Below are 42,551 nucleotides of genomic sequence, written 5' to 3' on the forward strand. Positions count from 1 at the left end.
GGCTGCGCCGCCGGGCCACCTTCCCCTGAGGGGAAGGAGAGCGGCGGCGGCAGCCGAATCGGCGCGCATCACGTCTCGACCCTCACCCGCGCACCGAATCACCCCCAGACGTCGGCGACGATGCCGGCGTACCAGCCCATGTTCTCGGCTTGCGTCTGGCGGCGCAGATCCGCGTCCTCTCCCGTCTGGGAGACGAAGGTCTCGGTGGCCGTGATCTTGCCGTCCTTGGGCTCGTAGCGCCCGCCGACCTTCACGGCGTCGTCCGTCGCGATCAGGCTCCAGCAGGTATTGGCGTAGCGGGCGGGGAAGGCGCGCGAGCCGGTGAGCGCGGCGCGGATCGCGTTTGCGGCGACCTTGGCCTGGCTGTTCGCCGAAAAGCCTGATTTCGGCATGTCGCCGGCGATGGTCGCATCGCCGAGGACCGTGATCGCCGGGTCCATGGTCGAGGCCATGGTGGCGGCGTCGATCGGGCAGAAGCCCGTCTCGTTGGCGAGCCCCGCATCCCGCGCGATCCGCCCGGCGACCTGGGCGGGGATGACGTTGATCATGTCGGCCTGGTATTCGCCGAAGCCGGTCTCCACCGTCATCGTCGCGGCGTCGACCCCGTGGATGCCCGAATGCATGTCCGGGTCCTGCCACTCGACCATGCCCGGATAATGCCGCTCCCAGCCCTCGATGAAGAGCGCCTGCTTCGAGAAGCTCGGCTTGGGGTCGAAGATCAGGATGCGCGAGGCGGTGTGGCCCTTGGCCTTCAGCACGTGCGCCATCATGGACACGCGCTCGTAGGGGCCGGGCGGGCAGCGATAGGGGTTGGGCGGGGCGATCATGACGATCCGCGCGCCGTCCTCGAGCGCGTCGAGCTGCGCCTTGAGGAGCTGCGTCTGCTGGCCCGCCTGCCAGGCATGCGGCAGCCGCTCGGCGGCCTCCTCCGAATAGCCCTCGACCGAGGAGAACACCATGTCGATGCCCGGCGCCACCACGAGGTGATCGTAGGTGACGTCCGTCCCGTCGGAGAGGCGCACGCTCCTGGCGTCGCGGTCGATGCCCTCGGCGCGGGCGCGCACGTGACGGATGCCGTAGGCGCTCTCGAGCGTGTCGTAGCCGTGCGTGATCGAGGCGAAATCCCGCACGTCGCCGAGATAGAGGTTCGAGTGGAAGCAGGTGGTGAAGCGCTCCTTCGGCTCGACGAGCACCACCTCGACCGCGCCTTGCGAATCGCGCGCGACGTATTTGGCGAGCGTGGCGCCGCCTGGCCCGCCGCCGATCACGACGAGGCGGGGTCTGTCGCTCTGCGCGAGCGCGGGGCGGGCGAGCGGAAGCGTGGCTGCGGCGCCGACGAGCGCGCCGGCCTTGAGAAGCGTGCGGCGTGAGATGTCCATGGCGTTCTCCTCCCGGCCGGCTCCCCCCGGCCAATGGTTTCTCTCGGTCTCGCGCGGGCCCGTCACGGCCCGAGCGTGGCGAAATACGCAGCCAGAGCGGCGATCTCCTCGTCGTCGTAGCGGCTCGCGATCGTCTGCATGACGGCGTTGTCGCGCTCCTTCCGGCGGTACTTGTCCATGACCAGCACGAAGCTCTCCTCCGGCCAGCCGACGATCGGCGGAATGCCGTCGAAGGCGCCGCTCGCCTGGTGGCAGGTGACGCATTCGCCGGCGAGATAGGCGCCGAACTCGACGTCGCCGGCGCGCGCGGCGGGCGCGCTCGCGAGAAGGGCGAGCGCGCAGAGCCCCGCCGCGACGCCCCGGAAGGGCGCCGCGCACGGGGCGCGGGGGAATCGAAGGGTCACGGGCGTTCCTCTCGTCTGCGGCGATTGTTCGCCTTATGATTGTGCCTGTCAATCCATGCGGCCACGCATCCCGTCCTCCGGCGTGACGTCGAGCACGCGCGCGCGGTTGGCGATGACGGCCTCGCCGGGCTTGCAATCCTCCATGCACGGCTCCCGCCAGAAATGCGCTTCCGACACGCCGCGGTCGTCGGGGAAGAAATTCGCCTCGTTGGGGAGCCGGATCTCGGTGAAGTTCTCGTTCGACAGCTCGAAATCCTCGTCGAGGATGACGTCGTTGAGGTAGAGGACGTAGGCCGTCACCGCGTAGAGCTCGTCCGGGCTCAGCGATTGCGCATTGCCGTAGGGCATCGCGCGGTTGATGTAGTCGATCAGGGTCGAGGCATGCGGCCAATAGGAGCCGACCGTCTTGACGGGATCGTGCGAGGCGAGGCTGCCCTCGCCGCCCGCGAGCATCGGCCAGCGCCCGGCCGCCTCCCCGAAATCGCCGTGGCAGACCGCGCATTGGGCGATGTAGACGTCCTCGCCGTCGCGCACCGTGCCGCGGCCGACGGGCAGTCCGTGCCCGTCGGGGCGGATGTCGATGTCCCAGCCGGCGATCTCCTCGGGCTTCGCCTCGCGCCCGAGGCCGAGCCCCGTCGGCAGCTCGATCGCGGCGACGGAGACCTCCGGTCCGGCATCGCCCGAGACCGAGCCCGGCCCTGCGGCATAGGCGAGCGAGCCGGCGAGGAGCGCGACGCCGGCGAGCGCGGCGATCTCAGGAAACCTCGACATTCTCCACCTCCCCGCTCGACATCACGTGCCAGGTCTGGATGCCGTTGTTGTGATAGATCGAGTTGACCCCGCGCACCTTGCGCAGCTCGTCCTTGGTCGGCTGCACGTAGCCGGTCTCGTCGATGGCGCGCGATTGCAGGAGGAGGGGCGAGCCGTCCCAGTCGAACTCGAAATAGAAGCGCGTCAACGCCTTGTTCCAGACCGGCCCGTCGAGCCGGGCGCGACGCCAATTGCGGCCGCCGTCGATGGAGACGTCGACCCCGGCGATCTTGCCGCGGCCGGACCAGGCGAGGCCCGAGATCACCGTGAAGCCGCGCGGATGATTGAGCGGCATCTGCGGCGAGGGGCTCGTGATCACGGACTTGGCGTCCATGACGAAGGTGAACTTGCGCGCGGAGCCGTCCTCGAGGAGATCGGTGTATTTCGAGGTCTCCTCGCGGTGATACCAGGGCTGGTCGCCGATCTCGATGCGGCGCAACCACTTGACCCACATGTTGGCTTCCCAGCCGGGGACGACCGCGCGCACCGGATAGCCGTTCTCGGGGCGCAGCATCTCGCCGTTCATGCGATAGGCGATGAGCACGTCGTCGAGCGCCTTCTCGATCGGCACCGAGCGCGTCATGCCGGCGGCGTCCGCGCCCTCGAGGAGGAGCCATTTGCCGTTCGGCTTCACGCCGGCTTCCGCGAGGATGTTGCGCAGCGGGATGCCCGTATACATGACCGAATGGATCATGCCGTGCGTGAACTGGCAGCCGTTGAGCTGCGCGCCGCGCCATTCCATGCCGGAATTGGCCGCGCATTCGCAGAAATAGGCGTGGTTCACGCGCGGGAAGCGCTTGAGGTCCTCGAGCGTGAAGACGAGCGGCTTCTCGACGAGACCGTGGACGATCAGCCGGTAATCGCGCGGGTCGATCTCGGCGATGCCGCCGTGATGGCGCTCGAAGCACAGGCCATTGGGCGTGATCGGCCCGTCGAGCTCGTGGATCGGGGTGAAGCTCACGGAGGATTCGCGCGAGGCGGTCAGCCATTCGACGTCGCGGCGGATGACGTGGCCCTCGTATTGCGAAGGCTTGCCGTAGGCGCGCACCGCCACACCGTCGCCGAGATAGCGCGACCAATCGGGCACGTTCGGCGGCAGGTTGTCCGGGTTGCCGATCTCGCGGGCGAGCGCCGTGCCGCCGCCCGCGAGCGCCGCGCCGCCCGCGGCGAGCCCCGCCTTCAGGAAGCCGCGCCGCGAGGCGATGCCGCCGCCCCCGCGCCCGTCTGTCTCGTTGCCCATCGAAGAAGTCCTCTTCTCGTCTCGTCTCGCGACCTCAGGCGCCGGTGACACGCACCCTGGCGGCGTCCTGCGGCGCGATCGTCTCGTGCTCGCGGATGTGATCCATCACCACGTCCCAGATCGGCGGGCCTTCCGTGCCCTCGTTGACGCTCGCCCAGCCGGCGACGACGTATTCGCGATCGGCCTCGATCGCCTCGCCGGTGCGCGTGAGGGTGAGGTCGGAGATCCGCCGGCCCATCGGCGCGGAGACGTCGATCGCGTAGGCGAGACCGCCGACGCGCACCATGTCGCCGCCCTGCTGGTAATAGGGATCGGGGTTGAACAGGTTGTCGGCGACGTCCTCGAGCACCTCCTTGAGGCGCGCGCCGGTCATGCCCATCCGGTAGGTGTTCGGATAGGTCATGGCGGTGACGTTGTAGACGTCCTCGACGGTGATCGGATCGCCCGGCAGCACCGAGGCGCCCCAGCGGAAGCCGGGCGAGAGCGAGATCTCGGCCTCGCGGCGCTCGAGCATCGCCTCGCAGATCACGTCGTCGAAGGTGCCGTTGAAATTGCCGCGCCGGTAGAGGAGCGTCTGCGCGACGCCGAGCTTCTCGGAGAGCAGCGCCTCGTGCGGCGCGCGGATCTCGGCGATCTTCGCCGCCATTTCCGGTTCGGGGGCGATCGCGTCGGAGAAGACCGGGATCAGCTTGTAGCCGAAATCGCGCACCTCCCCGCCCGAGATATCGAGATCGAGCCGCGAGACGAATTTCCCGTGCGATCCGGACGCGATGACGAGCGTGCGACCGACCATCACCGGCTCCGGCAGCGCGTCGTGGGTGTGGCCGGTGAGCACGACGTCGATGCCCGGCACGCGCGCGGCGAGCTTGCGGTCGACGTCGAAGCCGTTGTGGGAGAGAAGGATCACGAGCCCCGCCCCCTCGGCGCGCGCCGCCGCGACGGAGCGCGCGAGCGCCTCCTCGCGGATGCCGAAGGACCAGGAGGGGATCATCCAGCGCGGATTGGCGATCGGCGTGTAGGGGAAGGCCTGGCCGATCACGGCGATCTTCACGCCGGCGCGCTCGAGGAACGCGGTCGATTCGAAGACCGGCTCCTCCCAATCCGTGTCGCGGATGTTCTGGGCGAGGAAGGGGAAATCGAGCTCGTCGACGAGCTCCGCGACGCGCTCCTCGCCGAGCGTGAATTCCCAATGGCCGACCATCGCGTCCGGGCGCAGGAGCGCCATGGCCGAGACCATGTCGGCGCCGCCGGTGACGAGCGAGGTGTAGGAATTCTGCCAGGTGTCGCCGCCGTCGAGGAGGAGCGTGTTGGCGTCCCCCCGCTCGGCGCGGATCGCCGCGATCACGGTCGCGACCCGATCGAGCCCGCCCATGCGGCCGTAGGCGCGGGCGAGCGCGGCGAAATCCTCGTGGGCGAGCGCGTGGGCGAGCGCCGATCCCGGCTCGATGCCGTAGAGATCGAGGAGCGCGCGGCCGGAGACGTGCGGCACGAGCCCCTTGACCTCGCCGACCCCGAGATTGATCGCGGGCTCGCGGAAATGGATCGGCACGAGCTGGGCGTGGATGTCCGTCACGTGGACGATCGAGAGCCGCCCGACGCCGTTCATGGCGAGGAGGTCGTCCTGGCCGAGGCTCTGGCGGGCGAAGGCGCGCGACCAGCCCATCGGCAGGATCGCCGCGGTCGCCGCCGCCATCTGGAGGAAGTCGCGTCGCGTGGTCATGGGCCCGTTCCGGTCTCGTCGGTGCCGCCGAGGCCCGCTTCGGCGCGCGGGCGCGAGCAGCCGTGCGCGCGCTCGTCGCGCGCGCCGATCGGCGGCTGCCTCGGAAAGCGATGGCGTTGCGCGTCGGGAGAGGGCGGCGCGAGACCGCGCCGCGCCCGTCCGCGCGGCGGATCAGTTGACGGTGATCTGTTCCTGCGCGGTGATCACCGTGCCGTCGTCGTCGATCCAGGTGAAGGTGAGCGTGCCGGAGCGGTCGGGCTTCACGTGGAACTGGAAATAGGGATTGGCCGAGACGGCGGGTTCGATGTCGCAGGAGAACACCACCTGCCCTTCGAACTCGCACTTGAAGGTGTTGATGATCCGGCGCGGGATGACGTTGCCGTCGCCGTCGCGGCGCTGGCCGGATTCCATCGTGTGGGAGATGAGCGTCTTCACCTCGATGACGTCGCCCTTCGAGATCTCGGAGCGGTCGAGGCGGATACGGGGACGGGGGGTCGACATGGCGCGTGATCCTCGTGTTCGGATGGGGTCTCGAGCGTGTCCGAATCAGCCGCCGCAGCCGCCGATCGTCACCTTGACCTCCTTGCGGTCCATGAAGACCGAGCCGTCGCTCATCTTCGCCACCGCGATCACGTCCTGCGTGTTGGCGAGGCGGATGCGGGTATTGGCGAGCGCGATGCCCGACATCGGCGTGAAGGCGAACTTGGCGACGCCCGGGCGCGGATTGCCGTCGGCGACGACGAGCACCTCGACGACGTGGTCCTCCTCCGTCATCGGGCTGTCGACGGTAACCGTCATCGGCACCGTGTTGCCGTTCTCGGCGATCTCCGGCACGTCGAGCATGACGCGGCCCATGGTCGGCTCGCGGCCCTCCGTGAAGGCCATGATCTCGGCCATGTAATCGTCGGCGGCGGCCTGCGCCGGCGAGACGGCGACGCGCCCCAGCGCGCCGGCGGCGGCAACGGCGCCCACGCCCGCGAACAGCGCCTGGCGTCGGGTGAGCAACATCCTCATCGATCCTCTCCTTCTCGCGCCGCGCGCCCGGCTCGCGAGCCGGCACGACGCGTCCGTCCCTGCGCGCGGCAGGGCAGCGTCGGTCTTCGCATCAGGAGAACGACAGGCGCCGACGTCGATCGCGCGGCGCGCCCTCGCGCTCCTCCCAAAACACGGCCCGCTCTTGGCGGCGGACACATTCAGTTTTTCAGATGTTGCCTGCGGCGGCGGGTCCCGTCAACCGATTTTCGCCACGTTTCGGACTTCCCATAGAATTTTTTGCATGTATCATGGCTGCGACCGTTCGCCACAAGGACGGCCGACAAATCATCGCACGAGGCTCGGGAGGAAACGGCCTTGCGGAAGACCACAAGCATGGCGCTGGCGGCGACGCTGGCGGCCACGGCGGCGCTCGCCCTCTGGGGCGCGCCGACCTTCGCCCAGACCGACGAGGAGACCCAGCGCGGCCTCGAGCGGTTCCGCCAGATGCTGCGCGAGGACCCGTGGGCGAACCCCGCCCTTCTCGACGCCGATCGCGGCGAGGACCTCTGGCGCGAGGCGCGCGGACCCAACGGCGTCTCGCTCGAGACCTGCGATCTCGGCCTCGGCCCCGGCGTGGTGGACGGCGCCTTCGCGCAGCTGCCGCGCTATTTCGAGGATGCCGGTCGCGTGATGGATGCGGAGACGCGCATCCTGTGGTGCATGGAGACGATCCAGGGCATCGACACCGCCGCCTTCCTCGCGCGCCCCCATCCCGGCGGCGGCGCTCCGGTGAAGGAGGTCGGCGCCATCGCGACCTTCGTCGCCAACCGCTCGGAGGGCATGGATTTCGCGCCCCGCCTCGACGACGAGCCCGGCCGCGAGATGGTCGCGCTCGGCGAGGCCCTGTTCAACCGCCGCTCGGGGCCGTTCGACTTCTCCTGCGCCACCTGCCACGCGGAGAGCGGCCAGCGCATCCGCCTGCAGGAATTGCCGCATCTGTCGGATCCGGAGGAGGCGCAGGCGGTCGTCGGCGAATGGCCGGCCTATCGGATCTCGTCGACCCACGTGATGACGATGCAGCACCGCATGTACGACTGCTATTGGCAGATGCGCATGCCGCAATTGCTGTTCGGCTCGGAGGCGTCCGTCGCGCTCATCGCCTTCCTGGTCGACCGGGCCGAAGGCGGCGCGATCGCCGCGCCCGGCATCAAGCGCTGAGGGAGGTGACACCATGCGCACGCTTCTCGTCCCCCTCTGCGCCGCGGCGCTCCTCGCGACGCCCGTCCTCGCGACCTCCGCCTTCGGCCAGGACCGGCCGGAGATCTCGGTCGAGCGCAAGGACGCGGTGATCCGCGACGCCTTCCCCAATCTCGACGAGCAATGGGCCGCCAGACTCGTGCCCGACGAGACCATGCGAGTGTGCAACGAGCACGCGAACGAGCCGCCCGACGACCTCTTCGAGGAAATCCGCGAGCGCGCCGCCGCCTCGATCGTCTATCCCGAGGACGGCACGCTGATGGGCGATTGGAAGAAGGGCGAGGCCCTCGCCCAATCGGGCTACGGCATGCGCTTCACCGACTATCCCGCGCGGCGGGAGACGGGCGGGAACTGCTATGCCTGCCACCAGCTCACGCCGCAGGAGGTCTCCTACGGCACGCTCGGCCCGAGCCTTCTCGGCTACGGCAAGCTCAGGGACTTCTCGGACGACGCGGTCAAGGCCGCCTACGAGAAGATCTTCAACCCCCACGTCGTCTATCCCTGCTCGATGATGCCGCGCTTCGGCGTCAACGCGGTGCTCACCCCCGAGCAGATCAAGGACATCGTGGCCCTGTTGATGAACCCCGAATCGCCGGTCAATCAGTGATCTGAATGCGCTCCCGTCGACTGAATGATTTGTCGGCGGGAGCTTGCAACGTGATCCTGAAAGAGCTAAAGCCAAGATGGTTCATGCCTTTACGCAGGCAAAGATATGGCTTGTATTTATTGTGGCAGCGACGGACCTTTCTCAGCTGAACACGTCTTCCCCGTGGGCCTTGGGGGCAACGACAAGCAGTGGATCATCCGCGATAAAGTCTGCGCCACATGCAATACCGACGTCTTCTCGCGATTCGAAGCGCGAGTACTTAAATCGTCAATTATTGCGATTCCCCGAATGTTTTCACTCGGACTTAGGCCACGGCGGACTGGCAAGAGGCCCCAAAGGAATTTTGCGTTCACAAAGAACTCGGTCGTCGACACAACGAGCGGACGAAATTTAAAGATCGAGATTGGCCGCGGGGGCACGCCGGAGATCCTGCCTCAGATCTGGACTGATGGGAACAGCTACGAAATCAATGGCAAGGACCGCAACGAGATTTATGCTTTACTCTATAGAGTAAGAGAATTCACGGACGGCCTTTTTTCTATCGCGAGCCGCGCGTTAGACGCAGACGAGCGGAAGCTGTTTCAAGTTTATGGATTCAAACATCAGAGATCGAAGCTAGAGTCTTTTGGCGCAGAAACTGTGTCAAGCCTCCCAAGTGAATACGCTTGGCTTGATAGAATAGAACCTCAGGCGAAAACTGTACCGAGCGTCATCTATATGCGTCGAGATAGGGTACTCGTCGGAGAATTTCCAAGCGCTGAGGCCTATGCAGCTGAACTAATCACACTTAGCTATTCCACAATCTCAGAAGAGATTGCTGCTCAGGACGCTCATAGTCAAGTATTAGAAAATCCTCGTGTTAGCTTAACCGTTTCGACTGACTTTAGGGACTTAGATAGAATGCTTGTAAAGATATCACTAAATACAATATACCATTTGTTTGCCGTCGCTCCTGAGAGACTCCGGGGTGATGTAGCAAACTATGTGCTGACGGGAGACGGACAATACCTGTTTTCTCCAATACCACATAATTCGCTGCCATCATTTGAAATTACCGCTCGGCGACATCAGCATTTAGTGCTCATTCAACCGTTCGCCGAAGAAATCGCGGTAACGATAAGCCTATTCGGCTCTTTTAATTTTGTAGGTAGATTTGTTTTGTACGAAACCAATCCTAGAATCAACGCAGTATCAGTAATTGTAGATCACGAGTCGGAAACCATCGAAGCGCTGCCATTTGACGACTTCCTACTAGGAATTGCTCAGACTATCTGTAACGACGAATAGAACCAAGAGTTGCTGTCTTCGTTGTCAGAAAGCCTTAACCATCCGCGCCTAATGTCGGGACGTCTGGAGGCTCTAGCGACATGTCCGTCGATCCCGCGATCATGGCCGATCTCGAGGGGGCGCTCGCCGCGCGCGACCCGGTCGAGCGCGGTCGCGCGGGCGAACGGCTCGCCGATCTCTTCCTCGCCCGCGCCCCGAGCCTCGCCGAGGAACACGTCGCGGTCTTCGACGAGGTGCTCGAGAAGCTCGTCGGCGACATCACCTTCAAGGCCCGCGTCGCGCTCGCCGAGCGCTTCGCCGATTGCCCCAACGCGCCGCGCAAGGTGGTGCGCGAATTCGCGTCCGACCACGCGATCGCGGTCGCCCGCCCGGTGCTCGAGCGCTGCGAGCGCCTCGATCTCGAGACGCTCCTCTCCGTCGCGCAGGTGCGCGGGCAGGAGCACCTCGTCGCGATGGCGCGCCGCCGCTCGGTACCGGCGGAGCTCTCCGACGTGATCGTCGAGCGCGGCGAGCGGCGGGTCGTGCTCGTGCTCGCCGGCAATCCCGGCGCCGCCTTCTCTCCCGATGCCGCGGCGATCCTCGTCGCGCGCGCGCAGACGGACGACGGCCTCGCCCGCAGCGTCGCCGAGCGCGGCGACGCCTTCTCCGGCCGCTTCGCCACCCTCGTCGCCAAGGCCCGCGCCCATGTCCGCGCGACGCTCGTCGGCGACGGCGAGGACCCGGACGTGGTCGAGGCCCTGATCGACCGCATCGTCGGCGAGATCGCGGTGCGTGGCGACAAGCGCACGCTCATCGGCCAGTTCGCCGAGCCGATGGCGTCGGTGCAGGAGCGCGCCGCCGAGAACGGCCTGACCGAGCTCGACGCGCTCGGCGCGCTGCTCGACGGCAAGACCGCCGAGGCTTTGTGCGTGATCGCGGTGATGCAGGGCCTGCCGATCGAGTTCATCGCCCGCGCCTTCCACGCCGCGACGACCGCGCCGATCCTCGTCCTCTCCCGCGCCTGCGATTTCCGCTGGCGCACCGTCAAGCAGCTGCTCGCCGCCAAGCTCGGCCGCACGATGCCCGACGTGCTGGCCGAGGACGCCCGCGCCACCTACGAGCGGCTCGGCCCCTCGACCGCGCGGCGCGTGCTCCGCCAGGCGATCGCCAAGGAGCGCGGCGCGAAGCATTGAGCGCCGCGCCGCCGAAGCGCGCGTTCAGCCGAAGGCCGGCTTCGAGGGCATGTTCAGCTTGCGCAGGATCATCACGACCGGGCACAGACCCGTGAACGACGCCTGGATCAGGTGCGCGCCCATGATCCCCGTCACCCAGAGCCAAGCGGGGCTCTGATAGACGGCGAGGAGCACGCTCCCCAGGACGACGATGCCGACGACGAGCAGAATGGTGCGTTCGATGGTCATTCTCGCCTCCGATGGATCGGGGGAGCCCGGATCATCGCACCGTGTGTTCCGCCGCGGCATCCGCATCGATCCGGAGGCGGCCGATCTTGCCTGCCCCATCCCCTGTTCGCGCCCGCGCCGCTTGCCGCGGGGGCGCACCGCGCGCGACACTCTCGCGAGACGCCCCGCGAGAGGGCGAATGCCAGGAGGATGCGCCATGTCGAGCGATCGCACGACCGACCCCGCCCGCGACTTCGTCGTCACCCATGCCCGCGACGCCCGCTTCGAGGGCGGCCTGCGCGGCTTCTTCGAATATCGCGATCTCGCGATGCGAGAGGCGACCGACGGGCGCATCCAGGCGCACGTGATCCGCGCCAAGCCCGGCCACGCGCCCGCCGGCGGCTGGCACTACCACGTGCTCGACTTCCAGATGGTCTACGTGCTCGAGGGCTGGGTGCGCTTCGAATACGAGGGCGTCGGCGAGGTCCTGCTCGAGCCCGGCTCCTGCGTGAACCAGCCCCCCGGCATCCTCCACCGCGAGATCGCGCATTCCGAGGATCTCGTGCTTTTGGAGATCACCGCGCCGGCGCAGTTCGAGACGGTGGCGGTGGAGCGGTGAGGATGCCACTCCGTCTGGTGCCGGCTGTCGGGATCGAACCGACGACCTTCCGCTTCCAAGGCGCGACGACATGGCAGAAATCGCCGAATTCTGAAGCACGTCTTGGGATAGCCACCGTCCCGATCAGGTGCGAAATGAGGCTGAAGTCTAAACGGCATAGTCGCCGCCGAAGCTTGAGCGCCTGCCCTCTATCGGCACACCGCTGACGAAACAGGGTTCTGCTACCGTTCGGACAAGACCGCATCCTCCGGCGGACGCCCGGCCACCTTGTGCCAGTTCTACTTGCTTGATGTCGCGCTCCGTGCAACTCTTCACGAAGACGCACAGCGGAGAGCGGAGATGGCGAAGCACCTTGTCATCGCGGTAGATTGGTATGGCCCATATAGTGCTGCCGAGGCGAAGCTAAAGCTCTCAGACTTCCAATCCGAAGGTCTTTACTTTGCTTTAGGCAAAAACGGGAATTCTAGAAGCAAATCTCCGCAGTACGTCGGAATATCTACTGATTTAAAGAAACGAGTCAATCCTCAACATACAACGCTCAGCAAAATCGAAGACATCGAAATCTGGCTGGGAGAGGTGGGGACCGCCCGTCCCTCAGGGCGAAACATCAAAAGCACGCCACAGACTTTAGACTATTCAGAGTGGCTGCTCGCATATTTTATGGACGTCCCTTTGAACAAAAAGAAAACTCAGAGCATTCCGGACGTTGCGGTGTCCTTGCTAAACAGATGGTGGAAGAAGGACTATGCGACACCCCGAGCCAGGCGCCCCCATCCAGATTGGCCAGATTTCATCGATTATTTGGGCCACGATTATCCGGCGCGAATGGTCTGGTTTGGTGGCCGTGCGGAACGAATGAAACCGCCCTTTGAAGGCCGACTGCGACTGGACTGATTGGGCTTATCCCCTCGGTGGCGAGAGGTGTCCCGCCGGTCGACAGACGGAAAGCCTCACGAGAACGCATGTCCCGCTTCGCCTTGCCCTGCGTCTTCCCTCACAATCTTGCGCGAGCGGCGCGAACGATGCATGAACGTGTGTCGGTCGGTGGCACACGGTTGGCACGGACCTGTTCATGGCTCGTTCGACTTGCCGGCCAGTCGACCTTTTCCGGACAGGGTGGTGGCGACGTGGCTGCTCGTCTGCGCTCGACTCTTGTGCCGCTCGCGCAGAAGGGCGTCGACACCGCCTGGCGCCTGATCAAGACGTGGCGCGCGCTCTGGAAGGTCGCGAGCGCGATGCGCTACTGCCTCCTCGGCCAGGGCCCGAGCGCCGGCATTCGCCGCCAGGGGCAGCCGCGCCGTGCTCTGCGCTGGAGCGAGGGGGAGGTCGTGCGCCTCGTGAAGGCCGCCTGACGCCGCGGATACAAGGGGCTCGCTTGCATCGTCGCCGTGGCGTGGGATACGCAGCTCCGCACAATCATGGACACGCGTCGCTCAGGCGCGGTCGAGGTGCTCGCCGGAAGCGTCGGCCCCGGCGCGCTTGCTGCGAAGTTGGGGAAGCAGATCGACGACGCTCGCGCCCTCCAGGCGACCTACCTGCCTGTCGATCCGGCACTCGTGCGCGCGGCCGACGAAGCACGCCGGCGCGGCTGCGCCTTGCTGCGCGCGAGCGTGCCGAGCGCGCAGGCGGATGAGGCAGTTTCGACCACCTTGCGAACAGATCGAGGTGAAGAAAGGCTAAACGCACCCGCCAGGGCGTTCTAAACGCGGGTGCCCAGGCAGCACTAACTCATTGATAATGTTGGTGCCGGCTGTCGGGATCGAACCGACGACCTTCCGCTTACAAGGCGGGTGCTCTACCAGCTGAGCTAAGCCGGCGGGCGCGGAGGGAGCGCCGTCGAGGGATGGGGTAGCAGCGCGGCGGCGCGGGTGCAAGGGTGGGTTCACGGGCAGGAGCCGAAGCGGGGCCGCGCCCGAAAACGACGAAGGCGGCCCGGAGGCCGCCTGTTGTGTCGCGATCGCCGCGATGGGAGTTTGGAGCGGGCGAAGGGATTCGAACCCTCGACCCCAACCTTGGCAAGGTTGTGCTCTACCCCTGAGCTACACCCGCACCGCTCCGTGCCGGCCGCGTCGCTGTCGCGTCGCCGTCGGCGAGGCCGTTCTAATGGACCAGGCCGATCGGGATTGCAAGCGGAAAAATCGGGGTCGGCGAAAGATCGAGGGTTAACGCGGCCCTAACCCGCCAAGCGCAGGATCGGCCTCGGTTTCGACACGCTTTGCGGACAGCTTGCCGCCCATGACGGACACCGACACGCCTCGAGACGCGTCCTCGGACGCCGCCCCCGCCGGCCCGCGCCTCGCGCTCGCCGCCGCCGGAATCACGATCGCGGGCCTCGCCGCGTTCGGCGCCGTGCTCCTCGTCGCGCCGCGCGAGCCGGAGGCGCCGCTGGTGACGGGATCGATCGTCGAGGAGCCCGCCCCCGCCGAGAGCGCCGCGCTCGACACGCCCGATCTCGACGCTCTCGCCGCCGCGCGCCCGAGCGAACCCGCGCCTGCGCCGGTCGCCGCCGTGCTGCCGCCGCCGCCCGCGCCCTTCGCCGCGATCCGCGATTCGCGGACGCTGCGGCTCACCGGGGCGGTGGCGAGCGAGGCCGAGCGCGCCGCGATCCTCGCCTTCGCGCAGACGCGCTTCGTGGCCGAACCCGTTCTCGACGAGATGGCGGTCGACGCGGCCGCGCTCGCCGCGCCCGAGCCCGTGACGCAGGCGGCGCTCGTCGCCCTCTCCCGCCTCGCCGAGGGGGAGGCGCGGCTCGCCGAAGGCGCGCTCGTGCTGGAAGGCCGCAGCCTCTATCGGCAGGTCGCCGGGCGGGTCGAGGCCGAGCTCGGCGCGCAGCTGCCCGCCGGCTGGCAGGCGCGGCTCTCGCTCGCGAGCCCGGACGCGGCAGCCGAACCGACGATTCCCCCGGTCCCCGCGCGCGCGCGCACGGCGCCGGTCGCGGCGTCCGTCGTCACGCCGGCCGTGGCGGGAAGCCCGGGTGCGAGCCTGCCTTCGGCAGACGCGGTTCCTGAGGCGTCTGCGGAGGCGTCTGCGCAGGTGCCTCCCGGCGCGCCTCTCCTCGAATCTCCCCTGCCGCCTCTGCCGCAGCGGGCGGCGCTGACGGATCTCGATCGTCACCCGCTTCCGCCGCGTCGATGAAGGCGACGATCCGCGCGGCGGTCTCGCCGTCGAGGAGCGGCGCGTGGCCCTGGCCGGGCACCTCGTGGGCCGCGATGCGCGGGTGACGCGCGAGCATGGCCGTCAGCGTCTCGCGCGAGAGCACGTCCGAGAGCGCCCCGCGGACGACGAGCACCGGCACGTGGGCGAGCGCCTCGAAGAGCGGCCACAGAGCGGGCGGCTCCTGCTCGAGATCGAGCACCTCGAGCGTCTTCACGAGCGCCGGATCGTAGGTCGGCACGAGGCCGCTCCCCTTGTCCCCCTCCCCCGGCTCGCGGAAGATCCCCTCCGCGAGCTTGCGCCAGCCGGCCTCGTCGAGCGCCGGAAACTGGGCGTCGTTGAGCCGGCGCAGCGCCTCGATCGCCTCCTCCCACCCCTTCGGCCGCGGCATCTTGGCGAGCGCCGAGCGGATGCGGATCAGCCCCTTCGCCTGGACGACGGGCCCGACATCGACGAGGACGGCGCCCGCGATCAGCGTCGGTCGCGTGGCGGCGAGCGCCATCGTGATCAGCCCCCCGCGCGAGGTGCCGACGAAGATCGCCTCCGCCACGCCCGCCGCCGCCAGGACCGCGAGCACGTCCCCGCTCTCCACCTCGATCGAATAGCGCCGCCAGTCCGGATCGTGGGCGGAGAGGCCGCGGCCGCGATAATCGAGGGCGATCACCCGGCGCGGACGGCCCTCGAGGGTCGAGAGGGCGAGCGCGAGATCGTGGAAATCGTGGGCGTTGCGGGTGAGCCCCGGCAGGCAGACGACGGGCGGGTGCGCGTCGGGCGCCTGCCCGTAGACGCGCGCGTGGAGCCGCAGGCCGTCGCCCGCGCGCACGAAGAGCGAGCGGAAGGGAGCGGGCGGGGGCGTCGGCGTGGTGATCATGGCGTCGGTCCTCCGGGGTCGGGGCGGGGCGGGGGCGCGGCCGGCATCAGGGGCGCCATCCCACGAGAGCGAGGACGAGCAACCCGCCGAGCAGCGTGTAGAGCGCGCAGGCCGGCGCCGTCAGGCGCAGGATCGGACCCTCGCGGCCGGTGAGGCCGACGGTCGCGCCGCCCGCCACGATGTTGTGCGGCGCGACGATGTTGCCGACCGCCGCCCCGAAACTCTGCGCGGCGAGGAGCGGCGTCGACGCGAGGCCCAGCGCGCGCGCGGTCTGGCCCTGGAACTCGGACAGGAGGATGTTCGAGGCCGTCGCGGAGCCCGTCACGAAGGTGCCGAGCACGCCCACCGCCGGCGCGACGAGCGGCCAGAGCGGCCCGATCCCCGCCGCCGCCTCGGCGAGCGCGTCGATCATGCCCGCATGCACCATCAGCCGCGCGATCGCGAGCATGGCGAGCAGCGCCACGACGACCGGCGCGAGCCGCCGCCCCGCCCGCGCCATCGCCCCGCCGATCGCGCCGAGGCTCCCGCCCTGCGCCAGCACGCCGCCGACGAAGCCGAGCATGAGGATCGTGCCGGGATGGTAGAGGGCCTCGAAGCGCCCCGAAAAGCCGCCCTCGAGGCTCCAGGCCACCGCGACGCTCCGCAGCGCCTCCTGGAGGGGCGGGACGAGGCGGGTCAGGAGGACGAGGGCGACAACGACGAGATAGGGCAGGCTCGCCGCCGCGAGCGCGCGTGCCGAGAGCGGCGCCGCGTCGACGCGCGCCGTCCGCTTCGACGCGACGCGCAGCGCCAGGACGAAGAGCCCCACCCCGACGACCGCGCCGCCGAGCGTCGGCAGTTCGGGGCCGACGAAGGTCGCGAGGAGGAGGGCGGGGGCGAAGAAGCAGGCGGCGGCGAGGAGCGCGAGGCCGAGATCGGCGCGCCGCAGCGGCGCGTCCTCGGCGAGCCGCACCAGAATGACGACGAGGAGGGCCCCGATCAGCGCGTGGTAGAGCCCCGTGCGCGCGGCGATCTCGGAAGCGGGCACGCCGGTGATCTCGGCCTGGGCGAGGATCGGCGTGCCGATCGCGCCGAAGGACACGCCCGCCGAATGGCCGATCAGCGCGAGCGCGACCGCCTTGAGCGGCGAAAAACCGAGGCTGACGAGGAGGGGAGCGGCGAGCGCGACCGGCGTCCCGAAGCCCGCCGCGCCCTCCATGAACAGGCCGAAGAAGAAGGCGACGAGGAGCGCCAGCACGCGGGGAGCATCGGAGACCCGCGACAGCGCGTCCCGGATCGCCGCGAAGGCGCCCGAGCGCTCCTGGGCTTCGTAGATGCACAGAGCCGGAAAGACGATCCAGACGATGGTCCCCGCCGTGAAGGCGGCTTCGAGGAGCGCGAAGCCGACGGCGCGGCCGGGCCCGAGCTCGGGCAGGATCGCGCGGCCGTAGCCGAAGGCGAGGAGGGCGACCGCGAGCGCGAGGACGAGACCGACGAGACCCGCGCGCGCCGCCGACCAGCGCAGGCCGAGCATCGCCGCGAGGATCGCCGCGAGGGGAATGCCGGCCGCCAGAGCCTGCATGCGCCCTCACGCGTCCGCGGGATCGCGCGGGGCGGGGGCCCGCAGCGGCGGATCGGGATCGCGCACGAGGGTGATCGGACGGTCGGTCGCGTGCGCCTCGGGCTGGAGGATCGCCGGCCCCGGCGTCATCCGGATGCGCCCCGGCGTCAGCGCGCCGCCCGAGACGATGAAGCTCATCGCGTCGTTGGCCGACCAGTCGAGGAAGACGAGCCGCGCGGTGGGCACGAGCTCGACATAGCCCGAGGTCGGGTTCGGCGTCGTCGGAACGTAGACGGCGGCGATCTCCTCGCCGGTATCGGCGGCGTGGAAGGTCGCGGTGACGAAGCCGAGCGCGCGCATGTCGCGGGAGGGGAACTCGATGAGGACGACGCGCTGGCGACCCTTGCCGTCCTCCCCCGTCTGCAGCGAGGAGACGAGGGTGCGGGTCGCGGAATAGACGGTCTTCACGAAGGGGACGTAGTCGATGATCTGATCGACCATCTTCAGAATGCGCCGGCCGATCACGGCGTTGGCGGCCGCGCCGATCAGATAGAGCCCCATCAGGACGATGAGGAGCGCGAGCGCGGACTGGAACCAGGTCTGCGCGAGGAGATCGGCGAAGAGCGCGTAGTCGGAGCGCACGTTGCGCGCCACCGTCAGCGCGAAGGGGCGCCCGGCGGAGACGAGGATGTCGATGATGAAGGAGACGACGAAATAGGTCACCCAGAGCGGGATGACGACGAGCAGCCCCGAGATCAGGTTGCGACGGAAGCGCAGATGCGAGTTCGAACTCATCGACCGGTCACGACCATCTCGAGCGAATGCCTCGGCGGGAGACTACAACGCGCGCCGTCCCGCCGCGACCGAAAAACGGAACATGGCGAAGGGCCCATGAACGCGAAAGGCCGGGCATGCGCCCGGCCCCTCTCGACGTCGCGGGACATCCGAACCGCGCTCACTGGACGGCGGGCGCGCCTTCCCCGGCGGGCGCCTCGGCGACCTCCGGCAGCGGCGGCGGGTTCGCGGTGATGGAGGCGAGATAGGCGATCATGTCGGCGCGGGTCTGCGCGGAGCGGACGCCCGCGAAGGACATCGACGTGCCGGGCATGTAGCCGCGCGGATTGGCGAGGAAGCCGTAGAGCTCCTCGTAGCCCCAGACCTCGCCGCGCGCGCCGGCCTCGCGCATCGCCGCCGAATAGCCGAAGCCGTCGATATGGGCCTTGGGACCGCCGACGATGTCGTGCAGGTTGGGGCCGACGCCGTTGGGGCCGCCCGGCGTGAAGCTGTGGCAGCTCGCGCAGGCGCGCATGGCCGCTTCGCCACGGGACGGATCGGCCGCGGCGAGCAGGATCGGCAGCGGCTCCTCGGCGGGGGCTTCCGCGACCTCGGTCACGACGCCCTCGGGGGTGGGCAGGGCATAGCCGGCGATTCCCGCCGGACGCGGCGTGAAGAGCGCATCCGAGAGGACGCCCACTCCGACCACGAACAAGAGCGCGCCGAACACGGCACCCATGATCTTGTTGAGCTCGAACGAGTTCATGCGGAAACTCCAGACTGCCGGCGAGGCGCGTGACGTGACGTGTGGCGCATGGACCGCCGGGTACGTTCGCACCCCGCAGCGGCGGTTGATTAGCCTCTTTCAAACCGGCTTGACAAGGGAAACCGCAGCGCTGCGTCGTCGCACTTTCGCCTGAGCCCGTGCGCGGTCTCGATTTTCCACCGCGCCGACCGGCCTCCTCCCGCGTTGTCCCCCGGGACGAGACGGGAGAGACGAGGATGAGGCCGCAGGACAGCCACGCCGCCGGCCGTCGGCAGGAGCGCGCGCGCGCGGATCTCGCGTCGGCGCTCGCCGCCTTCGACGGCGCCGATCCGGTGCGACCGGAGGAGATCGTCGGGCGCTGGCGCGGCGGCGGACTGCCGACCGGCCATCCGCTCGACGGCATGCTCGAGCGGCTCGGCTGGTGGGGCAAGGCCTTCGCCGGCCCCGAGGACGCCGACCCGCTCCTGTTCTCGACGCTGCGCGGGCGCGTCGTGCCGCTCGATCCGGCGCTCGTGCCCCTGCGCCTCGTCGTCGCGGCGCCGCGCCTCGTCGGCTCGCGGCTCGGGCGCCTCGCCGTCGCCGCAGCCCCCCGATTCGCGGAAGCGCGCGGGCCGAAGGCGCGGCTGCGGGTGGTCGAGCATCGCGGCATCGTCTCGACCGCGATGATCTACGACGCGCTGCCGATCGTCGACCATTTCCGGGCGATCGCGCCCGGCCGGCTGATCGGGCTCATGGACATGCGCGACGACCCGCGCCCGTTCTTCTTCGTGCTCGAGCGGGCGGGATGAGCCGCGCGCCCCGCCTCACAGCCCCTCGAACAGCGCGCTCGAGATGTAGCGCTCGGCGAAGGAGCAGGCGAAGGTGACGATCGTCTTGCCGGCCATCTCGGGGCGCGCGGCGAGTTCCAGCGAGGCGGCGACGTTCGCCCCCGTCGAGATGCCGCCGGGAATGCCCTCGATGCGGGCGAGCGCCCGGGCGGTGTCGAAGGCGGTCTGATTGCCGACCGTCATCACCTCGTCGATCACGGAGCGATCGAGCACCTGCGGCACGAAGCCCGCGCCGATGCCCTGGATCTTGTGCGGCCCGGGCTGCCCGCCGGAGAGGACGGGGCTGTCCTCGGGCTCGACCGCGATCATGTGCAAGCCCGGCTTGCGCGCCTTGAGCACGCCGCCGCAGCCGGTGATCGTGCCGCCCGTGCCGACGCCGGAGACGATCGCGTCCACCGCGCCGCCCGTGTCGTTCCAGATCTCCTCGGCCGTGGTGCGGCGGTGGATCTCGGGATTGGCGGGGTTGGCGAATTGCTGAGGGATGATCGCGCCGGGGATCTCCTCGCGCAGCTCGTTCGCCCGCGCCACCGCCCCCTTCATGCCCAGCGGTCCGGGGGTGAGCTCGAGCTCGGCGCCGAGGAAGGCGAGCATCTTGCGCCGCTCGATCGACATCGTCTCGGGCATCACGAGGATCAGCCGATAGCCGCGCGCGGCCGCCACGAAGGCGAGCGCGATGCCGGTATTGCCCGAGGTCGGCTCGATCAGGGTCGCGCCGGGGCGCACGAGACCCTGCGCCTCCAGCGCCTCGATCATGGCGACGCCGATGCGGTCCTTCACGCTCGCAATCGGGTTGAAGAATTCGAGCTTGAGGAGGATGCGCGCCGCGACGCCGCGCTCCGCGCACAGACGATCGAGCGCGACGAGCGGCGTGTCGCCGATCGTCTCGGTGATCGACCCGTAGATCTTGCCGCGACCGCTGGTGCGGGGCAGCTCGGCTGGCGTATCGGCCATGTGGGGGGTCCTCCGGTGGCTGCTTCGGATAGTCTCCTAACGCATTCCACGCGAAAAGTCGCCCGACCGAACGGTCGCCCGGCAGAAATCGCGAAATCGTGGGATCGCGCGAGGCTCAGATCGCGAAATCGTAGGTGCCGGCCGGCCCGTCGTCCTCGCTGACGCCTTGCTCCTCGGCCCTTCGGCAGAGGTCGTCGATCGTGATCGCGTCGAGCTCGCCCAGGAAGGCCTCCCCGGCCGAGCGCACGACCGGGCCGATCACGACGTCGACGAGCTGCGATTCCGGCAGCGGCGGCAGCCCGTCCTCGCCGGTGACGCTCATCGCCGCGCGCACGACGTCGCCCGCGGTGATCCGTCGGCGCTCGCGGGCGAGCTCGTAGCCGCCGCGCGGGCCGCGCACGCCCTTGAGGATGCCGAAGCGCACGAGCGCCTGCAGCACGGTCTCGAGATGGCGCGGCGGAAGATTGTGGCGATGCGCCAGCACCTTGGCGGCGACCGGCGACGGGCGCGCGTGCAGCGCGATGTCCACCACCGCGGCGATGGCGAGGAGAGAACGGCGTGACAGAAGTATCATCGTGATCGATAGCCCCCGAAAACAGCCTCAAACACCCGTCGAGCCGAAACCGCCCCCCGCCCGCTCGGTCTCGTCGAGCACGGCGACCGCCTCCAGCCGTACCCGCGTCACCGGAGCGACGACGAGCTGCGCGATCCGCATGCCTCGCTCGATCCGGAACGGGTCCCGGCCGAGATTGACGAGGCAGACCATCACCTCGCCCCTGTAATCGGCGTCCACGGTGCCGGGGGAATTGAGCACCGTGATGCCGTGCCGCGCGGCGAGGCCGGACCGGGGCCGCACCTGCCCCTCGAAACCCGAGGGCAATTGCAGCACGAGGCCCGTCGGGACGAGCGCGCGCTCGAACGGATCGAGCGTGACGTACGTATTATGCCCGATGGCCGCGCTCAGGTCGAGCCCCGCCGCGCCTGCACTCTGCAATTCCGGCAGCGGCAGGTCCTCGGCGTGGGGCAGGCGCTTCACCCTGACGATCAGCGTCTCGTCGCGCGCGCTCATGCCCCGCCCTCCCCCACCGTCCCCCGCCGCGCCGCGAGGAGCTGCGCGAGGCGCGCGACGAGACGCCGCGCCACCTCCTCCTTCGGGAGCAGCGGCCAGTCCTCGACGCCCTCCGCCGAGACGAGGTGGACCGCGTTGCGCGCGCCGCCCATGACGCCGCCGCCCGCCTCCGAGACGTCGTTGGCGACGACGAGGTCGCAGCCCTTCGCGGCGAGCTTGGCGCGGGCGTTCTCGATGACCGCATCGGTCTCCGCGGCGAAGCCGACCACGAGGGTCGGGCGATCTTCCGTCCGCGCGGCGAGGCTCGCGAGGATGTCGGGGTTGAGCGCGAGCGCGAGCGGCGGCGGGGGCGCGCCGGGCACCTTCTTGATCTTGCGCGTCGGCGCCTGCGCCGCCCGCCAATCGGCGACGGCCGCCGTCATCACCGCGATGTCGGCGGGCAGGGCGGCCTCGACGGCGGCGAGCATCTCGCGCGCGCTCTCCACGCGGACGACGGAAACGCCGGGCGGATCCGGGATCGTCACGGGCCCGGAGACCAGCGTCACCCGCGCCCCGGCCTGCGCGGCGGCCTGCGCGATGGCGTGGCCCTGGCGGCCCGAGGAGCGGTTGGCGATGTAGCGCACGGGGTCGATCGGCTCGTGGGTCGGCCCGGAGGTGACGAGGACGTGGCGCCCGGCGAGCGGTCCCGCCTCGGCGCGCGCGGCGAGGAGCCGCTCGAGCGCGTCGGCGATCTCGACGGGCTCCGCGAGCCGGCCCGGCCCCCATTCGGCCTCGGCCATCGCGCCCTCGTTCGGCCCCACCACCGCAACGCCGTCGCCGACGAGCGTCGCGAGATTGCGCCGCGTCGCCGGGTGCTGCCACATCGCGACGTTCATCGCCGGCGCGATCAGGATCGGCGCGCGCGTGGCGAGCAGCACGGTCGTCGCGAGGTCGTCCGCCTGGCCCGTCGCCATCCGCGCCATGAGATTGGCGGTCGCGGGCGCGACGACGATCGCGTCCGCCATGCGCGCGAGCTTGATGTGGCCGATATCGGCCTCGTCGTCGCGGTCGAAGAGATCCGTATAGGCCTTCGCCCCCGACAGAGCCGCCGCCGCGAGCGGCGTGACGAAATGCTGCGCGCCCGCCGTCAGCACGCAGGTCACGCCCGCGCCGCGCTCGCGCAGCCGCCGGATCAGGTCGAGCGCCTTGTAGGCGGCGATGCCGCCGCCGACGACGAGGAGGATCTTGGCGCCGTCGAGAGGCGAGGGCATGGGGACGAACGGGCTCCGGGCGATCGGGTCGCCCGACCCTAGCACCCTCCTGCGCCCCTGGAAAACGAGCCCGACGCCGAAATCCCGCGGATTCGACGGATGTCGTTACCGGCCCGCTCACCCTGCCCGCGGATTGAGGCTTCGTTCACCCTGTCCGGCGACGCGATTGCGAGGAGCGTGGGCGCAGATCGTCGGGACCGATCCCGGAAAGAACGAGAGCGGACGATGCGGCCTCTTCCCCTCCTCGCCCCCATCCTCGCGGCGCTCCTCGCCGCCGCCCCCGCGAGCGCGCGCGAGCGCGTGCCCTTCGCCCTCGACGTGCCGCGCGGCGCGATCGTGGTGAGCGCCTCCGAGCGCGCGCTCTATCTCGATCTCGGCGACGGCACGGCCATCCGCTACCGCGTCGCCGTGCCGCGCGCCGACAAGATGTGGACCGGCTGGCGGCGGATCGACGGGCTCCACCGCGCGCCTGCCTGGACGCCGCCCGAGATCGTGCGCCGCGACAACCCGCATCTGCCCGATCTCATCCCCGGCGGGCACCCGTCGAACCCGATGGGCGCGGCCGCGCTCACCCTCGACGACGGCATCAACGCCATCCACGGCACCACCCGCACCATGCGCGCCTCGATCGGCCGTGCCGCGAGCTACGGCTGCATCCGCATGACGGACGAGGACGTGCTGGACCTGAAGAGCCGCGTGCGGGTCGGCACGCCGGTTCTGATGATGCGGTGAGGCGCCGTCATTGCGCGGCGCGATAGCCGCGCCCGGCGACGGGGAGGAAAACACGAGGAGTGGCGGATCCGCGACCGGTATGCAATTCTCACTTGATTCGGCGCGGGCAATGAAGATTTGTGCGTGACCCGTCTTCCGGTCGCCGCGCGCCGAGGCTAATCTCCCCCGCAGGGAGGCGCGCGCATGCACGACGACCACGATCATCACGGCGATCATCATCACGACCATCACGATCACGAGGGCCACAGCCACCTTTCGCCGATGGCGGCGCGGGTGAAGGCGCTCGAATCGCTCCTCGTCGAGAAGGGCTATGTCGATCCGGCGGCGCTCGATGCGCTGATCGACACCTACGAGACCAAGGTCGGCCCCCGCAACGGCGCCCGCGTCGTCGCCAAGGCCTGGAGCGATCCCGCTTACCGCGCGCGCCTGGAGCGCGACGCCACCGCCGCCATCGCCGAGCTCGGCTTCACCGGTCGGCAGGGCGAGCACATGATCGCGGTCTTCCAGAGCGAGACCGAGCATCATCTCGTCGTCTGCACGCTGTGCTCCTGCTATCCCTGGACGGTGCTCGGCCTGCCGCCGACCTGGTACAAGACCCCCGCCTACCGCTCGCGCGCCGTGATCGACCCGCGCGGCGTGCTCGCGGAGCTCGGCCTCGCGCTGCCGGCGGACATTTCGGTGCGGGTGTGGGATTCGACCGCGGAGACGCGCTATCTGGTCGTGCCCATGCGCCCGCCCGGGACCGAGGGCTGGAGCGAGGAGGCGCTCGCCGATCTCGTCACCCGCGATTCGATGATCGGCGTGGGCGCGGTTCGCGATCCCTCGACGATCGGGGAGGCGCCGGCATGAACGGGCCCCAGGATCTCGGCGGCATGCACGGCTTCGGGCCGGTCGTGCGCGAGGAGAACGAGCCGCCCTTCCATGCGCCCTGGGAGCGGCGCGCCTTCGCACTGACCCTGGCGATGGGCGCGACGGGGGCCTGGAACCTCGACATGACGCGCCACGCCCGCGAATCGCTGCCGCCGGCGACCTATCTCGCCGCGTCCTATTTCGAGATCTGGACGCGCGGTCTCGAGCGCCTGCTCGTCGATCGCGGGCTGGCGACGGCCGACGAGATCGCCGCCGGGCGCGCGCTCGCCCCGCCCGCCCCGCTGCCGCGGGGACCGCTCGCGGCGGAGAAGGTCGCGGCGAGCCTCGCGCGCGGGGCGCCGACGGACCGCGCAGCCGCCGAGGAGCCGCGCTTCGCGATCGGCGATCGCGTGCGCACGAAGGTGATGAACCCGACGGGGCACACCCGCCTGCCGCGCTACGCCCGCGGCAAGGTCGGCACGGTCGCCCTCCACCACGGCGCCCACGTCTTCCCCGACGCCCACGCCCATGGCGCGGGGGAGGCGCCGCGCCATCTCTACACGATCGTCTTCGAAGGCCCCGAACTCTGGGGCGCGGAGGCCGATCCGACGATCCGGGTGAGCATCGATGCCTGGGACAGCTATCTCGACCCCGCCTGAGGGCGCTCCCGACCTCGCGGAGACGGTCTTCTCCGAGCCTTGGCAGGCGGAGGCCTTCGCGCTCGCGGTGAGCCTCTCCGAGAGCGGGCTGTTCGCCTGGAGCGAATGGGCGCCGCGGCTCGGGGCGGCGCTGAAGGAGATGGAGGGCACGCAGGGCGTCTGCGCCGAGGAGGCCTATTGGCGCGCCTGGGTCCGCGCGCTCGAGAGCCTCCTCGCCGACCGGGCCGGGTTGTCGGACGAGGCGATCGCCGCCCGGGCCGCCGCCTGGCAGCGCGCCGCGCAGGCGACGCCGCACGGCTCGCCGATCCTGATCGAGAACGATCCGCTTCGGGGAGCGGGCACGCTCACAGAGTGACGACGACCTTCCCGAACACGCGCCGTCCCTCGAGCCGCTCGAGGCCTTCGGCGAAGCGCTCCATCGGGAAGACCGAATCGATCACCGGGCTCATGCCGCCGGCCATCTTCTCGAGCGACTGGCGGATATTGGCCATCGAGCAGCCGAAGGAGCCGAAGATCCGGTATTGCTGCTGGAAGAGCTGCATGAGGTTCATGGTCGTCGAGACGCCCGAGGTCGAGCCGCAGGTCACGAGCCGGCCGCCGCGCTTGAGGCACAGGAGCGATCCGTTCCAGGTGTCGGCGCCGACATGCTCGAAGACGACGTCGACGCCCTTGCGCTTCGTCAGCCGCCGCACCTCGCCCTCGAAGCGCTCGGTGCGGTAATTGATCACGTGGTCGGCGCCGAGCGCGCGCGCCTTCTCGCCCTTCTCGTCGTCGCCCACCGTCGTGTAGACCGTGCAGCCGATGGCCTTGGCCATCTTGATCGCCGCGGTGCCGATCCCCGATCCGCCGGCATGGACGAGGATCGATTCGCCGGGCTCGAGCTTGGCGTTGTCGAAGAGCATGTGCTGGACGGTGCCGAAGCCGATCGCCGCGCAGGCCGCGTCCTCGAAGGAGACGCTCGCAGGCGCCTTCACGACGAGACGGGCGGGGCGCACGATCAGCTCGCGGGCGAAGCCGTCGACGTGAAAGCCGAGGATGCCGGCGACGTTCTCGCACAGATTGTCGCGGCCCTCGCGGCAGGCGCGGCACTCGCCGCAGGTCTCCGCCCCGTAGGGCACGACCACGTCGCCGATCGCGAAGCCCTCGACGCCCGCGCCGATCGCCTCGATCTCGCCGGAGCACTCGACGCCCGCCACCTGCGGCAGCTTGCGCTTGGCAAACGCCATGCCGCGAAAGCCCCAGACGTCGAGGAAGTTGAGCGCCACCGCGCGCACGCGGATGCGCACCTCGCCCGGACCCGGCATTTCGGGATCGGGCAGGGTCTCGAGCCGCAGGTCGCGGTCGCCGTGAAGCCTGAGGGCGCGCATGGGAGATGTCTCGCGGTCTCGTCCGTCGTCGCGGACGGCTTAAGGGCGGCGGCGGCGAATGACAAGCGTGGAGGGAGCCCGGAGGGGATGACGTTCCCCCACCCCTTCCCACCGGAGTTCCTGGAGATCTCGCGGTTTGCGAAGCGCGAAGGCACCTCGGCTGTCGTGCATGCGTTCGACGAAGCCGGTGCGACCGCTCTCCTTCCCCTCAGGGGAAGGTGGCTCCGACCCCGAACAGGGGTCGGAGACGGATGGGGTCATTCGACCCGAAGGGTCGAAGGGGCGTTGGGCTTCTCCTTACGTAAGGAGCGCGACGACGACGCCCCTTCGCAGCTTCGCTGCGAATGACCCCATCCGACCCGTCGGCTTCGCCGCCGGGCCACCTTCCCCTGAGGGGAAGGAAAAGCCCGACATCGAGGCGGATCGCATGCAGAAGCGACGAGGCGTGCACTCGGTCGGCTCGGAGGTGAGGGTCGCCGCAGCCTCGCTGCGCTTGCGGCGAACCCGAGGGGTCAGGTCGGCTTCGTGACCGGGATGCCCGAGCGGGAGGCCGGGACGGTCGCGGGAGAGGGCGTCGCCTCGGCCCGCTTGGGCGGACGGCCGGCGAGCAGCTCGCGGATCTCCTCGCCCGAAAGCGTCTCGTACTCGATCAGCGCGTTCGCCATCAGCTCGAGCTGATCGCGCTTCTCGGTGAGGATGCGCCGCGCCTCCGACAGGCCGGTCTCGACGAAGCGGCGGACCTCCGCGTCGATCTTGCGGGCCGTCGCCTCAGAGACCTGCTGCTGGCGGCCGACCTGCATGCCGAGGAAGACCTCGTCCTGGTTGTCGCCGTAGGAGACCGCGCCGAGCTCGTCGGAGAAGCCCCAGCGCGTGACCATCATCTTGGCGAGCCGCGTCGCCTGGTCGATGTCGGACTGGGCGCCGGAGGTGACCTTCTCGCGCCCGAAGATCATCTCCTCGGCCACGCGGCCGCCCATCATGATGGCGAGACGCGAGGTCATCTGCTCGAAGCTCATCGAGAGCTTGTCGCGCTCGGGCAGCTGCATGACCATGCCGAGCGCGCGCCCGCGCGGGATGATGGTCGCCTTGTGAACGGGGTCGGTCGCGGGGACGTTGATCGCGACGATGGCGTGACCCGCCTCGTGATAGGCGGTCAGCCGCTTCTCGTCGTCGGTCATGACGAGGGTGCGGCGCTCGGCGCCCATCATCACCTTGTCCTTCGCGTCCTCGAATTCCTGCATGGTGACGACGCGCTTGCCGCGCCGGGCGGCGAGCAGCGCCGCCTCGTTGACGAGGTTCATCAGATCCGCGCCGGAAAAGCCCGGCGTGCCGCGCGCCACCGTCTTGATGTCGACGTCCGGCGCGAGCGGGACCTTGCGGCAATGGACGCCGAGGATCTTCTCGCGGCCCGTCACGTCCGGATTGGGCACCACGATCTGGCGGTCGAAGCGACCCGGGCGCAGGAGCGCGGGGTCGAGCACGTCCGGGCGGTTCGTCGCCGCGATGATGATGATGCCCTCGTTCGCCTCGAAGCCGTCCATCTCGACGAGAAGCTGGTTGAGGGTCTGCTCGCGCTCGTCGTTGCCGCCGCCGAGGCCCGCGCCGCGATGACGGCCGACCGCGTCGATCTCGTCGATGAAGATGATGCAGGGCGCGTTCTTCTTGGCCTGCTCGAACATGTCGCGCACGCGGCTCGCGCCGACGCCGACGAACATCTCGACGAAGTCCGATCCCGAAATCGTGAAGAACGGCACCCCGGCTTCGCCCGCGACCGCGCGCGCGGTGAGCGTCTTGCCGGTCCCCGGAGGGCCGACGAGGAGAACGCCGCGGGGGATGCGCCCGCCGAGACGCTGGAATTTCTGCGGATCGCGCAGGAACTCGACGATCTCCTGGAGATCCTCCTTGGCCTCGTCGATGCCCGCCACGTCCTCGAAGGTGACGCGGCCATGGGCCTCGGTGAGCAGCTTCGCCTTCGACTTGCCGATCGAGGTGAGCCCTCCGGGCGCGCCGCCGCCGGCGCGCATGCGCCGCATCAGGAAGACGAAGAGCGCCACCAGGAGCAGGATCGGCAGGAGCGCGCCGAACAGCGAACCGCCGTCGCGCGGGGGCGGCGCGGCGGTGATCTGGACCCCGTTCTCGCGCAGGAGCGGCACGATCTCCGCGTTCTCCGGCATGAAGGTGTCGAGGCGCTGACCGGCGAGCGTCGTGCCCTCGATCACCTGGCCGCGGATGCGCGCGGAGGCGAGTTCGCCCCGCTCCACCGCTCCGACGAAGTCGCTGTAGGGCACCTCCCGCGCCTGCGCGGGCTGCGCCGCGAGGAGGAGCCCCGCCGCGACGAGGAACGCCGCGACGAGCGCGTGAACGGAGAGCTTGCGCGTGGCCATTCTCATTCCTGATATGTCCGTTGCTCGCGGGGGACCCGAGCCGTTGCGAGTTTAATCCCGAAAACGTGTGCGGGGCGACCCGCGTTCCCAGACGATGTAGGGGCGAGAGCGTCGCAGGACCACCCCTCAGCGCGGCGTGCGACGAGATCGCATCATTCCGACGCCGATCCAGATCGCGGCGATGATCACGATCGCGACGAGGAACCACCAGATCTGGAAGCCGGGCGCCGTCTGCGGAGCGGGCGGGGCGACGCCGGGCTGGTCGGGCGTGAGCGTCTGCGCGACGCCGACGGCGACCCCGACCATCAGGGTCGTGAAGGCGACGAGCGCCTGGGCCATGCGCGTGTGGACGGCGCTCGCGTGCGGGAGGCGGGGCACGAGCCGGTGCATGGATCGATGCATGGGACGTCTCCTCTCTGCTCTTGGTCTCGGTCGGGACTCAACGCGGCGTCGGAGCGAACCGATCCGCGTGCCATCGGCGCGCGACGAGGGCCCGCAAAAACCGTCAGGGTTGAATCCTGCGTCCGAACGGCCCATAAAGGAGGGGTCACGCGAGCTCTTTCGCTCGGATCGTCACACCGCGTCGGCTCCGCGCACGTCCCGCGCGAGGCCGCGACGATCCGTTCGCCACCCCGCCCGCAGGGCGCCTTCGGCGCTTCGCATCGCGCGCTTGGCGCGGGGTACCTTCGGCTCGCCGGCTCCGTTCACGAGACGGGTGTGCCGCTCGCCGCGGCGCGCGTGTCGCATGCTGGAAAGGACTATTCGTTGCAAGTCGTCGTTCGCGAAAACAATGTCGATCAGGCCCTGCGCGTCCTCAAGAAGAAGATGCAGCGCGAGGGCGTCTTCCGCGAGATGAAGAAGCGTCGGGCCTACGAGAAGCCCTCCGAGAAGCGCGCCCGCGAGCGCGGCGAGGCCATCCGTCGGGCCCGCAAGGTCGCCCGCAAGCAGGCGCAGCGCGAAGGCCTCCTGCCCGCCCGCGGCAAGACCGCCCGGCGCTGAGGCGATTACCGGGGGCTCACGCCCCCGCCATCCGCGCGAGCGCCGTGTCGAGCGTCTCGTCGCGCTTGGCGAAGCAGAAGCGCACCACCGAGCGCACCTCCCCGCCGGGATAGAAGGCCGAGACCGGGATCGCCGCGACGCCGTGCTCGCTCACGAGCCTTCGGCAGAAGGCGACGTCGTCCTCGCCCGTCCCGGCGATGTCGATGTTGAGGAAATAGGTGCCCTGCGCCGGCAGGACGCGGTGGCCGAGCGCGGCGAGGCCGGCCGCGAGCCGGTCGCGCGAGCGGGCGAGATCCGCGCGCAGTCCCTCGAAGAACGCGTCCTCCTTGGAGAGCCCGTAGGCCACGGCCGCCTGCAGATTGGGCGGGGTCGTGAAGGTGAGGAACTGGTGCGCCTTGGCGAGCGTGCCGAGGAGCTCCGGCGCCGCGCAGACGAAGCCCACCTTCCAGCCGGTCAGGTTGAAGATCTTGCCCGCCGAGCCGATCTTCACGGTGCGCGCGCGCATGCCCTCCTCCGCGATCAGCGATTCGTGGCGCAGCCCGTCGAAGACGATGTGCTCCCAGACCTCGTCGCAGATCGCGATCGCGTCGTGCGCCACGCAGAACCGCGCGAGGAGCGCGCGATCCTCGCGCGAGAACACGGTCGCCGTCGGGTTGAGCGGATCGTTGAACAGGACGGCCTTGGTCCTGTCCGAGAACGCCGCGGCGAGCGCCGCCTCGTCGAGCGCGAAACGGGGCGGCTCGAGCGTCACGACGCGCGGCACGCCGCCGGCGCGGCGCACGAGCGGCAGATAGGCGTCGTACATCGGCGCGAACAGCACCACCTCGTCGCCCGGCTCGATCAGAGCGAGGAGCGCGCCCGCGAGCGCCTCGGTGGCGCCCGAGGTCACCATCACCTCCCGCTCGGGATCGAGGTCGAGCCCCTGCCAATGCCGGTAATGCGCCGCGATCGCCTGGCGCAGCTCCGGCAGGCCGAGCATCGGCGGGTACTGGTTCCAGCCCTCGACCACCGCCCGCGCCGCGCGCTCGCGCACGTCGAGCGGGCCCGGATCGTCCGGAAAGCCCTGGCCGAGATTGACCGCCCCGGTCTCCCGGGCGCGCCGCGACATCTCCTCGAAGATCGTGGTGCCGAGGCCGGCATAGACGGAATTGACGGGCTTCATCGGCGGCACCGTGCATGATCGCGCGAAGGACGGGCGCCTGTAGCACGGGCGGGCGGGGCGGTGAAGGGCGCGGGTTCACCCCTCGCGCGCGATCCCCGCGCCCGACATCTGCGCGCGCGTGCGCGGCACGTCCTCCCTCGAGATCTCCGCCCTCGTGCGAGGCAGCGCCTGCGGGTGCTCGGCGTTGAGGTAGGCGACGATCTTCTCGCGGACCTCGCAACGCAGGTTGAAGGCGGCCCCGGCATTGCGGGCGCTCACCAGCATGCGCAGCTCCATCGTGCGCTCGGTGAAATCGGTCACCTGCAGCCCGACCACGTTGCCGTCCCAGTGCTCGGAGGCGGCGGCGATCTCGGCGAGCTTTGCGCGCAGCGCCGCGACGGGGGCGGTGTAGTCGACATGGAGGATGACGCTGCCGATCAGGGAGGCGCTCTCGCGCGTCCAGTTCTGGAACGGGTTCTCCATGAACCAGCTCAGCGGCAGCACCATGCGGCGCAGGTCCCACAGCCGCACCACGACGTAGGTGGCCGTGATCTCCTCGATCTGCCCCCATTCGCCCTCGACGATCACCGCGTCGTCGAGGCGGATCGGCTGGGTGACGGCGAGCTGGATGCCGCCGACGAGGTTCTTGAGGAGCGGCTGCAGCGCGAGGCCGAGCACGATGCCCGCGACGCCCGCCGAGGCGAGGAGGCTCACCCCGTATTGCCGCACGCCCTCGAAGGTCATCAGCGCGGCCGCGGTGCCGAGCACCACGACGAGGATCTGCGCCGTGCGCTCGAGGATGCGCGACTGCGTCACGTGCTTGCGGGCGAGCAGGTTGTCCTCGGTGTCGAGCTTGAAGCGGCGCAGGTGCAGCGTGGTGAAGACGTGCACCGCGACGATCGCGAGCCAGGTCGCGAGCACGATCACGGCGACGACGAAGACGTGGCCGAGGAGCGCCGCCTGGACGCGGGTGAGCGGGGCGAGGCCGAGCGCGATCACGAGCGCGGAGAGATAGGCGGCGAGCCGCGTCGGGCGCCGGCTGCGCGTGACGATCGCGCGCCAGAACAGATCCTCGCCCTTCGCGAGCCGCGCCAGCGCCCGATAGGCGAGCGCATGCGCCGCGTGCGCGAGGCCGAGCGCCAGCGCGAACGTCACGATCGAGATCAGCCATTGCGTCAGCTCGGCCATGAAGGCGCGTTCTCCTGCCGATGGTGGACCATGCGAGGCAACGACGCTTCGCGACCCCACGTTCCAGCGGAGGCCGCGCGCTTTCCCTTACGGAATTGCCCTGATTACAAAAGTGAAGGCGCCGGCGTCGCGTTTGCGCTCTATTGCGACGATTCAATCGATTGGACGGGCGCGGGCGGGCCGGCGGGGCCGCGTCCCGATGGCGACAGCGGGGCTGCCATGTCGGAATTCGAATTCGAGGCGGTGGAGACGGCGTCGGCCTTGGCGGCGCAGGAGCGGCAGCGGGCGGCGCGCGCGGCCGTCGGTCTCGCCGTGACCGCCCTCGAGAGCGCGCGTGCGCTGATCGTCGATCCGCACGAGCGCGCGCTCGTCGACGAGAGCCTCGCCCTCCTCTCGCGGCTCGAGCCGCTCCCGCCGAACCCCGTCCGCCGCCCGCCCAGGCAATGAGCCGTTCGCCGGCCGCGGCGGCTTGCGCGCCGCCGCGCCCCCGCGCATGATCGTTGGCGTACGTACGATCTCGCGGAGGAGGCGGCGATGGCGGCCGAGGTGGCGACGGGCCCGATGACGGGCAAGCTCGTGGTGCGCGGCATCGGGCTCCTCCTGTCGGGCGACCTCGCCCGGCCGATCCTCGACGCCGACGCGATCGTCGCGATCGACGGACGCATCGCGCAGATCGGGCGGCTCGCCGATCTCGACGCCGACGATGCGGACCTCGTGATCGACGCCAAGGGCTCGGCCGTGTGCCCGGGTCTGATCGATTCCCATTGCCACCCCGTCTTCGGCGACTGGACGCCGCGCCAGAACCAGCTCGGCTGGATCGAGATGGGGGTCAACGGGGGCGTCACCACCCTCGTCTCGGCCGGCGAGGTGCATCTGCCGGGCCGGCCCAAGGACGCGGTGGGCGTCGTCGCGCTCGCGATCACGGCGCAACGGTGCTTTCGCAACTTTCGCCCCGCGGGCGCGCGGGTGATCGCGGGCGCGCCGGTGCCCGAGCTCGATTTCGGCCGCGAGGTCTACGAGAAGCTCGCGGAGGCGGGCATCCGCCACATCGGCGAGATCGGGCTCGGCACCGTGGCGAAGGGGGCGGATGCCGCCCGGGTGACGGGCTGGTGCCGCGAGCTCGGGCTCGAGAGCATCATGCACACGGGCGGCCCCTCGATCGCGGGCTCGCATTTCGTGGCGCGCGAGGACGTGCTCGCGGCGCAGCCCGACGTGGTGAGCCACATCAATGGCGGGCCGACCTCGATCGCGCACGAGGACGTGCGCGCCCTTTGCGCGCAGGCGCGCGGGGCGATCGAGATCGTCCACAACGGCAACGAGCGCTCGGCGCTCGTCTGTCTCGAGGCGATGCGCGCGGAGGGCCGGCTCGCGGATCTCCTGATCGGCACGGACGCGCCGGCGGGGTCCGGCGTGCAGCCGAACGGCATGCTGCGCATGATCACCCTCGTCGCGAGCCTCGGCGGGCTGCCGACGGAGGAAGCCGTCTGCCTCGCGACGGGCAACGTCGCGCGAAAGCGCCGGCTCGACGACGTCGGCCTGATCGAGCCGGGGCGCAGCGCCGATCTCGTCTTCCTCGACCGGCCGCAGCATTCGTCGGGTCGCGACCTCCTCGAGGCGACGTCGTTGGGCGACATTCCGGGCATCGGGATGGTGGTGATCGAGGGTCATGTCCGCGCCGGGCGCTCGCGCTCGACGCCGCCCGCGCACGGCGCGCCCCTCGTCGTCGCGCGCGAGGGGAGGTGAGCATGGCCGCGCAGATCCGCAAGATCGTCGTCCTCGTCGAGGAGACGCATCGCGAGATGGGCCGCGCGATCGCGCCGGCGACCCGCAAGGCGGCGGCGCTCGCCGTCATCGCCAATCCCTTCGCCGGGCGCTTCGTCGAGGATCTCGAGCCGTTGATCGCGATCGGCGAGGAATTGGGCGACCTCCTCGGCCGCCGCGCGGTCGCGGCGCTCGGGATCGCGCCCGCGATGGTGGAGAGCTACGGCAAGGCGGCGATGGTCGGCGAGGGGGGCGAGCTCGAGCACGCGGCGGCGATCCTCCACCCGCGCATGGGCAAGCCCCTGCGAGCCGCGGTGGAGAAGGGCGCGGCGCTCGTTCCCTCCGCCAAGAAGGCGGGCGGGCCGGGCCAGCCGCTCGACGTGCCCCTCGGCCACAAGGACGCGGCCTATGTCCGCTCCCATTTCGACGCGATGGAGGTGCGCCTCGCCGATGCCCCGCGCGCGGGCGAGATCCTCGTCGCCATCGCCGTGACGGATTCCGGCCGCCCGCTCCCGCGCATCGGCGGCCTCACGGTCGCGGAGATCGAGGGCAAGGACGGGCTGCGCTGACCCGCGTCGATCCGCGGCGCGACGGCGGGTTCAGCCGAGGGAGAGCGTGAAGGGCGCGCCCTCGAAGGCGTCGGCGCCGCGGCCGATGGCGTCGATCGCCGCGACCATGCGCCCGTTGCGCCCCAGGATCTCGTCGGCGACGGCGACGATGCGGCGGTTTGGCGTCGCCATCGGCGAGGCGGCGCGCAGGCGTGCCGCGAGCGCGGCCTCGTCGGCCTCAGGCGCGAGCGCGCAGGCCGCCACGAAGGCGCTCGCCGTCGAGCGACTGATGCCCGCCCAGCAATGGATCACCATCGGCGCCTCCCGCTCCCAGGCGTGCACGAAGGCGAGGAGGCGCTCGACATGCTCGCGGGCGGGCAGCACGTGGCCGTCCATCGGCTCGACGATGTCGCTCATGTACAGCGTCAGATGCCGGTCCTCGAGGATCGCGACCGGGCGCGCGACGGGCGTGCCGACGCTGACGAGGGTGACGACGTGCGAGGCGCCCGTGGCGGCGACGGTCTCTTCCAGGCGCGACAGCGAGCAGACGTGGAGCGTGGGCATCCCCCTTTGTTGCCGACGCCCGCGGCGCCTGTCAACGCGTGCCGGCCAGCCGCCGGCAGGGGCGAATTAACGATCTTTTAAGTATAAGATCCGTTTTTCGGCGCTTTCGCGGCCTGCCGACTTTTTGCCACGAAGTAGCCTCGCTGTCGCCGAGACGTAAGCATTTGTTCAACATGAGTTGCACAAATGCAACGAACCCCGTTCATCGACGCGAAACCATCCACTACACTCTTCCCCGACGGTCGAGCCTGCGCTATCTCGCCGCCATCCCAGACACGAGGTCCGTTATGAGCCGTTTCCTCCTCTCCTCCGTCGCGATCGTGGCGATGACCGCGACGGCCTTCGCCGCCGACCTTCCGTCCCGCACCGCCCCGGCCTCCCCGGTCTTCGCGCCCACCCTCCCCGCCTTCACCTGGACCGGCTTCTATGTCGGCGCGAATGCGGGCTACAGCTGGGGCAAGTTCACCGGCACGGGCGGCAACCTGTTCCGCGACGCGGACGGGTTCGTCGGCGGCGCTCAGCTCGGCTACAACGTCCAGCTCGACCAGTTCGTGGTCGGCCTCGAGACCGACATCCAGGGCGTCGACTTCCGCGCGCGGCCGACGGTCGCCGGTGCGGGCGTCGTGGGGGCGAACGCCCGCGCGCAGGTCGACTATTTCGGCACGGTGCGCGCCCGCTTCGGCTTCGCGCTCGACCGCGCCCTCGTCTACGGCACCGGCGGCTACGCCTATGGCCGCGCCAAGGTGGCGGTGCCGGGCGTGGGCTCGGATTCGAACATCCATCACGGCTGGGCGCTCGGCGCGGGCGTCGAGTACGCCTTCACCGACAACCTGACGACCCGCGTCGAGTATCTCTACACCGACCTGCAGAACAAGACCTTCCGCCTTCCGGGCGTGACCACCCGGGCCGGCGCCGAGTTCTCGACCGTTCGCGCGGGCGTGAACTTCAAGTTCTGATCGCGCGGCTCGATCCGCTCGACAACGCGAGGCCCGGGGGCATCCCTCCCGGGCCTCGTCGCGTCCGGGCGGAGGGCCGGGCTTTCCTCCCCCTTGCCGCCATGCGGCCGCCTCGCGTAATCCTCCACGCCTGACAGGAGGAATACGCCCATGGACTTTGCCAAACTCTCCGCCGCGATCGTGACCGGCGGCGCATCCGGCCTCGGCGAGGCGACGGCGCGGCTTCTCGCCTCGCGCGGCGTGAAGGTCGCCTTGTTCGACCGCGACGCGCAGCGCGGCGAGGCGCTGGCGGCGGAACTCGGCTGCGTCTTCTGCGCGGTCGACGTCACCGACGAGGCCTCCGTCGACGCCGGGCTCGCCCGCGCGCGGGAGGCGAACGGCATCGAGCGGCTCCTCGTCAATTGCGCGGGCATCGCGCCGGGCAAGCGCACGGTCTCGAAGAAGCGCGACACCGGCGAGCTCGTCGCCCACGACCTCGCCACCTTCGCCAAGGTCGTGCAGGTGAACCTCGTCGGCACCTTCCACATGATCGCCAAATCCGCCGCCGCCATGGCCGCGCTCGAGCCGGTGACGCCGGACGGCGGGCGGGGCGTCGTGGTGTGCACGGCCTCCGTCGCCGCGACGGACGGCCAGATCGGCCAGGCCGCCTACGCCGCCTCGAAGGGCGGGGTGATGGGGCTGACGCTTCCCGTCGCGCGCGACCTGTCGGGCTACGGCATCCGCGTCGTGACGATCCTGCCGGGCCTGTTCGAGACGCCGATGTTCGCCTCGGTGCCGGAGGAGTTCCGCAAGGCGCTGGAAGCCGGCGTGCCCTTCCCCTCGCGCCTCGGTCGGCCGGACGAATACGCCAAGCTCGTCGCCGCGATCGTCGACAACGACATGCTCAACGGCGAGACGATCCGCCTCGACGGGGCGCTGCGCATGCAGCCGAAATGAGGCTCTCGCTCGCGCCGCTCCGGGAGCCGGCGACGGCTCCCGGTCGGCGCGGCGTCAGCGCACCACCACGATCCGCTCGGCCGCGCGGGTGAGGCCCGTGTAGAGCCAGCGGTCGCGGTGCTCGCGGAAGGCGTAGCTCTCGTCGAACAGCACCACCGCGTCCCATTGCGAGCCTTGCGCCTTGTGGACGGTGAGCGCGTAGCCGTAGGTGAATTCGTCCGCCTCGCGCCGCAGCGCATAGGGCAGCGCCTCCTCGGTTCCCTCGAAGAAGGCGGTCGGCACCTCGACCTTGGCCTTGAGGCGCTGGTTCTCCTCGGAGGCGACGCGCATCACCACGCGCTCGCGGCCGGGCCAGTGCTTGGCCTCCTCGATCGTCCAGAGACCGCCGTTGAGGAGGCCCTTGGTCTTGTCGTTGCGCAGGCAGACGAGCTTCTCGCCCGCCGCCGGATAGGGATCGCGAAATCCCTTCAGCTCGCGGATGCGGTTGTTGTAGAGCCGCCGCGTCTTGTTGAGGCCGACCAGCACCTGGTCGGCGCTCATGACGGTCTGCGGATCGATCTCCGCCCTGCGGATCACCCGGCTCTCGCCGTAGGTCCCGTAATCGAGCCGGCCGCCCTCGCGGATCTGCATGGAGAGCCGCACGATCGGGTTGTCCGCCGCCTGGCGATGGACCTCGGTGAGCATGACGTCGGGCTCGGCCTCGGTGAAGAAGCCCCCACCCTTCACCGGCGGCAGCTGGGCGGGGTCGCCGAGCACGAGCACGGGCTTGCCGAAGGAGAGGAGGTCGCGGCCGAGTTCCTCGTCGACCATCGAGCATTCGTCGATCACGATGAGATCGGCCTTGGCCGCAGGCCCGTTCTTGTTGAGCGTGAAGGAGGGCCCCTCCTCGTCGCCCTCGCGCGATCGGTAGATCATCGCGTGGATGGTGGAGGCGTCCGGGCAGCCCTTGGCGCGCAGGACGGACGCCGCCTTGCCGGTGAAGGCGCCGAAGGAGACGTCTCCGTCGACGTCTTCCGCGATCTGTCGGGCGAGCGTCGTCTTGCCGGTGCCGGCGAAGCCGAACAGGCGGAAGACCTGCGGGCTCCCCTCCTTCAGCCAGGCGCGCACGGACATGAGCGCCGCGTCCTGTTGGGCGGACCATTCCATGCCCTCAGCCCTCCTTCGCCGCGCCCGCGCGGATCGCCGCCCGCTCCGCGCGCAGATTGATCAGGATGCCCGCCACCACGATGCCCGCGCCGAGGAACACGAAGGGGTCGAGCGGCTCGGCATAGAGCGCGAGGCCGACGAAGGCGATGAGCGGGATGCGCAGGAAATCGAGCGGCACCACCATGATCGCGTCCCCGTTCCGATAGGCGTTGGTGAGGCACCAATGCGCGGTGAAGCCGCCGATCCCGATGGCGAGGAGCGGCAGGACGGGCGCCTCGGCGAGCCGCGCGAGCACGTCCGCCTGCGCGCCCAGAAGGTTCATCGGCAGCTGCATCGCGTTCATGTACACCAGGATGGCGAAGGTCGTCTCCGTGCGCGTGAGGCTCTTCGTCGCGATCGCGGTGAGCGCGAAGGCGAGCGCGGAGAACAGCACGATCGCGACGGGCCAGCCGAGCTCTCCGGTGCCCGGCCGCACGATCACGAGGATGCCGACGAAGCCGAGCAGGATCGCGAGCCCGCGGGTGCGCGTCATCCGCTCGCCGAGCAGGAGCACGGCGAAGAGCGCGGTGAGCGCGGGCGCCGTGAACTCGACGGCGAAGACGACCGCGAGCGGCAGGAGCGTCACGCCGACCGCCCAGGCATATTGCCCGGCGAAATGGACGAGGTTGCGCTGCGCGTGGCGGCCGAGGCGCGCGGTGCGCAGCTCGCCGATACGCCCCGGCCGCGCGACGACCATCCCGGCGAGCAGCACGAGCCCGACCGCGTTGCGGAAGGCCAGCATCTCGAACACGTTCAGCACGCCCGCGAGCTCGCGGATCGCGACCGCGATGGCCGAGAAGGAGATCAGCGCGCCGGCCATCCAGAGCACGACGGCCGTGAGGTTGCGACCCGTCATGGCCCCGAACCGAACGTTTCGTGAACGTCGTTCTTAGACGGGATCGCGCCCGAGGGGAAGGGCGAAATGAGCGGGGGAGGGTTTGGGAGAACCCCGCTCCCGGACGGGAGGGGGTTGGGGGGTCATGCCGCGCGGCGCGCAGCCTGGCGCGCGCGCTTGACGAAGATGCGCCCACGCCTTTCGGCTCGCGACGGGTCCGGCGTCGGAGCGCAGCGATAGACATGCGCATCGGCCGTCGCGCTCGGCTCGGCGAAGGCGCGAAGTCGCTCGTAGCTGCGCTCCCACGACGCGACGAACTGGACGTCGTCCACCGTCAGCGCGTCGCCGAAGGCACCGGCGTCGAACAGGTCGAGGAGACCGGAATAGAGCTTGGTACGCCCGATCGTGTCGACGGCGAGCGTCGCGATCAGAAGACGCCACTCCTCGAGATCCGGATCGTAGAGCCAAGCGACGAGCTCCGGAGCGAGGCCGAGCGTGTCGAGCTTGTCGGCGAGCTGTTCTCCCGCGACGATCATCTGCCGTGATAGATCGTTCTGAGCCATGGCATCACACCCGTTCGTGCGTCACTGACGGCATTGTGGAGATCGAGCGCCTCGCGCGCGCCCACTTTAGCATAACGCGCATTGCTGACCCATGTGACGACCGCACGCCAATGAGCGCTGAATGCGTGCGAGCGCCGCATCGTCTGCGCGAGCTCCTCCTCCAGCCCCCCGTGCCGAGCGAGCCGGCCGAGATGGTGCGTCGGACGAAGTGCCTCGTAATCCGGCCGCCGAAGGCCGGCACGCTTCGTTCGGATCGCCCAAAGCGCGTGCTCGACGGCGAGGCCCGAGAGGAAATAGAGGTTCACGTGATCGCGATTGGCGCGCCGCAACGCAATCGCGGAGCGCAAGGTCTCCTCGGCCCTCCCGAAGCACCAATCCAAGTCGAATTCCGACATAGATGCAATTTATGGCGCGTGGCGCGCTCTTGCAACGGCTCCGTAAGGCGACGGATTCACTCTCCCGTCCACGGGAGTGGAGCGTAGGATAGCGCGGGCTTGGAGGGACGACACGCATGCTCGTCGCGGGGGCGGACGGATGCCGGGGGCGGTGGGTGGTGGCGGTCGCGCCGTTGCGCGCGCTCGAGGAGACGCGGATCGCGATCGTCTCCGATCTCGCCGCGCTTCTCGACGGCCCCGAGGCGCCGGACGTTCTCGCGATCGACATGCCGATCGGCCTCCCCGAGACGATCGCGGGGCCGGGACGCGTGGCGGAGCAGGCGGTGCGTCCGCTGCTCGGGGCGCGGCAATCGAGCGTGTTCTCGATGCCCGCCCGCGCCGCGGTGGAGGCGCCCGATTACGCGAGCGCCTGCGCCGCAGCGCTCGCCGCGTCCGATCCCCCGCGCAAGGTCTCGCGCCAGGGCTTCATGCTCTTCCCGAAGGTGCGCGAGATCGACGCGATCCTGCGGGCGCGCCCCGCCCTCGTCGCGCGCGTGTTCGAGGTCCATCCCGAGGTCGCCTTCCGGCGCATGAGCGGAGCGGCTCTGTCCGAGCCGAAGAAGGTGCGCGGCAGGCCCCATCCGCCCGGCCTCGCCCTGCGCCGCGCGCTCCTCGTCGCGGAGGGGCTGCCCGAGGCGGTCGTCTCGCGGCCGCCTCCGCGCGGTGCGGGGGAAGACGACGTCGTCGACGCGCTCGCCTGCCTCGCCACCGCCGCGCGGCTCGCGCGCGGGCAGGCGCGCCCCTATCCCGATCCGCCGGGGCGCGACGCGTTCGGCCTTCCCATCGCCATCTGGGCGTGAGCACCATGGCGCGGGCGCCGACGGAGCGCTAGAAGTGTGCCTTCATTCGACGTCCGGGAGGAGCCCCGATGAGCGACAGCGGCAAGCCGCCCCTCCCAGTCACCCCCGACGACGTGCGCGCGGCGTTCGCGCGCATCGCGCCGCACGTGCGCCGCACGCCGGCCTGGTCGCTGCCGCGCGGTTTCGGCCACGACGGCGAGGTCAGCCTCAAGCTCGAGCTGTTCCAGCACGCGGGCTCGTTCAAGGCGCGGGGCGCCTTCAACACGCTCCTGTCGGAGGCGGTGCCCGAGGCGGGCGTCGCGGCGGCGTCGGGCGGCAATCACGGCGCGGCGGTGGCCTACGCGGCGATGCGGCTCGGGCACGCGGCGCGCATCTTCGTCCCGGAGATCGCCTCGCCCGCAAAGGTCGATGCGATCCGTCGCTTCGGCGCGCAGATCGTGATCGGCGGCCCGCGCTATGCGGACGCGCTGCTCGCCTGCTCGATTCACATCGCGGCCTCGGGCGCGCTCTCGGTCCACGCCTACGATGCCGAGGCGACGATCGCGGGGCAGGGCACCGTCGCGCTCGAATGGGAGGAGGATGCGGGCCCGCTCGACACGGTGCTCGTCGCGGTCGGCGGCGGCGGGCTGATCGCCGGCATGGCGACGTGGCTTTCGGGGCGCACGAAGGTGGTCGGCGTCGAGCCCGCCGGCTCCTGCGCGCTGCACGCGGCGCTCGAGGCCGGGCGACCGGTCGACGTCGAGGTCCACTCGATCGCCGCCGACAGCCTCGGCGCACGCAGCGCCGGGCGGCTCGTCCACGAGATCGCGGCGGCCTGCGTCGACCAGGTCGTCCTCGTCGGCGACGATGCCATCGTCGCCGCGCAGCGCACGCTCTGGCGCGACTTCCGGATCGCGACCGAAGCCGGCGGCGCGGCCGCGCTCGCCGCGCTCCTGTCGGGCGCCTACCGGCCGCGGCCGGGGGAGCGGGTGGGCGTGCTCCTGTGCGGCGGCAACGTCGATCTCGGCATCCTCGCGGAGCTCACCGAGGCGAAGTCTTAATTCTCGTTAACGAACGCCGCGGAGCCACGGGGCTCGGGGGTAAGATTTCGGTAACGCGTCATTCAATCGGTTCATGTTTAATCCATGTTATGAACATCGCCGATCTCCAGGCCCTCGTCGCCGACAGCCCGACCACCGCGCTCCTCCTCACGGAGCCCGACCACGCGCGCCCCGGCCCGATCATCGTCCACGCCAACGCGGCCTTCGAGGCCCTGTCGGGCTATCGGGCGGAGGAGGCGATCGGGCGCTCGCCGCGCTTCCTGCAGGGGCCTGAGACGAACCGCCTCGCCACGATGGCGATCACCCGCGCGCTGCGCCGCCGCGAGCCGATCGCCGAATGCCTCGCGAATTATCATCGCGGCGGTGCGGTGTATCTGTGCGCCCTCGAGATCCACCCGATCTACGGCGCGAGCGGGCGCCTCGACTATTTCGCCGCCTTCGAGCGGGCTGTGGTGCGCCGCCGCGGCCGCCCCCGCGCCGGCTTCGCCGGCCGCTACGTCCCCGTCGATCCGCTAGCCCGCCTGCCGAGCGAGGCGAGCCGCCTGTTCGCAGCGTAAATCCGCGCCCATCCCTCCCCGTAGGGGAGGGTGGACTTTCGAGCGGAGCGAGAAAGGCCGGGTGGGGCACGGGTGGTGATTGCGCTTCGACCCTCGGGCCCCACCCGACCCCTGTCGCTGCGCTCCAGGGGCCACCCTCCCCTACGGGGAGGGATGCTCGCGCCCCTCCCTCCCC

General features: G+C 70.1%; 48 protein-coding genes and 2 tRNA genes. 22 read left to right on the top strand and 28 right to left on the bottom strand.

From position 1 onward, the window contains the following. Positions 1-98: 98 nt before the first annotated feature. The 7 genes from ACK4UM_RS15585 to soxY form a co-directional block, all read right to left on the bottom strand. Positions 99-1,379, bottom strand: a complete 1,281-nt coding sequence (locus ACK4UM_RS15585) for an FCSD flavin-binding domain-containing protein (RefSeq protein WP_409800816.1) — start codon at positions 1,377-1,379, stop codon at positions 99-101. Positions 1,380-1,441: 62 nt separating this feature from the next. Further along, positions 1,442-1,783 (bottom strand): c-type cytochrome, encoded by a 342-nt coding sequence (locus ACK4UM_RS15590; protein ID WP_409800818.1) that lies wholly within the window; start codon positions 1,781-1,783, stop codon positions 1,442-1,444. A gap of 48 nt (positions 1,784-1,831) precedes the next feature. Then, entirely contained in the window at positions 1,832-2,554 is a 723-nt protein-coding gene (locus ACK4UM_RS15595; protein ID WP_409800820.1) for a c-type cytochrome, read from the bottom strand. Further along, a complete protein-coding gene (gene soxC, locus ACK4UM_RS15600; RefSeq protein ID WP_409800821.1) occupies positions 2,538-3,833 on the bottom strand; it encodes a sulfite dehydrogenase in 1,296 nt (431 codons plus the stop codon). Before soxC ends, ACK4UM_RS15595 begins: the two co-directional genes overlap by 17 nt. A gap of 34 nt (positions 3,834-3,867) precedes the next feature. Then, the gene (soxB, locus tag ACK4UM_RS15605; RefSeq protein WP_409800823.1) at positions 3,868-5,553 is read right to left on the bottom strand and encodes a thiosulfohydrolase SoxB; all 1,686 of its coding nucleotides are present in this window, start codon (positions 5,551-5,553) and stop codon (positions 3,868-3,870) included. A 171-nt stretch (positions 5,554-5,724) separates the two neighbouring features. Beyond that, positions 5,725-6,054, bottom strand: a complete 330-nt coding sequence (soxZ, locus tag ACK4UM_RS15610) for a thiosulfate oxidation carrier complex protein SoxZ (protein ID WP_409800825.1) — start codon at positions 6,052-6,054, stop codon at positions 5,725-5,727. Positions 6,055-6,099: 45 nt separating this feature from the next. Continuing rightward, on the bottom strand, positions 6,100-6,561 hold the full coding sequence (gene soxY, locus ACK4UM_RS15615) for a thiosulfate oxidation carrier protein SoxY (protein WP_409800901.1): 462 nt from the start codon (positions 6,559-6,561) through the stop codon (positions 6,100-6,102). Between the two features lie 342 nt (positions 6,562-6,903). On the opposite strand from soxY, the gene soxA reads away from it, so the two are divergent. The 4 genes from soxA (at position 6,904) to ACK4UM_RS15635 (ending at position 10,851) form a co-directional block, all read left to right on the top strand. Continuing rightward, the gene (soxA, locus tag ACK4UM_RS15620) at positions 6,904-7,746 is read left to right on the top strand and encodes a sulfur oxidation c-type cytochrome SoxA (protein WP_409800827.1); all 843 of its coding nucleotides are present in this window, start codon (positions 6,904-6,906) and stop codon (positions 7,744-7,746) included. A 13-nt stretch (positions 7,747-7,759) separates the two neighbouring features. Then, a complete protein-coding gene (soxX, locus tag ACK4UM_RS15625; protein ID WP_409800829.1) occupies positions 7,760-8,392 on the top strand; it encodes a sulfur oxidation c-type cytochrome SoxX in 633 nt (210 codons plus the stop codon). Positions 8,393-8,497: 105 nt separating this feature from the next. Continuing rightward, complete coding sequence (locus tag ACK4UM_RS15630; RefSeq protein ID WP_409800831.1) at positions 8,498-9,679, top strand: hypothetical protein; 1,182 nt, start codon at positions 8,498-8,500, stop codon at positions 9,677-9,679. An 80-nt stretch (positions 9,680-9,759) separates the two neighbouring features. Beyond that, positions 9,760-10,851 carry a DUF2336 domain-containing protein gene (locus ACK4UM_RS15635; RefSeq protein WP_409800833.1) on the top strand — a complete coding sequence of 364 codons (1,092 nt, stop codon included), beginning with the start codon at positions 9,760-9,762 and terminating at the stop codon, positions 10,849-10,851. A 24-nt stretch (positions 10,852-10,875) separates the two neighbouring features. On the opposite strand, the gene ACK4UM_RS15640 is transcribed toward ACK4UM_RS15635, so the two are convergent. After that, entirely contained in the window at positions 10,876-11,079 is a 204-nt protein-coding gene (locus tag ACK4UM_RS15640) for a DUF2892 domain-containing protein (protein WP_409800835.1), read from the bottom strand. A gap of 196 nt (positions 11,080-11,275) precedes the next feature. Here ACK4UM_RS15640 and ACK4UM_RS15645 point away from each other — a divergent pair, with 196 nt between their 5' ends. From ACK4UM_RS15645 to ACK4UM_RS15660, 4 genes are all read left to right on the top strand, one after another. Then, on the top strand, positions 11,276-11,677 hold the full coding sequence (locus ACK4UM_RS15645; protein ID WP_409800837.1) for a cupin domain-containing protein: 402 nt from the start codon (positions 11,276-11,278) through the stop codon (positions 11,675-11,677). Between the two features lie 339 nt (positions 11,678-12,016). Further along, positions 12,017-12,571, top strand: a complete 555-nt coding sequence (locus ACK4UM_RS15650; protein WP_409800839.1) for a hypothetical protein — start codon at positions 12,017-12,019, stop codon at positions 12,569-12,571. 233 nt (positions 12,572-12,804) lie between these two features. Further along, on the top strand, positions 12,805-13,029 hold the full coding sequence (locus ACK4UM_RS15655) for a hypothetical protein (RefSeq protein WP_409800841.1): 225 nt from the start codon (positions 12,805-12,807) through the stop codon (positions 13,027-13,029). Between the two features lie 66 nt (positions 13,030-13,095). Next, positions 13,096-13,380: a hypothetical protein gene (locus ACK4UM_RS15660; protein ID WP_409800843.1), complete on the top strand. Its 285-nt coding sequence runs from the start codon at positions 13,096-13,098 to the stop codon at positions 13,378-13,380. Positions 13,381-13,418: 38 nt separating this feature from the next. Here the strand turns inward: ACK4UM_RS15660 and ACK4UM_RS15665 are convergent. The 6 genes from ACK4UM_RS15665 to ACK4UM_RS15690 form a co-directional block, all read right to left on the bottom strand. Next, positions 13,419-13,494 (bottom strand) — tRNA-Thr (locus tag ACK4UM_RS15665). A gap of 157 nt (positions 13,495-13,651) precedes the next feature. Next, a tRNA-Gly gene (locus ACK4UM_RS15670) sits at positions 13,652-13,726 on the bottom strand. 898 nt (positions 13,727-14,624) lie between these two features. Further along, complete coding sequence (locus tag ACK4UM_RS15675; RefSeq protein WP_409800844.1) at positions 14,625-15,701, bottom strand: alpha/beta fold hydrolase; 1,077 nt, start codon at positions 15,699-15,701, stop codon at positions 14,625-14,627. Positions 15,702-15,747: 46 nt separating this feature from the next. Next, the gene (locus tag ACK4UM_RS15680; protein WP_409800846.1) at positions 15,748-17,262 is read right to left on the bottom strand and encodes an L-lactate permease; all 1,515 of its coding nucleotides are present in this window, start codon (positions 17,260-17,262) and stop codon (positions 15,748-15,750) included. 6 nt (positions 17,263-17,268) lie between these two features. Then, positions 17,269-18,036 (bottom strand): DUF502 domain-containing protein, encoded by a 768-nt coding sequence (locus tag ACK4UM_RS15685; RefSeq protein WP_409800848.1) that lies wholly within the window; start codon positions 18,034-18,036, stop codon positions 17,269-17,271. Positions 18,037-18,196: 160 nt separating this feature from the next. Then, positions 18,197-18,781 (bottom strand): c-type cytochrome, encoded by a 585-nt coding sequence (locus ACK4UM_RS15690; protein ID WP_409800850.1) that lies wholly within the window; start codon positions 18,779-18,781, stop codon positions 18,197-18,199. A gap of 236 nt (positions 18,782-19,017) precedes the next feature. Between ACK4UM_RS15690 and ACK4UM_RS15695 the strand changes: the two genes are divergently transcribed. Then, positions 19,018-19,569, top strand: a complete 552-nt coding sequence (locus ACK4UM_RS15695) for a DUF4334 domain-containing protein (RefSeq protein WP_409800852.1) — start codon at positions 19,018-19,020, stop codon at positions 19,567-19,569. Positions 19,570-19,584: 15 nt separating this feature from the next. Here the strand turns inward: ACK4UM_RS15695 and cysK are convergent, their stop codons facing one another. From cysK to coaBC, 4 genes are all read right to left on the bottom strand, one after another. Next, entirely contained in the window at positions 19,585-20,559 is a 975-nt protein-coding gene (cysK, locus tag ACK4UM_RS15700; RefSeq protein ID WP_409800854.1) for a cysteine synthase A, read from the bottom strand. Between the two features lie 115 nt (positions 20,560-20,674). After that, a complete protein-coding gene (locus ACK4UM_RS15705; protein ID WP_409800856.1) occupies positions 20,675-21,133 on the bottom strand; it encodes an RrF2 family transcriptional regulator in 459 nt (152 codons plus the stop codon). A gap of 27 nt (positions 21,134-21,160) precedes the next feature. Next, positions 21,161-21,628: a dUTP diphosphatase gene (gene dut / locus ACK4UM_RS15710; protein WP_409800858.1), complete on the bottom strand. Its 468-nt coding sequence runs from the start codon at positions 21,626-21,628 to the stop codon at positions 21,161-21,163. Then, positions 21,625-22,878: a bifunctional phosphopantothenoylcysteine decarboxylase/phosphopantothenate--cysteine ligase CoaBC gene (gene coaBC / locus ACK4UM_RS15715; RefSeq protein ID WP_409800860.1), complete on the bottom strand. Its 1,254-nt coding sequence runs from the start codon at positions 22,876-22,878 to the stop codon at positions 21,625-21,627. The genes dut and coaBC overlap by 4 nt, the downstream gene beginning before the upstream one ends. 225 nt (positions 22,879-23,103) lie before the next feature. Between coaBC and ACK4UM_RS15720 the strand changes: the two genes are divergently transcribed. The 4 genes from ACK4UM_RS15720 (at position 23,104) to ACK4UM_RS15735 (ending at position 25,473) form a co-directional block, all read left to right on the top strand. After that, entirely contained in the window at positions 23,104-23,610 is a 507-nt protein-coding gene (locus ACK4UM_RS15720; RefSeq protein WP_409800861.1) for a L,D-transpeptidase, read from the top strand. A gap of 183 nt (positions 23,611-23,793) precedes the next feature. Beyond that, on the top strand, positions 23,794-24,459 hold the full coding sequence (gene nthA, locus ACK4UM_RS15725; protein WP_409800863.1) for a nitrile hydratase subunit alpha: 666 nt from the start codon (positions 23,794-23,796) through the stop codon (positions 24,457-24,459). Beyond that, on the top strand, positions 24,456-25,118 hold the full coding sequence (nthB, locus tag ACK4UM_RS15730) for a nitrile hydratase subunit beta (RefSeq protein ID WP_409800865.1): 663 nt from the start codon (positions 24,456-24,458) through the stop codon (positions 25,116-25,118). Before nthA ends, nthB begins: the two co-directional genes overlap by 4 nt. Further along, positions 25,087-25,473: a nitrile hydratase accessory protein gene (locus ACK4UM_RS15735; protein WP_409800866.1), complete on the top strand. Its 387-nt coding sequence runs from the start codon at positions 25,087-25,089 to the stop codon at positions 25,471-25,473. The genes nthB and ACK4UM_RS15735 overlap by 32 nt, the downstream gene beginning before the upstream one ends. Here ACK4UM_RS15735 and ACK4UM_RS15740 read toward each other — a convergent pair. The 3 genes from ACK4UM_RS15740 to ACK4UM_RS15750 all read right to left on the bottom strand — a co-directional run bounded on the left by ACK4UM_RS15740 (position 25,463) and on the right by ACK4UM_RS15750 (position 29,271). After that, a complete protein-coding gene (locus tag ACK4UM_RS15740) occupies positions 25,463-26,485 on the bottom strand; it encodes a zinc-binding dehydrogenase (RefSeq protein WP_409800868.1) in 1,023 nt (340 codons plus the stop codon). The genes ACK4UM_RS15735 and ACK4UM_RS15740 overlap by 11 nt on opposite strands. 512 nt (positions 26,486-26,997) lie before the next feature. Beyond that, positions 26,998-28,869, bottom strand: a complete 1,872-nt coding sequence (ftsH, locus tag ACK4UM_RS15745; RefSeq protein WP_409800870.1) for an ATP-dependent zinc metalloprotease FtsH — start codon at positions 28,867-28,869, stop codon at positions 26,998-27,000. Between the two features lie 126 nt (positions 28,870-28,995). Further along, positions 28,996-29,271 (bottom strand): hypothetical protein, encoded by a 276-nt coding sequence (locus ACK4UM_RS15750; protein ID WP_409800872.1) that lies wholly within the window; start codon positions 29,269-29,271, stop codon positions 28,996-28,998. A 363-nt stretch (positions 29,272-29,634) separates the two neighbouring features. Here ACK4UM_RS15750 and rpsU point away from each other — a divergent pair, with 363 nt between their 5' ends. After that, entirely contained in the window at positions 29,635-29,868 is a 234-nt protein-coding gene (gene rpsU / locus ACK4UM_RS15755; RefSeq protein WP_409800874.1) for a 30S ribosomal protein S21, read from the top strand. Positions 29,869-29,884: 16 nt separating this feature from the next. Here rpsU and ACK4UM_RS15760 read toward each other — a convergent pair whose 3' ends face one another. Together ACK4UM_RS15760 and ACK4UM_RS15765 are read right to left on the bottom strand one after the other, a co-directional pair. Continuing rightward, positions 29,885-31,030 carry an aminotransferase gene (locus ACK4UM_RS15760; protein ID WP_409800903.1) on the bottom strand — a complete coding sequence of 382 codons (1,146 nt, stop codon included), beginning with the start codon at positions 31,028-31,030 and terminating at the stop codon, positions 29,885-29,887. A gap of 75 nt (positions 31,031-31,105) precedes the next feature. Beyond that, positions 31,106-32,197: a mechanosensitive ion channel family protein gene (locus ACK4UM_RS15765; protein WP_409800876.1), complete on the bottom strand. Its 1,092-nt coding sequence runs from the start codon at positions 32,195-32,197 to the stop codon at positions 31,106-31,108. 219 nt (positions 32,198-32,416) lie between these two features. Here ACK4UM_RS15765 and ACK4UM_RS15770 point away from each other — a divergent pair, with 219 nt between their 5' ends. From ACK4UM_RS15770 to ACK4UM_RS15780, 3 genes are all read left to right on the top strand, one after another. Continuing rightward, positions 32,417-32,644, top strand: a complete 228-nt coding sequence (locus ACK4UM_RS15770; protein ID WP_409800878.1) for a hypothetical protein — start codon at positions 32,417-32,419, stop codon at positions 32,642-32,644. A gap of 87 nt (positions 32,645-32,731) precedes the next feature. Then, positions 32,732-33,940 (top strand): amidohydrolase family protein, encoded by a 1,209-nt coding sequence (locus ACK4UM_RS15775; RefSeq protein WP_409800879.1) that lies wholly within the window; start codon positions 32,732-32,734, stop codon positions 33,938-33,940. Positions 33,941-33,942: 2 nt separating this feature from the next. Beyond that, a complete protein-coding gene (locus ACK4UM_RS15780; protein ID WP_409800881.1) occupies positions 33,943-34,527 on the top strand; it encodes an amino acid synthesis family protein in 585 nt (194 codons plus the stop codon). A 30-nt stretch (positions 34,528-34,557) separates the two neighbouring features. Here ACK4UM_RS15780 and ACK4UM_RS15785 read toward each other — a convergent pair whose 3' ends face one another. Further along, positions 34,558-35,070, bottom strand: coding sequence for a tyrosine phosphatase family protein (locus ACK4UM_RS15785; protein WP_409800883.1), 513 nt, complete (start codon positions 35,068-35,070; stop codon positions 34,558-34,560). Positions 35,071-35,357: 287 nt separating this feature from the next. On the opposite strand from ACK4UM_RS15785, the gene ACK4UM_RS15790 reads away from it, so the two are divergent. Both ACK4UM_RS15790 and ACK4UM_RS15795 read left to right on the top strand, forming a co-directional pair. Continuing rightward, the gene (locus tag ACK4UM_RS15790) at positions 35,358-36,026 is read left to right on the top strand and encodes an outer membrane protein (protein ID WP_409800885.1); all 669 of its coding nucleotides are present in this window, start codon (positions 35,358-35,360) and stop codon (positions 36,024-36,026) included. Positions 36,027-36,176: 150 nt separating this feature from the next. After that, positions 36,177-36,962 (top strand): SDR family NAD(P)-dependent oxidoreductase, encoded by a 786-nt coding sequence (locus ACK4UM_RS15795; protein ID WP_409800886.1) that lies wholly within the window; start codon positions 36,177-36,179, stop codon positions 36,960-36,962. Positions 36,963-37,016: 54 nt separating this feature from the next. Here ACK4UM_RS15795 and ACK4UM_RS15800 read toward each other — a convergent pair whose 3' ends face one another. The 4 genes from ACK4UM_RS15800 to ACK4UM_RS15815 all read right to left on the bottom strand — a co-directional run bounded on the left by ACK4UM_RS15800 (position 37,017) and on the right by ACK4UM_RS15815 (position 39,940). Continuing rightward, on the bottom strand, positions 37,017-38,108 hold the full coding sequence (locus ACK4UM_RS15800) for an ATP-dependent RecD-like DNA helicase (protein WP_409800888.1): 1,092 nt from the start codon (positions 38,106-38,108) through the stop codon (positions 37,017-37,019). Positions 38,109-38,112: 4 nt separating this feature from the next. Further along, on the bottom strand, positions 38,113-39,003 hold the full coding sequence (locus ACK4UM_RS15805; RefSeq protein ID WP_409800890.1) for a DMT family transporter: 891 nt from the start codon (positions 39,001-39,003) through the stop codon (positions 38,113-38,115). A 122-nt stretch (positions 39,004-39,125) separates the two neighbouring features. Further along, complete coding sequence (locus ACK4UM_RS15810) at positions 39,126-39,545, bottom strand: hypothetical protein (RefSeq protein WP_409800891.1); 420 nt, start codon at positions 39,543-39,545, stop codon at positions 39,126-39,128. Beyond that, entirely contained in the window at positions 39,515-39,940 is a 426-nt protein-coding gene (locus tag ACK4UM_RS15815) for a hypothetical protein (RefSeq protein ID WP_409800893.1), read from the bottom strand. The genes ACK4UM_RS15810 and ACK4UM_RS15815 overlap by 31 nt, the downstream gene beginning before the upstream one ends. A gap of 116 nt (positions 39,941-40,056) precedes the next feature. On the opposite strand from ACK4UM_RS15815, the gene ACK4UM_RS15820 reads away from it, so the two are divergent. The 3 genes from ACK4UM_RS15820 to ACK4UM_RS15830 all read left to right on the top strand — a co-directional run bounded on the left by ACK4UM_RS15820 (position 40,057) and on the right by ACK4UM_RS15830 (position 42,376). After that, on the top strand, positions 40,057-40,779 hold the full coding sequence (locus tag ACK4UM_RS15820) for a DUF429 domain-containing protein (RefSeq protein ID WP_409800895.1): 723 nt from the start codon (positions 40,057-40,059) through the stop codon (positions 40,777-40,779). 68 nt (positions 40,780-40,847) lie between these two features. Further along, on the top strand, positions 40,848-41,819 hold the full coding sequence (locus ACK4UM_RS15825) for a threonine/serine dehydratase (protein ID WP_409800897.1): 972 nt from the start codon (positions 40,848-40,850) through the stop codon (positions 41,817-41,819). Positions 41,820-41,908: 89 nt separating this feature from the next. Further along, positions 41,909-42,376, top strand: coding sequence for a PAS domain-containing protein (locus ACK4UM_RS15830; RefSeq protein ID WP_409800899.1), 468 nt, complete (start codon positions 41,909-41,911; stop codon positions 42,374-42,376). Positions 42,377-42,551 lie beyond the last annotated feature (175 nt).

The sequence above is a fragment of the Salinarimonas sp. genome (genome assembly GCF_046292825.1).
Taxonomy (GTDB): domain Bacteria; phylum Pseudomonadota; class Alphaproteobacteria; order Rhizobiales; family Beijerinckiaceae; genus Salinarimonas.

What these genes read in the sequence shown, in the direction of transcription:
- ACK4UM_RS15585 (WP_409800816.1), bottom strand. Translation starts at nt 1,379, where the DNA reads ATGGACATCTCACGCCGCACGCTTCTCAAGGCCGGCGCGCTCGTCGGC.
- ACK4UM_RS15595 (WP_409800820.1), bottom strand. Translation starts at nt 2,554, where the DNA reads ATGTCGAGGTTTCCTGAGATCGCCGCGCTCGCCGGCGTCGCGCTCCTC.
- soxC (WP_409800821.1), bottom strand. Translation starts at nt 3,833, where the DNA reads ATGGGCAACGAGACAGACGGGCGCGGGGGCGGCGGCATCGCCTCGCGG.
- soxB (WP_409800823.1), bottom strand. Translation starts at nt 5,553, where the DNA reads ATGACCACGCGACGCGACTTCCTCCAGATGGCGGCGGCGACCGCGGCG.
- soxZ (WP_409800825.1), bottom strand. Translation starts at nt 6,054, where the DNA reads ATGTCGACCCCCCGTCCCCGTATCCGCCTCGACCGCTCCGAGATCTCG.
- soxY (WP_409800901.1), bottom strand. Translation starts at nt 6,561, where the DNA reads ATGTTGCTCACCCGACGCCAGGCGCTGTTCGCGGGCGTGGGCGCCGTT.
- soxX (WP_409800829.1), top strand. Translation starts at nt 7,760, where the DNA reads ATGCGCACGCTTCTCGTCCCCCTCTGCGCCGCGGCGCTCCTCGCGACG.
- ACK4UM_RS15630 (WP_409800831.1), top strand. Translation starts at nt 8,498, where the DNA reads ATGGCTTGTATTTATTGTGGCAGCGACGGACCTTTCTCAGCTGAACAC.
- ACK4UM_RS15635 (WP_409800833.1), top strand. Translation starts at nt 9,760, where the DNA reads ATGTCCGTCGATCCCGCGATCATGGCCGATCTCGAGGGGGCGCTCGCC.
- ACK4UM_RS15640 (WP_409800835.1), bottom strand. Translation starts at nt 11,079, where the DNA reads ATGACCATCGAACGCACCATTCTGCTCGTCGTCGGCATCGTCGTCCTG.
- ACK4UM_RS15645 (WP_409800837.1), top strand. Translation starts at nt 11,276, where the DNA reads ATGTCGAGCGATCGCACGACCGACCCCGCCCGCGACTTCGTCGTCACC.
- ACK4UM_RS15650 (WP_409800839.1), top strand. Translation starts at nt 12,017, where the DNA reads ATGGCGAAGCACCTTGTCATCGCGGTAGATTGGTATGGCCCATATAGT.
- ACK4UM_RS15660 (WP_409800843.1), top strand. Translation starts at nt 13,096, where the DNA reads ATGGACACGCGTCGCTCAGGCGCGGTCGAGGTGCTCGCCGGAAGCGTC.
- ACK4UM_RS15675 (WP_409800844.1), bottom strand. Translation starts at nt 15,701, where the DNA reads ATGATCACCACGCCGACGCCCCCGCCCGCTCCCTTCCGCTCGCTCTTC.
- ACK4UM_RS15680 (WP_409800846.1), bottom strand. Translation starts at nt 17,262, where the DNA reads ATGCAGGCTCTGGCGGCCGGCATTCCCCTCGCGGCGATCCTCGCGGCG.
- ACK4UM_RS15685 (WP_409800848.1), bottom strand. Translation starts at nt 18,036, where the DNA reads ATGAGTTCGAACTCGCATCTGCGCTTCCGTCGCAACCTGATCTCGGGG.
- ACK4UM_RS15690 (WP_409800850.1), bottom strand. Translation starts at nt 18,781, where the DNA reads ATGAACTCGTTCGAGCTCAACAAGATCATGGGTGCCGTGTTCGGCGCG.
- ACK4UM_RS15695 (WP_409800852.1), top strand. Translation starts at nt 19,018, where the DNA reads ATGAGGCCGCAGGACAGCCACGCCGCCGGCCGTCGGCAGGAGCGCGCG.
- cysK (WP_409800854.1), bottom strand. Translation starts at nt 20,559, where the DNA reads ATGGCCGATACGCCAGCCGAGCTGCCCCGCACCAGCGGTCGCGGCAAG.
- ACK4UM_RS15705 (WP_409800856.1), bottom strand. Translation starts at nt 21,133, where the DNA reads ATGATACTTCTGTCACGCCGTTCTCTCCTCGCCATCGCCGCGGTGGTG.
- dut (WP_409800858.1), bottom strand. Translation starts at nt 21,628, where the DNA reads ATGAGCGCGCGCGACGAGACGCTGATCGTCAGGGTGAAGCGCCTGCCC.
- coaBC (WP_409800860.1), bottom strand. Translation starts at nt 22,878, where the DNA reads ATGCCCTCGCCTCTCGACGGCGCCAAGATCCTCCTCGTCGTCGGCGGC.
- ACK4UM_RS15720 (WP_409800861.1), top strand. Translation starts at nt 23,104, where the DNA reads ATGCGGCCTCTTCCCCTCCTCGCCCCCATCCTCGCGGCGCTCCTCGCC.
- nthA (WP_409800863.1), top strand. Translation starts at nt 23,794, where the DNA reads ATGCACGACGACCACGATCATCACGGCGATCATCATCACGACCATCAC.
- nthB (WP_409800865.1), top strand. Translation starts at nt 24,456, where the DNA reads ATGAACGGGCCCCAGGATCTCGGCGGCATGCACGGCTTCGGGCCGGTC.
- ACK4UM_RS15735 (WP_409800866.1), top strand. Translation starts at nt 25,087, where the DNA reads ATGCCTGGGACAGCTATCTCGACCCCGCCTGAGGGCGCTCCCGACCTC.
- ACK4UM_RS15740 (WP_409800868.1), bottom strand. Translation starts at nt 26,485, where the DNA reads ATGCGCGCCCTCAGGCTTCACGGCGACCGCGACCTGCGGCTCGAGACC.
- ftsH (WP_409800870.1), bottom strand. Translation starts at nt 28,869, where the DNA reads ATGGCCACGCGCAAGCTCTCCGTTCACGCGCTCGTCGCGGCGTTCCTC.
- ACK4UM_RS15750 (WP_409800872.1), bottom strand. Translation starts at nt 29,271, where the DNA reads ATGCATCGATCCATGCACCGGCTCGTGCCCCGCCTCCCGCACGCGAGC.
- ACK4UM_RS15760 (WP_409800903.1), bottom strand. Translation starts at nt 31,030, where the DNA reads ATGAAGCCCGTCAATTCCGTCTATGCCGGCCTCGGCACCACGATCTTC.
- ACK4UM_RS15765 (WP_409800876.1), bottom strand. Translation starts at nt 32,197, where the DNA reads ATGGCCGAGCTGACGCAATGGCTGATCTCGATCGTGACGTTCGCGCTG.
- ACK4UM_RS15770 (WP_409800878.1), top strand. Translation starts at nt 32,417, where the DNA reads ATGTCGGAATTCGAATTCGAGGCGGTGGAGACGGCGTCGGCCTTGGCG.
- ACK4UM_RS15775 (WP_409800879.1), top strand. Translation starts at nt 32,732, where the DNA reads ATGGCGGCCGAGGTGGCGACGGGCCCGATGACGGGCAAGCTCGTGGTG.
- ACK4UM_RS15780 (WP_409800881.1), top strand. Translation starts at nt 33,943, where the DNA reads ATGGCCGCGCAGATCCGCAAGATCGTCGTCCTCGTCGAGGAGACGCAT.
- ACK4UM_RS15785 (WP_409800883.1), bottom strand. Translation starts at nt 35,070, where the DNA reads ATGCCCACGCTCCACGTCTGCTCGCTGTCGCGCCTGGAAGAGACCGTC.
- ACK4UM_RS15790 (WP_409800885.1), top strand. Translation starts at nt 35,358, where the DNA reads ATGAGCCGTTTCCTCCTCTCCTCCGTCGCGATCGTGGCGATGACCGCG.
- ACK4UM_RS15795 (WP_409800886.1), top strand. Translation starts at nt 36,177, where the DNA reads ATGGACTTTGCCAAACTCTCCGCCGCGATCGTGACCGGCGGCGCATCC.
- ACK4UM_RS15800 (WP_409800888.1), bottom strand. Translation starts at nt 38,108, where the DNA reads ATGGAATGGTCCGCCCAACAGGACGCGGCGCTCATGTCCGTGCGCGCC.
- ACK4UM_RS15805 (WP_409800890.1), bottom strand. Translation starts at nt 39,003, where the DNA reads ATGACGGGTCGCAACCTCACGGCCGTCGTGCTCTGGATGGCCGGCGCG.
- ACK4UM_RS15810 (WP_409800891.1), bottom strand. Translation starts at nt 39,545, where the DNA reads ATGGCTCAGAACGATCTATCACGGCAGATGATCGTCGCGGGAGAACAG.
- ACK4UM_RS15815 (WP_409800893.1), bottom strand. Translation starts at nt 39,940, where the DNA reads ATGTCGGAATTCGACTTGGATTGGTGCTTCGGGAGGGCCGAGGAGACC.
- ACK4UM_RS15820 (WP_409800895.1), top strand. Translation starts at nt 40,057, where the DNA reads ATGCTCGTCGCGGGGGCGGACGGATGCCGGGGGCGGTGGGTGGTGGCG.
- ACK4UM_RS15825 (WP_409800897.1), top strand. Translation starts at nt 40,848, where the DNA reads ATGAGCGACAGCGGCAAGCCGCCCCTCCCAGTCACCCCCGACGACGTG.
- ACK4UM_RS15830 (WP_409800899.1), top strand. Translation starts at nt 41,909, where the DNA reads ATGAACATCGCCGATCTCCAGGCCCTCGTCGCCGACAGCCCGACCACC.